This is a genomic window from Streptomyces sp. NPDC003016 (assembly GCF_053591455.1).
In genome coordinates, this window is the sequence record NZ_JBSFTV010000021.1 from 55,344 (window position 1) to 111,729 (window position 56,386).

The 56,386-nt window shown below is 69.4% G+C and carries 51 protein-coding genes and 2 pseudogenes (2 of these 53 only partly in view); 29 read left to right on the top strand and 24 right to left on the bottom strand.

Features of this window, described 5'->3' with window-relative positions; translation table 11 throughout:
• A protein-coding gene (locus tag ACWDZ4_RS19595; RefSeq protein ID WP_451509648.1) for a GNAT family N-acetyltransferase crosses the window boundary here: on the bottom strand, nt 1–134 show its 5' end (the start). It extends 397 nt beyond the left edge of the window; only the first 134 of its 531 coding nucleotides appear in the window; its start codon is at nt 132–134; the stop codon falls past the left edge of the window.
• A 562-nt stretch (nt 135–696) separates the two neighbouring features.
• Here ACWDZ4_RS19595 and ACWDZ4_RS19600 point away from each other — a divergent pair.
• The 6 genes from ACWDZ4_RS19600 (at nt 697) to ACWDZ4_RS19625 (ending at nt 5,815) form a co-directional block, all read left to right on the top strand.
• Nucleotides 697–1,407 carry a polysaccharide deacetylase family protein gene (locus ACWDZ4_RS19600; RefSeq protein ID WP_451509649.1) on the top strand — a complete coding sequence of 237 codons (711 nt, stop codon included), beginning with the start codon at nt 697–699 and terminating at the stop codon, nt 1,405–1,407.
• 67 nt (nt 1,408–1,474) lie between these two features.
• Nucleotides 1,475–2,080 carry a hypothetical protein gene (locus ACWDZ4_RS19605; RefSeq protein ID WP_451509650.1) on the top strand — a complete coding sequence of 202 codons (606 nt, stop codon included), beginning with the start codon at nt 1,475–1,477 and terminating at the stop codon, nt 2,078–2,080.
• Between the two features lie 210 nt (nt 2,081–2,290).
• Nucleotides 2,291–3,721, top strand: coding sequence for a 3-hydroxybutyrate oligomer hydrolase family protein (locus ACWDZ4_RS19610; RefSeq protein WP_451509651.1), 1,431 nt, complete (start codon nt 2,291–2,293; stop codon nt 3,719–3,721).
• 216 nt (nt 3,722–3,937) lie between these two features.
• Nucleotides 3,938–5,080 carry a PqqD family peptide modification chaperone gene (locus ACWDZ4_RS19615; protein ID WP_451509721.1) on the top strand — a complete coding sequence of 381 codons (1,143 nt, stop codon included), beginning with the start codon at nt 3,938–3,940 and terminating at the stop codon, nt 5,078–5,080.
• A gap of 285 nt (nt 5,081–5,365) precedes the next feature.
• A complete protein-coding gene (locus ACWDZ4_RS19620; protein WP_451509652.1) occupies nt 5,366–5,506 on the top strand; it encodes a lasso peptide biosynthesis B2 protein in 141 nt (46 codons plus the stop codon).
• A 102-nt stretch (nt 5,507–5,608) separates the two neighbouring features.
• Nucleotides 5,609–5,815 (top strand): hypothetical protein, encoded by a 207-nt coding sequence (locus ACWDZ4_RS19625; RefSeq protein ID WP_451509653.1) that lies wholly within the window; start codon nt 5,609–5,611, stop codon nt 5,813–5,815.
• A 319-nt stretch (nt 5,816–6,134) separates the two neighbouring features.
• Here the strand turns inward: ACWDZ4_RS19625 and ACWDZ4_RS19630 are convergent, their stop codons facing one another.
• The gene (locus ACWDZ4_RS19630) at nt 6,135–6,593 is read right to left on the bottom strand and encodes a hypothetical protein (RefSeq protein WP_451509654.1); all 459 of its coding nucleotides are present in this window, start codon (nt 6,591–6,593) and stop codon (nt 6,135–6,137) included.
• 387 nt (nt 6,594–6,980) lie between these two features.
• Between ACWDZ4_RS19630 and ACWDZ4_RS19635 the strand changes: the two genes are divergently transcribed.
• A complete protein-coding gene (locus ACWDZ4_RS19635) occupies nt 6,981–7,361 on the top strand; it encodes a Tn3 family transposase (RefSeq protein WP_451509655.1) in 381 nt (126 codons plus the stop codon).
• Between the two features lie 83 nt (nt 7,362–7,444).
• Here ACWDZ4_RS19635 and ACWDZ4_RS19640 read toward each other — a convergent pair whose 3' ends face one another.
• The 5 genes and pseudogenes from ACWDZ4_RS19640 to ACWDZ4_RS19660 all read right to left on the bottom strand — a co-directional run.
• The gene (locus ACWDZ4_RS19640) at nt 7,445–8,821 is read right to left on the bottom strand and encodes an IS1380 family transposase (protein ID WP_451509656.1); all 1,377 of its coding nucleotides are present in this window, start codon (nt 8,819–8,821) and stop codon (nt 7,445–7,447) included.
• Nucleotides 8,822–9,120: 299 nt separating this feature from the next.
• Nucleotides 9,121–11,721 carry a hypothetical protein gene (locus ACWDZ4_RS19645; protein ID WP_451509657.1) on the bottom strand — a complete coding sequence of 867 codons (2,601 nt, stop codon included), beginning with the start codon at nt 11,719–11,721 and terminating at the stop codon, nt 9,121–9,123.
• Nucleotides 11,721–12,401, bottom strand: coding sequence for an ABC transporter ATP-binding protein (locus tag ACWDZ4_RS19650; RefSeq protein WP_451509658.1), 681 nt, complete (start codon nt 12,399–12,401; stop codon nt 11,721–11,723). Before ACWDZ4_RS19650 ends, ACWDZ4_RS19645 begins: the two co-directional genes overlap by 1 nt.
• A 29-nt stretch (nt 12,402–12,430) precedes the next feature.
• On the bottom strand, nt 12,431–12,796 hold the full coding sequence (locus ACWDZ4_RS19655; protein WP_451509659.1) for a peptidase inhibitor family I36 protein: 366 nt from the start codon (nt 12,794–12,796) through the stop codon (nt 12,431–12,433).
• Between the two features lie 457 nt (nt 12,797–13,253).
• Nucleotides 13,254–13,855: pseudogene (locus tag ACWDZ4_RS19660) on the bottom strand (transposase); the annotation flags it as partial.
• A gap of 214 nt (nt 13,856–14,069) precedes the next feature.
• Here ACWDZ4_RS19660 and ACWDZ4_RS19665 point away from each other — a divergent pair.
• The 3 genes and pseudogenes from ACWDZ4_RS19665 to ACWDZ4_RS19675 all read left to right on the top strand — a co-directional run bounded on the left by ACWDZ4_RS19665 (nt 14,070) and on the right by ACWDZ4_RS19675 (nt 16,246).
• The gene (locus ACWDZ4_RS19665; RefSeq protein ID WP_451509660.1) at nt 14,070–14,426 is read left to right on the top strand and encodes a hypothetical protein; all 357 of its coding nucleotides are present in this window, start codon (nt 14,070–14,072) and stop codon (nt 14,424–14,426) included.
• Nucleotides 14,427–14,560: 134 nt separating this feature from the next.
• A pseudogene (locus ACWDZ4_RS19670) lies at nt 14,561–16,062 on the top strand (NF041680 family putative transposase).
• Nucleotides 16,028–16,246, top strand: coding sequence for a hypothetical protein (locus tag ACWDZ4_RS19675; RefSeq protein ID WP_451509661.1), 219 nt, complete (start codon nt 16,028–16,030; stop codon nt 16,244–16,246). The pseudogene ACWDZ4_RS19670 and the gene ACWDZ4_RS19675 overlap by 35 nt, the downstream one beginning before the upstream one ends.
• Before the next feature lie 107 nt (nt 16,247–16,353).
• Here ACWDZ4_RS19675 and ACWDZ4_RS19680 read toward each other — a convergent pair whose 3' ends face one another.
• On the bottom strand, nt 16,354–18,381 hold the full coding sequence (locus tag ACWDZ4_RS19680; RefSeq protein WP_451509722.1) for a HelD family protein: 2,028 nt from the start codon (nt 18,379–18,381) through the stop codon (nt 16,354–16,356).
• Between the two features lie 825 nt (nt 18,382–19,206).
• Between ACWDZ4_RS19680 and ACWDZ4_RS19685 the strand changes: the two genes are divergently transcribed.
• Entirely contained in the window at nt 19,207–20,073 is an 867-nt protein-coding gene (locus ACWDZ4_RS19685) for a recombinase family protein (RefSeq protein ID WP_451509662.1), read from the top strand.
• A gap of 79 nt (nt 20,074–20,152) precedes the next feature.
• Here ACWDZ4_RS19685 and ACWDZ4_RS19690 read toward each other — a convergent pair whose 3' ends face one another.
• Nucleotides 20,153–21,367 carry a glycosyltransferase gene (locus ACWDZ4_RS19690; protein ID WP_451509663.1) on the bottom strand — a complete coding sequence of 405 codons (1,215 nt, stop codon included), beginning with the start codon at nt 21,365–21,367 and terminating at the stop codon, nt 20,153–20,155.
• Nucleotides 21,368–22,108: 741 nt separating this feature from the next.
• Nucleotides 22,109–22,669, bottom strand: a complete 561-nt coding sequence (locus ACWDZ4_RS19695) for a cysteine hydrolase family protein (RefSeq protein ID WP_451509664.1) — start codon at nt 22,667–22,669, stop codon at nt 22,109–22,111.
• A 421-nt stretch (nt 22,670–23,090) separates the two neighbouring features.
• Between ACWDZ4_RS19695 and ACWDZ4_RS19700 the strand changes: the two genes are divergently transcribed.
• Nucleotides 23,091–23,510 carry a hypothetical protein gene (locus tag ACWDZ4_RS19700; RefSeq protein WP_451509665.1) on the top strand — a complete coding sequence of 140 codons (420 nt, stop codon included), beginning with the start codon at nt 23,091–23,093 and terminating at the stop codon, nt 23,508–23,510.
• Between the two features lie 75 nt (nt 23,511–23,585).
• Here ACWDZ4_RS19700 and ACWDZ4_RS19705 read toward each other — a convergent pair whose 3' ends face one another.
• The 3 genes from ACWDZ4_RS19705 to ACWDZ4_RS19715 all read right to left on the bottom strand — a co-directional run bounded on the left by ACWDZ4_RS19705 (nt 23,586) and on the right by ACWDZ4_RS19715 (nt 26,657).
• A complete protein-coding gene (locus ACWDZ4_RS19705) occupies nt 23,586–24,620 on the bottom strand; it encodes a hypothetical protein (RefSeq protein ID WP_451509666.1) in 1,035 nt (344 codons plus the stop codon).
• Nucleotides 24,621–24,803: 183 nt separating this feature from the next.
• Nucleotides 24,804–25,874 carry a LacI family DNA-binding transcriptional regulator gene (locus ACWDZ4_RS19710; protein ID WP_451509667.1) on the bottom strand — a complete coding sequence of 357 codons (1,071 nt, stop codon included), beginning with the start codon at nt 25,872–25,874 and terminating at the stop codon, nt 24,804–24,806.
• A gap of 411 nt (nt 25,875–26,285) precedes the next feature.
• Nucleotides 26,286–26,657, bottom strand: coding sequence for a VOC family protein (locus ACWDZ4_RS19715; protein WP_451509668.1), 372 nt, complete (start codon nt 26,655–26,657; stop codon nt 26,286–26,288).
• A 234-nt stretch (nt 26,658–26,891) separates the two neighbouring features.
• Between ACWDZ4_RS19715 and ACWDZ4_RS19720 the strand changes: the two genes are divergently transcribed.
• The 4 genes from ACWDZ4_RS19720 to ACWDZ4_RS19735 all read left to right on the top strand — a co-directional run bounded on the left by ACWDZ4_RS19720 (nt 26,892) and on the right by ACWDZ4_RS19735 (nt 32,244).
• Nucleotides 26,892–27,644, top strand: coding sequence for a class I SAM-dependent methyltransferase (locus ACWDZ4_RS19720; RefSeq protein WP_451509669.1), 753 nt, complete (start codon nt 26,892–26,894; stop codon nt 27,642–27,644).
• A gap of 187 nt (nt 27,645–27,831) precedes the next feature.
• Entirely contained in the window at nt 27,832–28,722 is an 891-nt protein-coding gene (locus ACWDZ4_RS19725; protein WP_451509670.1) for an FkbM family methyltransferase, read from the top strand.
• 100 nt (nt 28,723–28,822) lie between these two features.
• Nucleotides 28,823–30,487 carry an ABC transporter transmembrane domain-containing protein gene (locus tag ACWDZ4_RS19730; protein ID WP_451509671.1) on the top strand — a complete coding sequence of 555 codons (1,665 nt, stop codon included), beginning with the start codon at nt 28,823–28,825 and terminating at the stop codon, nt 30,485–30,487.
• Nucleotides 30,484–32,244 (top strand): ABC transporter ATP-binding protein, encoded by a 1,761-nt coding sequence (locus tag ACWDZ4_RS19735; RefSeq protein WP_451509672.1) that lies wholly within the window; start codon nt 30,484–30,486, stop codon nt 32,242–32,244. Before ACWDZ4_RS19730 ends, ACWDZ4_RS19735 begins: the two co-directional genes overlap by 4 nt.
• A 72-nt stretch (nt 32,245–32,316) precedes the next feature.
• On the opposite strand, the gene ACWDZ4_RS19740 is transcribed toward ACWDZ4_RS19735, so the two are convergent.
• From ACWDZ4_RS19740 to ACWDZ4_RS19770, 7 genes are read right to left on the bottom strand one after another with little or no spacing between them, the layout of a single operon-like run.
• The gene (locus ACWDZ4_RS19740; protein WP_451509673.1) at nt 32,317–34,080 is read right to left on the bottom strand and encodes a beta-galactosidase; all 1,764 of its coding nucleotides are present in this window, start codon (nt 34,078–34,080) and stop codon (nt 32,317–32,319) included.
• 55 nt (nt 34,081–34,135) lie between these two features.
• Nucleotides 34,136–35,347 carry an MFS transporter gene (locus ACWDZ4_RS19745; RefSeq protein WP_451509674.1) on the bottom strand — a complete coding sequence of 404 codons (1,212 nt, stop codon included), beginning with the start codon at nt 35,345–35,347 and terminating at the stop codon, nt 34,136–34,138.
• Nucleotides 35,344–36,837 (bottom strand): GMC family oxidoreductase N-terminal domain-containing protein, encoded by a 1,494-nt coding sequence (locus ACWDZ4_RS19750; RefSeq protein ID WP_451509675.1) that lies wholly within the window; start codon nt 36,835–36,837, stop codon nt 35,344–35,346. Before ACWDZ4_RS19750 ends, ACWDZ4_RS19745 begins: the two co-directional genes overlap by 4 nt.
• Nucleotides 36,834–37,205, bottom strand: a complete 372-nt coding sequence (locus ACWDZ4_RS19755) for a hypothetical protein (RefSeq protein WP_451509676.1) — start codon at nt 37,203–37,205, stop codon at nt 36,834–36,836. Before ACWDZ4_RS19755 ends, ACWDZ4_RS19750 begins: the two co-directional genes overlap by 4 nt.
• Nucleotides 37,202–38,620 (bottom strand): aspartate aminotransferase family protein, encoded by a 1,419-nt coding sequence (locus ACWDZ4_RS19760; protein ID WP_451509677.1) that lies wholly within the window; start codon nt 38,618–38,620, stop codon nt 37,202–37,204. Before ACWDZ4_RS19760 ends, ACWDZ4_RS19755 begins: the two co-directional genes overlap by 4 nt.
• Nucleotides 38,617–40,014, bottom strand: a complete 1,398-nt coding sequence (locus ACWDZ4_RS19765; protein ID WP_451509678.1) for an NAD(P)/FAD-dependent oxidoreductase — start codon at nt 40,012–40,014, stop codon at nt 38,617–38,619. Before ACWDZ4_RS19765 ends, ACWDZ4_RS19760 begins: the two co-directional genes overlap by 4 nt.
• Nucleotides 40,011–40,973 (bottom strand): glycosyltransferase family 2 protein, encoded by a 963-nt coding sequence (locus ACWDZ4_RS19770; protein WP_451509679.1) that lies wholly within the window; start codon nt 40,971–40,973, stop codon nt 40,011–40,013. The genes ACWDZ4_RS19765 and ACWDZ4_RS19770 overlap by 4 nt, the downstream gene beginning before the upstream one ends.
• Before the next feature lie 180 nt (nt 40,974–41,153).
• Between ACWDZ4_RS19770 and ACWDZ4_RS19775 the strand changes: the two genes are divergently transcribed.
• The 10 genes from ACWDZ4_RS19775 to ACWDZ4_RS19820 all read left to right on the top strand — a co-directional run bounded on the left by ACWDZ4_RS19775 (nt 41,154) and on the right by ACWDZ4_RS19820 (nt 49,795).
• A complete protein-coding gene (locus tag ACWDZ4_RS19775; RefSeq protein WP_451509680.1) occupies nt 41,154–41,846 on the top strand; it encodes a GTP cyclohydrolase II in 693 nt (230 codons plus the stop codon).
• 19 nt (nt 41,847–41,865) lie between these two features.
• Nucleotides 41,866–43,080, top strand: a complete 1,215-nt coding sequence (locus ACWDZ4_RS19780) for a glycosyltransferase (protein ID WP_451509681.1) — start codon at nt 41,866–41,868, stop codon at nt 43,078–43,080.
• Nucleotides 43,077–43,985: a glycosyltransferase family 2 protein gene (locus ACWDZ4_RS19785; RefSeq protein ID WP_451509682.1), complete on the top strand. Its 909-nt coding sequence runs from the start codon at nt 43,077–43,079 to the stop codon at nt 43,983–43,985. Before ACWDZ4_RS19780 ends, ACWDZ4_RS19785 begins: the two co-directional genes overlap by 4 nt.
• The gene (locus ACWDZ4_RS19790; protein WP_451509683.1) at nt 43,982–45,667 is read left to right on the top strand and encodes a WD40 repeat domain-containing protein; all 1,686 of its coding nucleotides are present in this window, start codon (nt 43,982–43,984) and stop codon (nt 45,665–45,667) included. The genes ACWDZ4_RS19785 and ACWDZ4_RS19790 overlap by 4 nt, the downstream gene beginning before the upstream one ends.
• 236 nt (nt 45,668–45,903) lie before the next feature.
• On the top strand, nt 45,904–46,584 hold the full coding sequence (locus ACWDZ4_RS19795; RefSeq protein ID WP_451509684.1) for a RibD family protein: 681 nt from the start codon (nt 45,904–45,906) through the stop codon (nt 46,582–46,584).
• Nucleotides 46,584–47,051, top strand: coding sequence for a deaminase (locus ACWDZ4_RS19800; protein ID WP_451509685.1), 468 nt, complete (start codon nt 46,584–46,586; stop codon nt 47,049–47,051). The genes ACWDZ4_RS19795 and ACWDZ4_RS19800 overlap by 1 nt, the downstream gene beginning before the upstream one ends.
• Before the next feature lie 387 nt (nt 47,052–47,438).
• On the top strand, nt 47,439–47,885 hold the full coding sequence (locus ACWDZ4_RS19805; protein WP_451509686.1) for an SRPBCC domain-containing protein: 447 nt from the start codon (nt 47,439–47,441) through the stop codon (nt 47,883–47,885).
• Nucleotides 47,882–48,250 carry an ArsR/SmtB family transcription factor gene (locus ACWDZ4_RS19810; RefSeq protein WP_451509687.1) on the top strand — a complete coding sequence of 123 codons (369 nt, stop codon included), beginning with the start codon at nt 47,882–47,884 and terminating at the stop codon, nt 48,248–48,250. The genes ACWDZ4_RS19805 and ACWDZ4_RS19810 overlap by 4 nt, the downstream gene beginning before the upstream one ends.
• 11 nt (nt 48,251–48,261) lie before the next feature.
• Nucleotides 48,262–48,744: a hypothetical protein gene (locus ACWDZ4_RS19815; protein ID WP_451509688.1), complete on the top strand. Its 483-nt coding sequence runs from the start codon at nt 48,262–48,264 to the stop codon at nt 48,742–48,744.
• Between the two features lie 262 nt (nt 48,745–49,006).
• A complete protein-coding gene (locus ACWDZ4_RS19820) occupies nt 49,007–49,795 on the top strand; it encodes a sortase domain-containing protein (RefSeq protein ID WP_451509689.1) in 789 nt (262 codons plus the stop codon).
• A gap of 767 nt (nt 49,796–50,562) precedes the next feature.
• Here ACWDZ4_RS19820 and ACWDZ4_RS19825 read toward each other — a convergent pair.
• The 4 genes from ACWDZ4_RS19825 to ACWDZ4_RS19840 all read right to left on the bottom strand — a co-directional run bounded on the left by ACWDZ4_RS19825 (nt 50,563) and on the right by ACWDZ4_RS19840 (nt 53,891).
• A complete protein-coding gene (locus tag ACWDZ4_RS19825; protein ID WP_451509690.1) occupies nt 50,563–51,348 on the bottom strand; it encodes an ABC transporter permease in 786 nt (261 codons plus the stop codon).
• The gene (locus ACWDZ4_RS19830; protein ID WP_451509691.1) at nt 51,345–52,370 is read right to left on the bottom strand and encodes an ATP-binding cassette domain-containing protein; all 1,026 of its coding nucleotides are present in this window, start codon (nt 52,368–52,370) and stop codon (nt 51,345–51,347) included. The genes ACWDZ4_RS19825 and ACWDZ4_RS19830 overlap by 4 nt, the downstream gene beginning before the upstream one ends.
• 81 nt (nt 52,371–52,451) lie before the next feature.
• Complete coding sequence (locus tag ACWDZ4_RS19835; protein WP_451509692.1) at nt 52,452–53,297, bottom strand: DUF4097 family beta strand repeat-containing protein; 846 nt, start codon at nt 53,295–53,297, stop codon at nt 52,452–52,454.
• Nucleotides 53,298–53,378: 81 nt separating this feature from the next.
• The gene (locus tag ACWDZ4_RS19840) at nt 53,379–53,891 is read right to left on the bottom strand and encodes a hypothetical protein (RefSeq protein ID WP_451509693.1); all 513 of its coding nucleotides are present in this window, start codon (nt 53,889–53,891) and stop codon (nt 53,379–53,381) included.
• 1,087 nt (nt 53,892–54,978) lie between these two features.
• Here ACWDZ4_RS19840 and ACWDZ4_RS19845 point away from each other — a divergent pair.
• The 3 genes in view from ACWDZ4_RS19845 to ACWDZ4_RS19855 are tightly spaced (at most 26 nt apart) and all read left to right on the top strand, a layout consistent with a single transcriptional unit that may run on beyond the window.
• Nucleotides 54,979–55,293 (top strand): polyprenyl synthetase, encoded by a 315-nt coding sequence (locus tag ACWDZ4_RS19845; RefSeq protein WP_451509694.1) that lies wholly within the window; start codon nt 54,979–54,981, stop codon nt 55,291–55,293.
• Nucleotides 55,286–56,338 (top strand): polyprenyl synthetase family protein, encoded by a 1,053-nt coding sequence (locus tag ACWDZ4_RS19850; protein ID WP_451509695.1) that lies wholly within the window; start codon nt 55,286–55,288, stop codon nt 56,336–56,338. Before ACWDZ4_RS19845 ends, ACWDZ4_RS19850 begins: the two co-directional genes overlap by 8 nt.
• A 26-nt stretch (nt 56,339–56,364) precedes the next feature.
• Nucleotides 56,365–56,386, top strand: the beginning of a protein-coding gene (locus ACWDZ4_RS19855) for an oxygenase MpaB family protein (RefSeq protein ID WP_451509696.1). Its footprint extends 1,142 nt past the window's final position; the window shows 22 of its 1,164 coding nt (coding positions 1–22); its start codon is at nt 56,365–56,367; its stop codon lies off the right edge, out of view.

The following is a 56,386-nucleotide window of genomic DNA, read 5'->3' on the forward strand; positions in this document are numbered from 1 at the left end:
GGCGTCGTGCCCCACTGCTCGGTGTTGCCGCGCTTGTTCATCCAGGCCACCGCGGAGTCGAGCATGTCCAGTACGGCTGGTGCGTCGGCCAGGCTGCCCGGCCTGATCCGTATGCCAGGTGTGGTGTCGTTCACGGTGGAAGTGTAGACAGCGTGGGGCGGATCGGAAGGGGCCCACAACCGGCCTCGTGCCGCCGTCGCCGCCACCGACCTGGCGTAACGCCGTCCGGTGACACGAAGGGCCCCCGGGAATCTGCCAGGGGGGAGCGTTCCAGCAGGTGGTCGCCGGGCTGTTCGCGTCCCGGTGCCCCCTTCTCTTCGTGCCCCCGTACCGTGCTGGTGAGCCCGGCAGACGGTGAAGTCCACGGATGCGGTCCAGCTGGCGTCCTCTTTCGCGTCGGCCCCCAAGCTCCGCCGTGGCCTGGCCGATTGCCGTTCGCGCCCGGGACCGTCCTTCCCGGCCAGGTATGAGCTGAGCTTTCCGTACAGGGGCGTTCTGCGGAGCGCGGTACCTGCCGGCTGCGCTGAAAAATGTCACTCGGCAGGGGGGCCACTCCTCGTCCCCCGCGCGGCGGCCGATGAGGGAGGAGGGGTGTCGTTACGTTCTGGGCGCATGAGCCCATTTGCTTCGCCTGTGCGGGCGGCTGTCCGCAGGCTTGTGTCCGTTGTGGCCGCCGCGGCGGCAATCCTCGCCGTCATGGGGGCGCCTGCTGCCGGGCAGGTGGGTGGCCCGGCGCCGGTGGAAGGGCTGTACGGCAGTGCGGTACGAGAGATTCCCGGCGGCGCGAAGGCAGTGGCGCTCACGTTCAACGCGGCCTGGGACGAGGAGGGCCTCGATACCGTCCTCACCGTGTTGCGGCAGCAGAGGGCTTCGGCCACGTTCTTCCTGACCGGACATTTCGCCGAACGGCACCCGGCTGCCGCACGGGCGATCGTCACGGCCGGACACGGGATCGGCAACCACTCCCACAGCCACCCGCCCTTCGGTGAACTCACCCGTCCCGAACGCGCGCAGGAGATCACTCTTGCCGACCAGGCCATCCACCGGGCCACCGGCGTCCGGTCGCTTCCGTTCTTCCGCTTCCCCTACGGGGACACCACCCCGGCCCAGATCGCGGAGGTCAACGCACTGGGATACGCGGACATCGAGTGGACGACCGACACCAACGGCTACAAAGGCACCGCGGGAGGGATGACCGTTCAGAAGACGGTGAAGCGGGCGCTGGACGCGCTGCGACCGGGTGAGATCGTGCAGATGCACATCGGTAACCTCGACGGGCAGGGCCCGGTACTCGATGCCCAGGCCCTGCCGCAGATCATCGACGCGATCCGCTCGCGCGGCTACCGGATCGCCGACCTGCGCACCCTGCTGACCGCCACTGCCTCTCTTACGCCCCAACCCGTGTGACGTCGGTGCCGGCGGCGCGGACGGAGCCGCGGCAGACGGCCCGCATCGGCGACACCACGAGAGCCGTATGAGCCAGGGACCCACACCGCGCACCAGGTACGGGTTTCCCCCTCCCCAGATGCGGGAGCCGGTCCGGGGCGCACTGCACGCCCTGCTCCAGACACCGAGCCGTACCTCGGTGATCGGCCCGAACTCCACCCGGCACGAGGAGTACCCGGCTGCCGACGGCTCGGTCGCGGTGGAGGTGGACCACGTCCCGGGCATCGGGCACGGCACCCCGGTCGATCCTGGCGACGGTACCGAGCAGTGCGGCGGCACCGGCGCCGCCTGCTTCCCGGACTCGATCCACTCCAGCCACTGGATCACCCAGTTCTTCGGCCCGACGGAATCCGGCTCCCAGTCCGGTTCGCTGCCCGCCCCGCCCGGCCCGACCACGACCGGTGCCACCGACACCGGCCTGACGGTGGTCTCCTCGCCCACCTCCACGGTCGCCGCCCGCGACGCCGACGGAAAGACGGGACCTCCCTCCAGCACGGGCACCGCGTGGACCACCGGCGTCACGGCCGCCTGCTGGACCGACGGCAACTACGCCCGCGTCCGGTCGGGCCGAGCCACGACCAGCGGCGGCTACGCCAAGGCCCCCCAGCAGAACACGGGCCTGTACGACACCTGACACCTTCGTGACCCACACCCCGAAGAAGTCACCCGTCGGCTGCTTCACCGTCGTGGACGGAGCCTGCCTCTGACACAGGACCGGTCGTGCCCGTCATGGCGGCAGCCCACTTCGACGGGCCGGCCGTCATGGCGGGCGCGCACATGTTCCCTCCCGGCATACGCCGTCTAGCCTCCAGCCCGTCCGTCCGTCCCACACTGGAGGCTCTTCATGGCCTTGCCACCCGGCACCGCGTGCCGCCCGGGAAAGCGCGCCGCCCTCGGCGTTCTCGCCCTGGCCGTCGCGGCAGCCCTGCTCCCGTCGCCGGCCACAGCCCGGCCGGCCCCCCATTCCACCGCAGGCCACTGCGCACACCTGTCCCACCTGCGTGTACCGGGAGCCGCACATCAGCAGGCCGACTGCCTGAGCGAACTGACCACGGCGGGAACCGTGGGCTCCGGCCACACCGACCCGGCCGACTGGGCCGGCCTGACCCCCAAGGACCTCACCGTCCCCAGCGGGGTGCCGGGCATCCAGATCGACGGCTACTTCCCCGACACCTCGACCACCAACACCAACCACGGCTGGAACCACGACGCGCAGTTCGTCGTCAGGCTGCCCGACCGGTGGAACGGCGGGCTCGTGGTGGCGGGCACCCCCGGCAACCGCGAGCAGTACGCCAACGACCGGGCCATCGCCGACTGGGTGCTCGCCCGCGGCTACGCCTACGCCGCCACCGACAAGGGCAACACCGGCCTCGCCTTCCACCGTGACGGCACCCGGCCCGGTGACGCCGTCGCCGAATGGAACACCCGGCTCACCCAACTCACCCGCGCTGCCCGCACGGTGGTCGCCCAGCGCTACCACCGGCCACCCACGCGCACCCTCGCCACAGGCATGTCCAACGGCGGGTACCTCGTGCGCTGGCAACTGGAGAACCACCCCGAGCTCTACGACGGCGGAGTCGACTGGGAAGGCACTCTCTGGCGCTCCGAAGGCCCTCACCTGTTCACCTTCCTGCCCTCCGCCCTCCGCCACTATCCCGCCTACGCGGCGGGCGGCCCCGCGGCCGGCCGGGCGCGTGAGGAACTGCGCCGCGCAGGGTTTCCGGCCGGCTCGGAATTCCTCTGGCCGTTCCACCACCAGGTCTACTGGGACCTGACCCAGCGCATCTACCGCGAAGAGTTCGACCCCGCCTTCGACGGCGAGAAGGAGGCCGGTACCCCGTACTGCGCTCCAGAGGCGGCCCCGGGCTGCGACGCCGACTACGACTACGCCACCCGCCCCGCCGATGTCCACCGGGCCGTGGAACGCATCGCGCTGACCGGCCGTATCGGAAAACCGCTGATCACCCTCCACGGCACCCTCGACGTCCTGCTGCCCATCGGCCAGGACTCCGACGTCTACGCCCGCATGGTCCGCGAAGCGGGCCGCGGCGACCTGCACCGCTACTACCGTATCGAGGACGGCACCCACACCGACTCCCTCGTGGACGCCTTCCCCGGCCGGCTACGGCCCCTCCTGCCCTGCCACCGCTCCGCTTTCACCGCCCTGGAGAACCGGCTCGCCACCGGGCACCAGCCGCCCGCGAGCCGCACCGTCCCCCGGCCCGAAGCCGCCACCCCCGCGACCCTGCTCACCAGCTGCCGCCTCGACGGATGACCACCGACGGCCGTGACCGCACCTCACGGCCGCCACCGCGATCCCGGCCGACCGGACGCCAGGTTCAGCGGCAGTCACGTCCGCTACTGGGGCGGCGCCGTGCTGATCGTCTCCGAAGGCCCAGACGGACGCCGCTCACGGGATCAAGGACAAGTGGACGCCCTGGACGACGTACTGGACACGCCGTCGCTGCACGCGGTCAACCGTCACCGGCGCATGGACATCGTGGAACGGGCGCCGGAACGCGGATCGGCCGTACACCTGAGCGGCAGGGGCGGGGACGAGCTGCTCGGTGGGGGCTCCCGCCCGCGTGCACCAGGTGTTCGCCCGTCACCCGCGGACGGCCTGGCGACATGCCTGCGGATTCACCGCGAAGCCCCGGTGGCCGCGCCGGCACCCCCTGCGCCAGCTGATCGACCGGCGCTCGTACGCCACCTGGCTGCGGCAGGCGGCCACCGGCTTGGCCCTCCGGCAACCGGCCGCGAGTGTGCCCATGTTCACGTGGGGCACCCCCCCCCGAGGCTCCCTCCCCGGGCCACCGCCGAGGCAGTCGAGGCCGTCCGGGAGGAGATCCGCAGGCAGGCCGCACAGACACAGTCACTCGGCGACGGGCACAGCGTGCACCGTGAACTGGCCGGCACGCACAGCGTGGCCCGCTTCGCCCAGCACGTACGGCAGATGTCCGAGCCGCTCGGCATCGCCTTCACCGTGCCCTACTACGACGACCGGCTCGTCGAAACCGCGCTCGCGGTGCGTGACGGAGAGCGGGTGACACCCTGGCGGCACAAGCCGCTGATCGCCGAGGCGACGCGTGGTGTCGTCCCCGAGGCCAGCCGGGGGCGCACCACCAAGACACATGGCGCTCGAGGAGGAAACGGGGCTGCGGGCCCCCACCGCCCGTCACTCCTCGCCCTGTGCGAGAACCCGCGCCCGGCCCGCCTGGGACTCATCGACCCGGACACCCTGCGCCAGTGGTGCCTCCGGCCTCTGGCGGCCGACATGGAAAGCGCTCTGCTGCACCCGGCCATTGGCTGCGAGGTGTGGCTGCGCTCCCGTGAGAAGCCCCGGCCGCAGCCGGCCGCCACTGAGAGGAGTCACCCCCTGGGCATCACCCTGCGCCCGGGGGGCGTGGCCGCCGAAACCGAGTACGGGACAGCGCTGCTGGACCAGAGCAGCGGTGAGCACTGCACGCTCAACCCCACCGCAGCACTGATCATGCACACCGTGCTCGACGGCACCCCCCGGGAGCAGACGGTTGAGCAGTTCGCCGCCGCCTACGGCATCAGCGTCCGCGAAGCCGGGGAGGACTTCACCCGCATCGTGGACGAACTGCACTCGGCTCGACTGCCCGCCTCCTGAAAGGGCCCCGGACGTCCACTTCCCAAGTCGTCCCCCACGACCCGCGATCGGTCCCCCTCGGTCTCAGGCTCACCACCAGAGCGGCCGTGGTCTGCGCGCATCTGCCGGCCGCGCAACCACCGGACCGCATCCGCTCGGTGCCGGAACGGATGAAGGGCAGCACCCGCCCGGCGACCCTCGCCGAGCGACCAGCGTCAGGGAGACCGTACTCGCCGTAAGCCTGGCCGCGGGGGGACCACAGGGCTGCCTGCCCCGGTCCCTGGCCACCGTCCTGCTCTGCCGGATATGCGGACAGTGGCCACCTGGTGCGTCGGAGTGCGCACCCACCCGCCTTTCGCCGCCCACGCCTGGATCGAAGCCGAGGGTGTACTCGTTGGTGAGAACGCCCCGGCCGGCTACTTCCGACGGTTCTTCACCGTGCAGTGACCAGTCTGCCCCCGACCGTTCTGGAAGCGGACAGCCGCCCCGGCGCGGCCGCCGGATCTGTCGGATACGGAAACCCATCGTGCTCCGAGCCCGCACGAGGCCGTGCGCGAACTGCCGCCGGAAGGCTTCGCCGTCCTCGACGGTGCGCTGATCGCCACCGGCCGCATCGCGGCGGGTGAGCCGTACGCGCCGCAGGGACGGCTGCGGCCTGCAAGTGGCCGCCACGAGGATCTCCCGCAACCGGGCAAGTCCGGGGCCCAAGTCGGCCCCTTCGTCCAGGGCGGTACCCAGCGGCGCGACTCCTCGTAACCGACCTGTGTCTGCGGCGTGTCCAGGAGCGGTGCGCGACCAGAGGTGCGCACCGCGGTGCCGTATCAAGGTTTCCCGCCACGCGCACAGCGCCGCTCAGAGCTGCGGAAGCCGCGATGCGCCCCTCACTGGTGACGTCTTCGCTCTCACTCGTGGCCACGTCTGTCAGAAGTGGTATGGACTCCTGCACCCGGCCGTTCCGGAGCAGGGCCTGAGCGTGTGCCAGCTGTACGGACCACGGGGTGTGTGGGCTGCGTTCACGGGTTCGGGTTCTGGCTCGCTTTCCGTGAACCGGTCACGTCGGATAACGCGAGGTAGTTCAAAGGCCGTGGTTCTGGTGCGCTTCTGCGGCGAGAAACCTTCGTGCTGCGGAGGTGACATCGTCCTCGACGCGCTCCCGGTCCGGAAGGTGGTCGTCCAGCAGCTCGATTGCAGTCGCCAGATCAACGATGGGTTGCAGCGCGTCGGGGTAGTCGAGTTCAGCCGCAGATTCCTGCCAGATCAGCTTTGCTCCGCGGATCGGATCGAGCTGGCGCGCCACGATCTGGCCTGCCCACCAGCGGGCCGCAGTCCATCGCGCCTTTGCGAGATCTTCTGAGGCCAGCGGCAGTAGACCCATCTCGCCGAGCACAAGGTCGAACAGCTCGGGGGCCTTGCTGTACTCATTGCGCGCGAGCCCAGCCAGCAGGGGGAGTGAGGGACTCTCGATGCCAGTCATCAAGGCGTCCAGCCCCAATTGGACCAGCCAAGCGTCCGAAGGACGCTGCCAGGGTTCCATGGTCCGGTCCGCAGCCGCCATGCGGATCAGGCTGATCGCTCCTACTGTGTCCACGCTGTGCCTCGCCCCCACTCGTCTTCCGCAAGGGAAGTCATACCACCGAGAACCGGACTGGTGATCAGGTGGCCGGCAGTACGCGCCTGCGCAACAAGCTGAAACCGGCTCGGCCGAACATTTGGCGCTTGAGCATCTTGATCCGGTTGACGTGGCCCTCGCCACGCCTGAGCTCCAGGGCAGGGTCAGACCGGCGATCACTGCGTCGCGGTCGCGGTCGATGCCGGCTGCGAGAGTGTGAAGGCCGGGCAGGTCGTCGTTGCGGACGGCATCGAGCCGCTCGGGTAGCTGCTGGCCTTGGCGCCCGGTGAGGATCTGGACGAAGGAACGGACGTGTCCGGTGGGGGCTTCCAGCTCCGGGCAGTGGGCTGGGTCGGCTTCGGCAACCAGGACGTACTCGCCGACAACGACCCCGTCGAGCAGGAGAAGGCGATGAAGTTCAACTCTCTGCTCACGAATGCGGTGATCTTCCACAATGTCCCGGACATCCCCGAGATCGTCCGCCAGCTGCTGGAGGAGGGAGGGGAGACCGATCCTGAGCTTGGCAATTTGACCTCGGTCGCCGCCCAGCAAAATGATGGCGTTGGTTGTCCCGGTCAGGGAAAACCTGTATCGACGCAGGCAGCAGTGCCTCTAGCCTCGATCTTTCTTGATGGTTTGCCGACTCCGTCGGCGGACCGTCTCGTCGCGGGTGGGGAAGGCGGGGCAGGTTGAGGGCCCGAGTGTCGTCTCGGGGTGGCGCCGGGTTCCACTGCTCCGGTATCGGGCTGTCGTCGTAGGGGCGGGGTATCTGCTGGTCAGCCGGGGTTCGGCAGGAGCGCGAGCCGTTCGAGGGCTGCGGTGATTTCGCTGGTCCAGGGCCAGTGCCGGGCGAGGCGGAGGATCCGCCGGCGGCCGGTGGTGACGAGTTGTCCGGCCGCGGTGAACAGCCGGAAGCGCAGGCGGCGGGGTTCCCAGAGTCTGGCCCTGCCGGTCAGGGCGAGCATCGGCATCCAGGCCAGGAGATCGAGGGCGGTCTGCACGATCTCCAGCCAGACCTTGTTCTGGGTTGTGGAGTGCAGGGGCAGGTTGCGCAGGCCGGTGGCCCGGGCGGCGCGGATGCGATCCTCGGCGCGGGCACGCAGCCGGTGACGGAGTTCGAGGTCGGCGATCGGCCGGTCGGGGGTGTTGGTCGCGAAGCAGGTGATCCGCGTGCCGTCCGCGTCGGTGATCCGCAACTGGGCTCCGGGATGAGGCCGTTCCTTGCGGACGATTAGCCGCATGCCTTTCGGCCAGCCGTCCAGGAGCCCGCCGGTGAGTTCGGCGACCCAGGCACCGTCACGGACCGAGCCGTCGGTCCCGACGGCCGGGGTCCACGCTTGGGCGGGGGTCTTCAGGACGTGTTCGTGGACCTGCCCGGTGACCGTCATGCCGACCGAGTAGGACAGCCACCGTCCTCGCCGGGCGAGCCAGGACACGAACTCCCGGGTGCCGCCAGCGGAGTCCGTGCGGATCAGCGTCTGCCGCCCTCGCTGGTAGTGCTTCGGCAACTGGGCGAGGGCCAGCCGGGCGGTGGTGATGTGGTCGGCGGCCGTGTTCGAGCCTGCGTTCCCCGGCCTGAGGAGCGCGGCGACCGGTTCTCCGGTTCCGCCTGGGCCGTGGTCGACGAAGGCGGTGAGCGGGTGATGGCCGTAGGTCTTCTTCCAGGTCGCTGCCGCGTCCTCCTTGTCCGAGTGGGCGATCACGAGAACGCCGTCGAGGTCGACGGTGACCTGGCCGTCGGTGTCCGGGGCGTGTCTGCCGGCCAACGACCAGACCCGGTTGCGGACTTCGGCCCGTGCGGACCGGACGGCCTGCAGGGCCTTCTCGCCGGAGGCGGCGAGGGTGTCGATCAGGCGGGAGACGGTCGGGGCGGAGGCGACCGGGCCGAAGACGGCCGGCTCGGCCCGCAGCATCGCGACGTCCGCGAGGCAGTCCCCGCCTAGCGCGAGCGCCAGGGCGACATCCAGGAGGATCTTGCCGGGATCGTGGACGGCCCGCGGCTTGCGCCATGGAGCCAGAGCCCGGGATATCGCCTGGTCGAGACCGGTCTTGCAGACCGTTTCGACGAGGAGAACCGACCCGGCCTGGGACACGACTTGGCGGCCATCGTCCTGAACACGGACACGGGGATAGGACCCGATAGAGTTCTTCACCTGGGAAGTGCCTCCGACGATGGCAGGAACAAGGACCTCGGCAATCCCCATTCTTGCTCGTCAGAGCAACTTTCTGCTTTCCTGACCGCCTCTCAGCAAGCCAGGTCAGGTGTCGCCCAACCCTGCAGCAGTCCCGATCGCCCTGGTGGGATAGCGCACCAGACGACGGTTCCACGGGGGACGAGCTGCCCCGGGCCCGCGTCGGCGCGGCACCGGCTACTGCTGTGACCGCGTGGGTCCGCCGGGCCGGTGGTCGCTTCGCTCTCCCTGAGAACGATCCATGATGGACGGCGTTGCCCCTACCGGCGTAGAGCGAGCGTTGATCGGGTTGCGGCGAGTGCGGAGGCCAGGGCGAGAGTGGCGAGGAGCAGGCTCATCTGTCCCCAGGGAATGCTGAGCTCGAAGTCGGGGATCTGGGTGGCCAGAGCCACGGTCGGGACGATGGCGATGAAGAGCCCGAGGAGAGTGGCGGTTCCCAGAAGCAGGGCGTACTGCCAGAGGATGATGTGGCGGCCCCAGGATGGCGGGATGCCCAGCGCGATGAGGCTGTCGATGTAGGTCTTCAACGCTCGGGTCTGGCCGCGGAGCGCGGTGAGAACAGTGGTGAGCGCAAGCAAGGCCAAGGCCGCGGCGGAGACATAGAGCGCTGTATCCGGGACCGGTGGTTCTGGCTCGACATAGATGTAGGCGGCGCGCGCGTCGATCGCGTGGTCCTGGAGAATCTGTTGCACGCGCGCGTCCTGGCCGTCGTCGGCGTCGGCGACCATGATCGGGCCCCGCACCGCGATGGGGAGGTCAAGGCGGCGGGCGGTGTCGACAAGAAGGATCCCGTCCGTGCCGGCACGCCAGCCCGTGCGTGCCAGTTCCAGTGGCTTGGAGGGCAGAGGAGGGCTTTGGCTGAGGATGCGGTCGTCCTCAGCCACCACAAGTCGGGTCGGCTGTCCTTCGGGGGGCGGGGGGTTTTCGCGGTCCGCCCAGACGAGGAGGCCGCCGCGGTTGAGCAGCGCACGCTGGTCGGTGGTAAGAGGGCGGCCGGTCAGGACGGGGACGTCGTCGGGTGAGTCGACGGCTAGGATGCCGCCGTCGTTGCCTTGGCGAGTTGTGCTGGGGACGGGGCCGGTTTCGTCCACGGACTCCTTCGAGAGGCGGTGGAGTTCCACCTGGGGAAGGCCCTCGAGAATTTTGCTCTCCTTGAGCACGGTGAGCATCCGCTCGGGTGGTGCGAAGGCGCTGCTGGCCCGGTGCGCCAGTAGTACCTGGCCGGGCAGGACCTCCGGTTGCACGGTGTTCTCACTGCTGCGGATCAGGGTGTCGAGAAGGGCGAGCATGCCCAAGCTGGCACCGATGATCACGGTAAGGACGGCGAGGGCGGCCTGTGCCCGCCGTCGGTCAGCCTGCAGTTGACGGCGGGCCAGCCTGCGGCGGGCGTCACGCTCGGTGAGTAGGCGGGTCGCGAGTCCGAAGAACTCCGGCAACGTCAGCACCACCGCGGCCGTGATCAGGGCGGTCAGGAACATGCCCTCGGACGGGGTGTCGAGGCGTGTCGCCGTGTAGACCATGCAGACGCACCAGACGCCCAGCGCGGCCAGTTGGCGGACATCGCGGACGACCGTCGCGGCACTCTTCTTGCGGAGGTTCTTCGCCTGCGGCTGGTGTGCCGCTGACGTGGTGGTGGGGTGATGCTGCTCGCTGCGGGTCCGACGGGCCAGGAGCAACCCCGCGCCGGTCAGCACTCCGGTTGCCGCGACCAGAGCGAGGAGCTGCGTAGCAGCGTCTGTCATTCCTTCGACATCTCCCACCGGCCGGTCTTGCAGGTATGCCAGGAGAGGTCGTAGGGCCCAGCCGGTGGCAACTCCGGCGGCGGCACCGGCGGTAGCTGCCGCCAGGCACCATGCCACGCAGGCGAAGGTCACGGCCGCTACCGTGGTGGCGGGTCGCAGCCCCAAGGAGACCATGGTCTCCGTGGTGCGCCGCAGGCGTCGGTCGACGAGCCCGAACATCAGCAGCACGGCGCCAATGGGGACCAGAACGGCGGGGATGGCATATCCGGCGGGGGACTTCTCGATCCAGTAATCGGCCGCTTTGGTCTCCAGCTGTGCCCGAAGGGTCGGCGGGCCGGGCAGAAATTCCGGTCCGCCCTTGGCCTCCTGTGAGCTGGAGCCATCGCTGTACGACGTGAGCGTCTTCGTCACCGCATCCATGACGGCTTGTTCCGGACCCCCGGTCCACAGCAGGTACGGCTGCGCGGCCAGGGAAGGGTAGCCCTCAGCGACTTCCGGGTCCAGACTGCTCCACGTGCCTGGCGCGGCGAGCAGGGCCGAGGTTTTCGCGTAGTGGTTGTCTGCGACGCCCACCACGCGCAGCCGAACGTCACCAAGCACGGTGAGCGTCTGGCCGGCCGCGGCTTTGACGTCCCCTGGGTCGGTCACAACGACCTCGCCAGGCTGTTGCGGCCAGCGCCCGGCCGTCAGCTCGTACACATCTGGGTACGGGTTGGGCTTCCACTGGCCCTCCAGCAGGGTCACGTTCCGTGCCGGAGTGACGGCGAGCTGCACGTCGAGCGCGGCGAGGAAGGCGGCGGACTCGTTCGCACCGGCCTGCTGCGCCGCCCCGGCCATGGCCGGGGCCGGCGTCTTACTGCCGGGGGGAAGCGTCATCTCAGCGTTCGCGAGAGCGTCGAACCGGCCCAAGTCGCGATCGGCTTCCTGAGCACCTGAGAGTGACAACGTCGACAACGCGATGAACATGGCCATCGTGAACAGACCCGCCACGAACACCGTTGAAGAGGCACCAATCCATTGGCCCTGGCGCCGGCCAAGCCGCCATGCCAGCCGTGCCGCGAGCCGTGGCTGCGGCAGGACCGATGTGCCCTTGTCGGCCTGCTTCGGCTGTCGCGCCATCAGCGGTGTTCCAGGCGGCCGTCGACGACCTCATAAACCGAGTCGGCGAACTCCCGGCAGCGGGGGTCATGGGAGCAGACCACTGCCAGCACCCCTTCGTCGCACAACTTCCGCAGCAGTGTGAACATCTCCCTCGTAGCGGCCGAATCCAGCGCTCCTGTCGGCTCGTCCGCCAGGAGCACGGCGCGGTCACCGGCCAGCGCGCGGGCAATACCCACCCGCTGCCGCTGGCCGCCGGACAGCTGACCTGGAAGTCGGTCCTCCAGCCCGGTCAGGCCCACGCGGGCCAATTGGGCGACAGCCTCTGCACGGGCAGCAGAGGACGTATCCCCGCGCGCCTCCAGCGGCAACGCAACGTTCTCGGCGGCGGTGAACTCCTCCACCAACTGGTGGTGCTGGAAGACGACTCCGACGGCATCCAATCGCAGCCGCGCGCGCTGGGCCTCATCCGCCGCACTGACGTCGACACCGGCGACCTGGATGTCACCGGTGTCGGCGACATCCAGGCCGGCCAGCAGGTTCAGCAGGGTCGACTTCCCGGAGCCGCTCGCCCCATATACGCAGACGAACTCGCCCGCGTTGGCGGCGAAGTTCACCTCCCGTGCGGCCCACACCGTTTCCACTGCCGATCGGTAGGCTTTACACAGGTCGCGCGCTTGGATCAGCGGTGCTCCGGTCATGTCGTCAGCCCTTCTGCTCTCTGAGCGGTTTAGCAGCCGTACCTGGTTCGCCACGAGCTGACCTCGTCGCTGTTCAGCGGCGAGACGTTGTTGTCATTGGCTTCCGGAGCCATGCCCTGTCTGTCGCCAGTGCCGTTGGCGGCGCCGTACATGCAGCCAGAGTGGGTGCCCGACTCGTTGGACCACGAGTCCATCGCGTTGTTGTTGTCGCCGCTCAGATTGACGAGTGTGCCGTTGCCGTGGGCCCGCTCGCCGATCATCCACTGGTAGTCGTTGTTGCCCCACATGCACATGTTGTCGTTGTTGCAGTCGCTTATCGCCGCGTTGGCCACGGGCGTGACCATCAGGGCGGAGCCGACGAGCATGACGGAAGCGATAGCCTTCTTGATCCTCACGTGCTCTCCTTTGCGTAATTCCCGACATTGCACGTACACAGGCACCTCGGGATCACGCCATCAGGCAAGCCGCGTTGCACAGCACGAACGCCTCGTCCGTACCGGCAGAAACTTCCCCCCCAGGTGCTTGCAAGATCGGATGCAATCACGTTGCGGAGCATTTCGACAACGCTCAGTTTCAGACAGCGCGAGGCAAAGGGACCGTAGCAACTACCCGCCCCTGCAAGGCTTCACCCCGTGGCCGCTCTTCGCCTGACCCTCGGAGCGGACCACCGGACGACCTGCCAGTAAACGCCGACGTGTGAAATGCCCCGGTTCACGCCTACGTAACACCAGCGACTTCAGGCCAATTCGGTGCGCGGTGTCGCATTACCGCCGACGGACTTGGTACGGCCTTTCAATTGCGCAAGCGAGGGATCGAATATCCGCCCCTTGGACGCTCAACGGTCGGCGTTCAGGCGGAGGCCGGAACCTTCAGCACGTGGCTGTGGGCCTGCTCGGTGACGGTCATGCCGACGGTGTAGGACAGCCACCTCCCGCGCTGTGTGAGCCCGGCGAGGAAGGTGTGGGTGCCGTCGGCGGAGGCACCCACGCCGGTACTCCTTCGGCAACTGCGCCGGGGCCAGCCGGGTGGCGGTGACGTGGGTGGTGGCCGTAGGTCCGCTTCCACGTGGGTGCGGCGTCCTCCTTCTCGGAGTGCGCGATCACCGGCACCCCGTCGAGACCCACGGCCCCTCGCCGCAGGCGGCGAGGGTGTCTATGAAACGGGAAACCGTCGGGTCCGAGGCGGCCCGAACACAGCCGGCTCGGCCCGCAGCATGCCGACATCCGCGAGGCAGTCCCCGCCCAAGGCCACAGCCAGGGCGACGTCAGGAGGACCTTGCCCGGGTCATGGACGGCCCGCGGCTTGCGCCACGGCATCAGCGCTGCGGATATCGCGGTGTCCAGGCGGGCCTTGCGGACGATCTCGACCAGCAGCACGCTCCCGGCCTGGGAGACCACCGCCCGGCCGCCGCCCTCGACGCGGACCCGCGGGCAGGACCCGATAATCTTCTTCACCTGGAGAGTGATACTTCCGTGCAGCTGACAGGACCCTAGACAAGTCCCATCGTTACAGGTCAGGAGCATCTCCGCTTATTCGATCAAGTCTCGGACAGCGTCCCCATGAAAGCGCGAGGCTAGCCTGAAGGCCATGCATCAGGATCGAAGGCGCGATCGACGACCAGCCCGCCACGTGGGACCGGTGCCAGCCCCGCATCAGGCTCCGGCCTCCATGGCCGAGAGAACTGATGTCGTACTCGTCGGCTACTTCTCCGGAAAGCAGAAGGGCTTCGCCGCGTTGATGGACACTGCGGCCCAACAGGCGGCGAAGCACGGTGCGCGCGTCGTGGGCCGTATCGTTCAACGCCGTGGTGTCTCGGACGGCGGGGCCAGGAAAATGGCCCTTCCCTATTCCTCGCGGACTCTCCTGAGCTATGGAAAGGTCCGTGAAGCAGCCGCGCTCTGTGACCGGACCAACGCCGATGCGGCGCTCTTCCTGACCTCTCTGACCGAGCGCCGGCGTCGTGTGCTGACGGGGATGCTCGGCTGCCCCGCTGTGAGCCTGGCCGATGTGCTGACAGTCGACTGAACCATCCTTCAGCCACGGGCCTCGAACAGTGACCCGTACGCCGGCGCTCGGTGGGGAGTTCGCCGGACAGGCGCACGGCCCTCGCGGGAGCATGCGTTCCGTCATGGAACCGCGCTCATACGAAGGCCGCAGGGATGAGTCTGCTGCACCACAGTGCCCGGCACGAGGCGTTCGACTTCACGTCGCACTTTCGGGAGGACCTCTACACGTGTCTGACTCAGCTCTGACTCAGCGCAGTGACACGCTGTTCGAGCTCTGCGACGCGATCCTCTGCGAGGACGGCCCGGTGACCTCGCCGGTCGATCTGATGCTGCTGGCCGAGCACCGGCGCGGGCACGGCGCGTTGTACGACGCGCTCAACCGGGGCCGCATCGACGTGGACAGGCTGCGCAAGGCACTGGCCATGCTGCCGCAGCCGAAGGCCGCCGAAGGCCGCCGAAGGCCGCCGAAGGCCGCCGACGGGCGCCTGGTCCTGGCCGTCGATGTCTCCGCGTGGCTGCGTCCCGACGCGCCGACCAGCCCGGACCACCTGTTCTGCCACGTCTACGGACGTTCGGGACGCTCCAACGACCAAGTTCATCCCCGGCTGGCCGACTCATTCGTCGCCGCGCTGGAGACGGGGCGCACCTCGTGGTGCCAGCTGCTCGACGTGGTCCGGCTCGGCCCCGACGACGATGTCGCCGAGGTCACCGGCGCCCAGGTCCGCCACGTTGTCACCGACCTGATCGACCAAGGCCAGTGGGAAGCCGGTGACGACGACATCCTGGTCGTCTTCGACGCCGGCTACGACACCCCGCGCATGGCCCATCTCCTCGGCGGCATCCCCATCGAGGTGCTCGGGCGGATGCGCTCGGACCGGGTGATGCGCCGTCCGGCGCCTTCCCGCAAGGAGCTCAGCCTGGCCAGCCCCCAGGGTGGCCGCTATCCCAAGCACGGCAAGGAGTTCCGCTTCGCCAAGCCCGATACCTGGGGCCAGCCCGACTCGGCGACCGTACAGGTCACCGACCGCTACGGCACCGCCCGGGCGATGGCCTGGGACCGTATCCACCCCAGGCTGACCACCCGCAGTGCGCGGATCGACCACGACGGCGAACTCCCCATCAGCGAGGGCACCCTGATCCGCCTCCAGGTGAACCATCTGCCCGGCGGAGGTGACCCGCTGCCGGTCTGGCTATGGTCTTCCAAGACCAACATGACCAGCGCGGACGTCGATCTGCGCTGGCAGGCGTTCCTCAGGCGCTTCGACCTTGAACATACTTTCCGTTTTACAGAACAGACGCTCGGCTGGACCCGTCCCAAGTTGCGTGCTCCCGAGTCCGCGGACCGTTGGACGTGGCTCGTGATCGCGGCGCACACCCAGCTCCGTCTCACCCGCGAGGCCGCTGCCGACCTCCGCCGTCCCTGGGGGAAACCGGCCGCCCCCCGGTTCACCCCGGCCCGCGTCCGCCGGGGGTTCAGGAACATCCGCCCCTACTTGCTCTGCCCGGCCCGTGCACCCAAACCTTCAACTCCAGTACCAGGCCGCCCACTTGACTCCAAGAATCGGCGGCCCGCCACCCGCTATGGCGTGGGCAAATCCACCAGACGCCCCGAGTCAATCGTTGAACGTAATCAAATCAAAGCTCGCAAACCATAAAAAACAAGCTGAGGACCTGACCCATATCTCGCCGTACCTGACCGAGCACATCAAACGGTTCGGCGAGTACAGCACGCACGGACTCGGCATCGAACCCGACGCGTACGACCCGAAACTCGACGTCGACTTCACCCTGCTGCGCGAAGGGGATCCGAACGTCGTCGGCCTGGACCGGGCCGCGTGATGCCGGGCGCGGCCACGAGCGGTGAGGCGGCGAGCAGCCCCGTGCGCGCGGGCCGGTGTCTGTGCCGCGCCGGATGCGCCCGCGGCGACGACGCGGGCGCCGAATCCTCAGGCGGGCTGGACGGTGATGGTGCAGAGGCGCTTGGTGGCCCGGGTCAGGGCTACGTACACGTCCCTTTCCCCACCGGGGCGAGCCGTGATGATTTCCTCGGGGTTCATGACGACGACCCCGTCGAATTCCAGACCGCGTGCTTCGGACGCCGGCACGATGCGTGCGTGGTGAGCGATGCCCTGGGCCGTCAGCTCGCTCACCCTGGTGTCCGCGCAGATCACTCCCAGAAGCTCGCCCGGGTGCGCGGTGCTCTGGGCGCGGAGTTCCTGAACGACGGCGGTGACCAACCCGTCCGGAGGTGTGGTCACGGTGCGAGGGCTCTCACCGCTTCGCAGTGACCGTGTGGGCTTCTGGTCCGGAGCGATCCGCGTGAGCAGGCCCCGGACGTTCTCCAGGATCTCCTGCGTGGTGCGGTAGCTGACGGTCAGGTTGTGCAGTGTGAACCGCGGTCCGACGTGGGGACTCAGTGCTTCCTTCCAGTCGCGTGCTGTCGCGACCGGGCCTGCCTGGGCGAAGTCACCCACCAGCGTCATCGCCCTTGCCGGGCAGCGGCGGACGATCATCCGCCACTGCATGGCGGTCAGTTCCTGCGCCTCGTCGACGACGACGTGCCCGTACGTCCGCTCGGGGGGGCCGACGACCAGGCTCGCCGCCTCGTCCAGCAACGGCACATCGGCATCGGTCCACGGGTCGTCCGGACCGCGCAGCAGAAGGGACCGCTCCTGCGCGGTCAGGCGGGGCAGGCGCTCGGCGAGAGCGCCGGCGTTCGTCAGGAGCGCCTTCACGAGGTCACCGGGTACCAGCCGCGGCCACACCACCTCGACCGCTCGGTCGACGCCGGCGTCGTCGAGGAGATCGGCTCGGATGGCGTCCAGGTCCAGCTCGTGGACCGGACCCGGGCCGGCCGCACCTTCGGCACGGCGCTGGGCGGCTCCCGTGAACCGGTCGAGGTCGATGCCCGTCATCCTTTCGGTATCGGTGTCGATCTGCTCCAGGAGGTCGCCCATGTCTCGTTGCATCCCGTCGGTGACGGCGTCGACCAAGAGCTCTTTGAACACCTGGCGCGCGGGGTTGTGCCCCGGTGCGGCTGCCACGGCGGCGTCGCGTGCCGCGGCGACTTCCTCGCCGGAGAGGTGAACCAGTTCCTGTCCGACCCGCACGGTGAAGTCACCGGCGGGGGCCTGGTGGACGCGCAGCAGGCCGGCCAAGGCGTCGGCGAGGTCGGAGCTGCCCTTGAGACGCGCCGTATCGAACGGGTCCACCGTGTCCGTGGACACTCCGGCCAGTTCCCGGCAGGTCGCCAGAACGACGTCGTTCTCTCCGAGCGAGGGAAGGACCTGGGAGATGTAGTCGAGGAACCGGGCGTTCGGGCCCACCACCAGGACACCCTCCTCCGCGGCGCGCGGGAACGCGTACAGGACATAGGCCGCCCGGTGCAGGGCGACCACCGTCTTGCCGGTGCCGGGCCCGCCCTGCACCACGGTCACCCCGCGGTGGGCGGAGCGGACGATCTCGTCCTGCTCGGCCTGCAGCGTCGCGACGGCCGCGTGCATCCTGCCCGTACGCCGTGCCGACAGAGCCTCGGTCAACGGGCCGTCCCCCACGACGTCCTCGTCGGTCGGGGCGGTCCCGTCCAGCAGTTCGTCGCTCACCGAGATGACCGTGCGCTCCTCGAGGCGCAGGTGCCGGCGCCGCCGCAGGCCCATCGGGTGGACCGGTGTCGCCTCGTAGAAGGGCCGCGCCGCGTTCGCGCGCCAGTCCACGAGCAGAGGCAGGTCATCCTCCTCCGTATGCAGTCCGATCCGCCCGATGCGCAGGGCCGTGCCATCCGTCCAGTCGATGCGCCCGAAGACCAGCCCTTTTTCGGCGCCCTCCAGCCGGCCGATTTCCTTGGCCAGACGCTCGGCGGCGATTTCTCTCTCGTATGCCTCACCGGCGCTTTCCGCCGGGGCCTTCAGCACACTCGCTCGGTGTACTCGCGCCTCGGAAAGCCGCTCGGTGAGCAACTCATATAAGGAGGACACATAATGCCGCTCCGATTCAACCGCACGCACAGCGGGATCATTAATTTTCGACAACAGGGGGCTCCTTCGATTCGAGCCACACCATACGGTCAAAGTTCCCTAAAGGTAAGTCTTGACTTACTTGGTAAGCCATGACCTTACGACTGAATCCATGACGGCTGGCCGTATGGCATATCATGCATTCCGCTGTTCCGTATATCGCTGATTTCGCTCCCGATGCCCGCCTGCCTTATGGGCGAGCCCGCCCTTGGACGCCGGCGATGTTTTGCCGCGCTCGGGAAAAGGGGGAAGATCCGGCGAGGCGACCGGCGCCGTCGAGCTCACTGCCAGGGGGCATCTGGTCGCTTCGTCTGGCGACCCGGCCGAGGAGACGAGCACAGAGGGGGTCAAGCCCTCGACCGGTCCACCACTGCCCGGCCCGTGCCGACGGCCCCATCTCAGGACCGCAGCACTACGCCGCCGTCGGTCGCGGCCGACCCGGAGAACGGATCGGGGAACTCTCACCCCGTTCGCCGCCGCGACGCCCGGCGGCAGGCCCGTCCGTGCCCGGACCGTCCGACCCGGCCCCGCCCAGCCGATCCGCCGATCTTCGGCCTCCGCGTCTTTGATGTCGTCAAAGGAAGACGACAGGCGCGGCGGGCGTCCAATGAACCCGGGCTTTCCGGGGTTGGCGGCGGCGCCGATCCCATCAGATCCGATGACGGCTGATGACAGGGTTTGCTGACACCTGGGGTCGAATGCGACCACCGACACGGGGAGCGGCATGGCCCACCCGGTCTACAAGCGGGTGTCGACCGACCAGCAGTCGACCGACCGCAGAACCTGGTGCTGGACGAGGCCGGGATCGAGGCTCCGGTTGTCTTCGAGGAGCAGGCCGGGACCTCCAGCCGCCTTCACCCGCTGGAGCGGCCGAAGTTCGGCGAGCTGCTCGCGTACGCGCGGCCGGGCGACGGCGTGCACATCTCCGAGATGTTCCGCCTGGTGCGTGGCACCGGGCCCCTCCTGGACGTGCTCGACGTCCTGCACCGCGACCGCCTCACCCTGCGCATCCACGACGGCGCGTTCTCCGCGATGGACCTCACCGCCCGCCACCCGCGCACCGGAGAGCTGCTGTCCACCGTGAAATCCATGGTGCAGACCCCCGCCGCCGCAGGCGAACTCCAGCGCGACCTTCAAGGGGAGCTGACGTACGACGGGCTGCGGGCCGCCGAGGCGAAGGGCAACAAGGGCGGCCGCCGCCCGGCTGTCCCGGCCGGGAAGACCGACGACGTGCGTGCCGCGTACCTGGAGGGCCGGTCCATCGCCGCCCTCTCCCGCGACCGGCGCGTCAGCCGCGGCGCCATCCGTACCGCCGTCGCGGATCTCCTGCCCGAGTACACGGCCGCTGCCCCGGGCCTCCCGGCTCCGGAACTGCCGGTCGTTCTCGACATGCCGGGCAAGGTCGCCGACTTCCTCCGCGTCGCCGGACTGGAGCCCGCCGAGCGCGCCGCACTCGACCAGGGCATCACCGTACGGCGCGGCCAGGGCTGCACCCTGCGCGTCACCGCCGTCACCGCCGTCTCCGCGATCCACCGGCGATTCCTCGACCTCTGCCAGGTCCCCGACGGCGCCGCGGCGCTCCCGGCCCAGCGCAAGGCCCGCCGCGCGTACGCGAACCGCGTCGACGCACTCCCGGCTGCCGGCCTGCGTTGAGCTGACCGACCACCACACCCGCCAAGATCAAGAACTGGTGGCTTCTGGGCTTACCTCGGTGCTGCCCCATTCCTCGGGCTCACCCGGCGTCCCCTGAGCCGATGTGGGCGAGCACCGCAGCGGCGCCGTCCTCTGCGGCGATGCGGTGGGCGAGTTCGGCCGCGCGGCGGCGGTGGGCCGGCTCGGACAGGCAGGCCGTGATCGCGGCGCCGAGGGCTTCGGCGGTGAGGCCCTGGAACGGCAGAGGCCGGGGGGCGACTCCCAGCCGGTGCAGCCGAGACGCCCAGAACGGCTGGTCGGCCATGACGGGTACTGGCAGGGCGGGTACCCCGGCCCGCAGTCCGGCTGCGGTGGTACCCGCCCCGGCGTGGTGGACGACGGCGGCGGTACGCGGGAACAGCCAGTCGTGCGGGACGTCGCCGATGGCCAGGACGTCGGCGCCGCAGGCGCTCAGTTCGGCCCACCCCGCCTGCACCACCGCGCGTACGCCTGCCCGATCCACCGCCGCGGCCACCAGCTCACTGAGCCGTTCCCCCTGCCCCGGTGCCATGCTGCCGAACCCGATGAACACCGGGGGCGGACCGGCCTGGAGGAAGTCGGCAAGCTCGGCCGGGGGCTGCCAGCGGTGCGGCCGCGCGGGCCACCAGTAACCCGTCACTTCGACCCGGGACGGCCAGTCTTCAGGGCGCGGCACCACCAGCGGGCTGAAGCCGTGGAAGACCGGCCGGGTGTCCCCCGGTGCCGATGGCGCACCGGCGGGCAGCCCGAGGCGGGCGCGCAGCCGGGTCACGGTGCCTGCGAAGAGCCCTTCCGCCCGCCTCTCCACTGCCCGGCCTGCGGCGAGGTTGCCCTCCGGCCCCAGGACGTCGGCGTCCCGTGCGCCGGGCAGCGGGAACTGTCTGGTGGCGAATGCCGGTACGAGGTAGGTGCCGATGACGGGGACGCCGAACGCCTCGCCGGCCGTCCGGCTGAGCGGTGCCGGGCCGAAGGCGGTCAGCACCAGGTCGGTTCCACCCGCCACCGCCTCCGCCACCCCGTCGGCGAGCCCGTCCGCGTACGCCCTTGTCAGCGCCCGGGACTCCTCCCGCGACGCCGCCCGGGACCAGGCCCGGAGCAGCCCTTGCGGGTCTCCCGGCACAGGCCGGTAGTCGAGACCGCACCCGCCGACGAGTGCGGCGAGAGACGGGTGAGCGGCCACGGCGACCTGATGGCCCGCGTCCGACAGGCGCCGCCCCAGGCCTGTGAAGGGCGCGACATCACCCCGTGAGCCGGCGGTGATGATCAGAATCCGCATGCAGCGATCCTCCTCGCGAATGCCACCCGGTCGCCGTCGCCGGCCAAGGGGAACCCTCAGCGCACCTATCTGCTGCAACCCCGGGCGTACGTGTTGTCGTTACTCAGGAACATCGAACACCGCCACGTCGGTGTTCTGCTCAAAGCCGCGTACATCCGCTGTCCGAAACTCGTGAACAGAGCCAGGGTGTGGGCAGGTGTGTCCGACTCGGCCACGAGGACACTGGACAGGTCGAGCCGTTCAGACAGCCGGCCGCGGCTCTGGAGGAAGTGGGGAAGGGCGAAGGCCGCGGTGCAGGGTGCCGTCGGCGGCAGGCGAGGCCGAGCAGGAGGCGATGCCGACCGCCTCGGCCTCCAGCGATCGGGTTGCCCCGTCCGCGCCCCCGAAGTCCGGAGCGGGGCCGGCGTCTTCCACGCAGGCGTGGAACTTGTGGGCCGGCGGAGGGCCGCGGCGCTGTTCGGCGAAGGCGGAGTGGAGCGCGATGTAACGGGAGAGCCGCTCGAACCGGCAACGTTCACGGCAGCCTGGAGAAGATCGAGGGCACCAGCGGGCGATCAGAGACGAAGGCCGTGAAGTGAAGGTGAGTCTGCTGCCTGGTACCGCCCCGTCACTTCCACCGGTCGGCGACCCCTGCGGGGTGGCCGACCGGTGCGCGCATCCCGACGGCGTCCCGGCCGTCCCGCGAAGACAGCCGGGCCCGCCGGAGCCGACCACCCATGGTGTCGTCCACCGGGCCTGCCGCTATCGAGGTGTGATCGCCTTGACCCAGTCGTCGACGGTGACCACATCCGCCCACTGCGGGAACAGCCGCTCGATGAGGACCCGGTGCACCTCCGGGTCGGTGTCCAGACAGGCGTCGGAGAGTACGGTGAGGCCGAAGTCCAGGTCGTTCGCCTGGCACAGGGTGGACAGCACCACAGCGCTGGTGGCGATGCCGGTGAGCACGAGGCTGTCGATACCGCGCGCCCTCAACACCACGTCGAGATCGCTGCCGGAGAACGCGCTCGCCCGTCGCTTGGTGACCACCACGTCGCCCGGCCGGGGCGCGACCTCGGGGTGGATCTCGGTGCCTGGTGCGCCCTCGACGTAGAGGCCGGCCCGTGCGATGGCAGTGAGAGCCCTGTTGCGCGTGCCGACTTCCGGGAAGCCGGGACGTAGCGCGATGACCACGTAGATCACGGGAGTGTTCGTGGCCCGGGCCCCGTCGATCGCCCTGCGCAGGCGTGGGAGATATCCGGATTCGCCGCCGACGATGTCCACGATGGCCCGTTGGACGTCCATCACGAGAAGGGCGCTGCTCATGTCGTCTCCAGGAACGAAGTCGGTGCGACGTTGAAACGGGCCGAGTTCTGATGTTCGAAGCCTACGCGGCCTCGGGCACGGTGGTGGTGCGCCCGTCGGGCAAGACGGCACGGAGACAGGCGCTCGGCCGGCGGTGGGAGGCGGCGATCGACGGACACGCGGCTTCCCCTGCCGGCTCATCCGTGACCGACCAGTTTCCGACGGCGCCGGTGCAGGCACCGTGGCCTTGCAGGGCCCGGCTTCGTCCGCGTGAGCCACGGAACCCACCTGGGCACCGCCCCAGCCGCCGCGCCGGCCGTACTCGGAAGCCTCGGTCCCAGTGCCTCGACCGGAGAGGACTCCGCCGGGCAGGGAAGTCCCGCCGGCTCTGCCGCGGTTGGCCGGCCTTGCGTCGAGCCGTAGCGGGGAGGGTCGCCTGTGGGTGCTGTGGGTGCTGTGGGTGCTGTGGGCGGCTGGAGCGGTCACGGCCTGCGCCTCCAGCGGTGATGACGTGTTCGAGGGCGCCGATGTCCGGGACCGATGGCGCGAAGGTCTGCGGGCCGGTGAGTACGAAGTCGACTGCCCGTCCTGCGACGTCGGCATGTTCATCGTGATCGGCGCGGAGGGCTGCCTCTCCGCCCGTGACGACCACTCCTTGCGCGAGGCGGAGAAGGGGCCTCTTCGTCCGTCGATGCCGCAAGAGTCGGAGGGCCTGGCGAAGCGCCTGCACGACCGGGCCCTCGCGGACGGGCAACCGGTCGTGACGCGTGGTCTGCCGCATCTGTTCGGGCGAGCGGTCTGCCCGGACCGCGGGACCGCCTTCTCGGTGGCTGACCGGATCGCCGCACACTGGATGCCGTGACGATCGATTCGGCAGCCGATCCCACCCGGAACTCAGCACGTCCACTCGTACTTGGCTGAGCGATGCCACACGGTTTCATCGGGCATGACCCACTGCTTCACGTGCGTATCCTCCTGACCGGCCACCGCTGGTCCGGTCTCCTCGCGGAACTGCCGCGCGCCGGCCGGTACGCGCGGTTTCCTCGGCGGAGCGCACGGCGCCCTCCTCGTTGCCGGCCTCGCCGGACGCGTGGCGGCTGATGCCTCCGTCGCTGTTCTCCCGTTTGGCCAGTAGGTATCCCATCTCCGTGCGGTTCTTTGCCCCGAGTTCGGTCTTGAGACGTGCCACGTGTTCCGCGGTGCTGCGCAGGGACAGCCCAAGCCTTTTGGAGATGTGCTTGTCGGGATGCCCGTTGATCAGCATTCTGATGAGCGCCTCACGGAACGGCATGCCCACTTCGGTGGCTGCTCGCGCCGCGTGGGTCGGCTGGAAGGGGTGGCCGACCGCTCGCGTCCAGTGACGCTCGTACATGTCGACCAAGAACGAGACGGCGACGGGTTCCCTGATCACCACCCCCCTCGCGTGAGGATCCAGCATCGAGATGAACGCCGCGGACCGGTCGACGATGATGAGTTGCCTGAAGAACTCTTCCAGGGTGCGCACCTTCCCGCCCGCGATGCAGATGTCCAGGGCGAATCGTTTCGCCAACTCATTGAATCGAGTCGTATGCTGACATATGACTCCCACGCTCACGTTGCGAGCCAGGGCGGGCTGCAACGCTCGCGACAGCTCCTGAAGAACTTCCTGGGGGAACTGGGCCCCCGGCAAAGCAACGAGAACCTCGCTTTTCGCGTGAGCGATCTCGTGGCTGACGGCTTGGGGTCCGGACCTCTGCCGGTCCTGTCCGTTCGATGTCACCGGCGGCCGGTCCGCGGCTGCCGGCAGGTCAGGTCTTGATCGCACCACCGACAGGAAATCGAGGGCGCGCTCTTCCAGGTCCTGGCCCAGCGCCCCGGCCACCGAGTGATAGGCGATCCGGTCGAGAACGGGGACGAACCCCCAAGGCGTTCCCTGCAGCAGTCCCAGAGAGGTCATCTGCTCCATCAGCGACGGGTCATGCTGCGTGGTCAAGCCTCCCTGGGACAGAGCGTCGTGAAGGACTCGCCATGCGGATGACGCGGTCTGGCCGGCTTCCATAGCTTTTCCCTTCCCACTGCGTGGTGCCGTCGCGCCGGGCAGATGACCAGTCATGGGTGCTGCCGAAGGTGCGAACCGGTGCTGGAGACGGTGTGAGACGCGGGCGCGGCAACCTCGTTACGTCGATAGCCGGCGCACGAGGCGGCTGGGCAGGATGACTGATGAGGGTGGCTGATCTGCCATCATGGAGAGCAGGAGACGAGCCATTTCCTCTCCTATGCGGTTCCAGGGGTGGCTGATGGTCGTCAACCGGGGGCGAGCGGCCGAGACGGAGTCGTCGAATCCGCCGACAGCGACGTCCCGGGGAACGCTTCTGCCCTCCTCGTGCAGCGCTTCGATGGCCCCCTCGGCCATGTGATCGCAGGCCACTAGTACGGCATCCAGATCCGTGACACGTGCCAGTAGCCGGTGCATGGCCGCCCTTCCCCCCGCTCTGGTGTAGTCACCGTTTTCGACCAGGTGGTCGTCGATGGCCGTCCCGACTTCGGTCAGGGCCGCGCGGTATCCCTCCAGGCGGTCCTTGCCGGTAGGAGAGTCCGACGGGCCGGAGATCACGGTGATCCGTCGGCGGCCGGAGGCGTGCAGATGACTTGCCATGGCGTAAGCGCCCTCGAGGTCGTCCGTCATCACACGGCCGACGCGGCGGCCGACGCCTTCGGAGCGTCCGTACAGGACTGTCGGGAGAGCGCCCTGACCAACCAGCCAGTCGGGGAGAGCGTCGAAACGGTGAGGGATGAGCAGCACGCCCTGCACGCGGCGCCCTGCGATATGCCGGTCCAACTGGCGTTGCTGGGCTTTTCCCTCCTCCGTGCCGACGAACACTACTTCCACGCTCATCTCGTGCAGGGCCAGGGCGCGGACGCAGCCGCGGAGGATCTGGAGGGAGTCGGACTCTCTTGGAAGGGGCGTCCTGAACTCGGTGATCACCGCCACCACGGAGCCTGTCTGCCGGGTGACCAGGCTGCGCGCCTGCCGGTTGGGGATGTACCCCGTGGCGTGAATGGCGTCCTCCACGGCTCGTTGCGCCGTGGGGCTGACGTAACGCGCGCCGTTGAGGACCCGGGAGACCGTGGCGTGGGAGACGCCCGCGACGCGAGCCACCTCATGGATCGTGGGTTCGCGCTTGCGGGGAGAAGCACTGACCACAACGCCCTCCTCTGCCTGGCCTGTTGACCTGTGCACGTTCACAGGTGCCTCGGAGAGAGTAAGCGCTTACCGAAGAGATCAAGCTACTTTTGGCCAGAAGTGGCCGCTACCTTCTGTTCGCGATCACCTTCGGAGCATCGCGCTGCGTGATGAGGGGTGTCGGTGAGTGGTTCTCGTCGCGCCGCGGCCGGGCGGGCGAGGTGGTGTGCCTGCGGCATATGGCTGACGGCAGTTGGGGGTGGTTGCCGCTGGTCAGCCCGCTACAGGTGGGTGGATCTGGCAGTTTTGAAGGGATATGTCCCCCGAGTCGACGGTGCGCCGACAGCGCGGATGGAGGGGGCGAGGTCCCGAAGTCGGGTCCGCTTCGGAAGGTGTCTCATTCAACCGCCTGGTTGATCATGGGTGGTTGACAGGAGTGCGCACGGGAGGCTCCGGTTTCCGGGGCCCGGCGTCTCACTCCTGACTGGTGATCCTGACGTAGTAGCCATCGGGGTCGCGCACCCGGAAATCCGTGAGTCCCCACGGGCGCCGCTGGAGCGGGGCGGCGAGCGGCCAGCCTGCTTCGGTGGCCCGGACGTGCTCGGCGTGGACATCATCGACTTCCAGCACGATCTCCACTCCCGTGGGCACGTTTCGAGCCTCGATGTCAACGGCTCTCCACGGCCGCGCCGCACCAATGCGGACACCGTCCCGGGCGACGCCCGCGTACGGCCAGTCACTGGTGCGACGGTCATCGGTGAGGGCGAAGCCCAGCACGCGGGTGTAGAAGTCGGTGAAGGCGTCGAGGTCTTCGACGAACACTTCGATCCGCAGGGCTGCAGGCATGGACCCGTTCTCCTTCTTCGGTCGCCGGCCGAGGCGCGGGTGAGGCCGTCGTGGCGTCGGAAACGCGCCTTGGTGGAAGAGAGAATACCGATCACGTTCGTCCGGCGAGCGGCGGAGAGCGGGCGCCGGTGGTTCCACGCCCGGACCGGCCCTTGCGCAAGCCCCATGAGGGCGGCATATTTCAGGGACGCTCCGGTCGCCGGAACGACCGTAATCTCCTTAGGACGTGCGAAAATGGATCAGTCCACGTATCGGTACGGCCCTCATTTCTATGACGACCCAGAGGTCTTCTCGCGTTACCAAGAGGAGCGGAGCGGGATCGACGAAGGGAATGCGACGCTCGAAGAACCCTACGTCTTCGATTACCTGGAGAGCGTGGTTGGTTTTTCGGTCCTTGATCTCGGTTGCGGGGACGGGCGGTTCGGGGTGGAGATCACCCGCAGAGGGGCCGCGCGCTATCTCGGTGTCGACGGGAGTTCCAAGATGTTGGAGCTCGCGTCCCGCCGGCTCCCAGGGGCATTACTGGCCGAGGCGGATCTGAACGACTGGGAAGCGCCGGAGCCCGGGCAGTGGGACATTGTCACGGCCCGCATGGTCGTGCACTACCTTGATGAACTGGATCGATTCCTCACCGAGGTTCGACGTGCGCTCGCTCCCGGCGGCCGGTTCGTGATGTCGGTCGAACATCCCGTCGTGACGTGCGCATATGAAGGGGAATGGGCGTCGGGCATCGCCCGGCGCATGAACGTCGAAAGGTACTTCAAAGAAGGCGGTAGGAACTGCGCCTGGCTCGGCAGCTCGGTTCGAAAGCAGCACCGTACGCTGCAGACGTACGTGACCAGTCTGTTGGCCGCGGGATTCCTCGTGACAGGTGTTTCGGAGGGGGCCCCTCGCAGGGAGCACTTCACCGACGGCGACACGTATGCCGCGCGGCAGGACGTCCCCATGTACCTCGTGCTCCGAGCGGACGTGCCTGCGGCCCGCTGAGCAAGAAGTGCTGGACAGGGCGCGGATCGGCACCGGCTGCACCCGTTCATGTTCATGCACTGCGTCAATGTGAGGGATCCCGGATCGATCATCGGCCTGCATCCTGGGGCGGGACACGGAGCGCAGTGTCCCGCCTCCCGACGTGGCCGGGCCGCAAGCAACCGGTATACGAATGGATGGCGCCCAGATGACAGGCAAGGTGGCTGAGATCGATCAAAATCTGATCTTTGACATCGGAATGCGGGACGGTGAGGACTCCGCCTTCTATCTCGCGAAGGGGTTCCGGGTCGTCGCGATCGAGGCGGACCCCTCATTGATTTCACAGGCGCGGCACAGATTCGAGCGGGAAATCGACAGAGGGTGGCTGCATCTCGTCGAGGGTGCCGTCGTGCCAGACGCGTGGCGTGCCGACGGAAAAGAAAGAGTCCGATTCTTTCGAAATCCAGTGAACCCCGACTGGGGCACGGTGCTCGAGGAGTGGACCCAGCGCAACCAAGTACTCGGATTCAGTCGGACAGCAGAAGTGACAGTCGACGTGGCCGATCTGGCAGAACTGATCGAGAAGTTCGGAATGCCGCATTACATGAAGATCGACATAGAGGGGGTCGATGTGGACTGCCTCCGTACTCTGTCACAGTTCGAGCGCCGCCCCAGGTTTGTCTCGATCGAGTCGGAGAAAAGGTCATTCGCTCGGCTGGAGTGCGAAATCGACTTGCTGGCCGAGCTCGGCTACACCTCCTTCAAGGCGGTCCAGCAAGGACGTGTGCACCGGCAGCGCGAACCCCGGCCGGCGCGTGAAGGAAATTACGGCGGCTATCCGTTGAAGCTGGGGTCGTCCGGGCTCTTCGGCCGGGAGATTCCCCATCGATGGAAGAACCAGGAAGAAGTGCTCGGACAGTATCGGCGTATCTTCCGGAATTACCGTCTGCTGGGTGACTCCTCGTTCCTGGGGCGGCGCCGTTCCGGACGCCGGCTTCTGCGGAACATGAGCGCCTTTCTCGACAACTGCGGGCTCGACGTGCCCAGGCCGGTACCGGGGTGGTATGACACGCATGCCAGGCATCAGGATGCGCTCTAGACGTACGGAAAACACCGGGTCGGCTCTCCGTTTCCTGGTCTGGCTGCACGCACGGCAAGTCCGAGGGCAACTCGCGGGCGTCGTATGGGGGTTTCTCGCCATGTCGACGAGCGCGGCACTCGCGTTGGCCTCGGGCCAGGCAGTGCAGGCCCTCGTCAACCGTTCGGGAACCGGCCTGGCGGCGGCCATCGGGTGGGTGGCGCTCCTCGGCACGCTGACCGTGCTGAGTGATGTCATGCTCAGCCGCGTGGCCGTCACCAACTGGGTCACGGCCACGGTCCGTGTGCAGCGGCTGCTGGCGCGCAAGGTCCTTGAGCTGGGTGCCACGCTCGAACGAAGGACGACGGCCGGTGAGGTGGTCGCCGTGGGCACCAGCGATGCGGAGAAGATCGGCTGGTTCGTCGAGGCCACGGCCCGGTTCGGAGCGTCCCTGGCCGCCTGTGCGGCGGTGGTGACGATGCTGTTCGTGAACCAGCCCGTACTGGGCCTGGTGGTGGCGGTGGGAGTTCCGCTCCTGGCCGTCTCCTCCCTGCCGCTGATTCCCGCAGCGACCCGGCGCTTCATCGAGCAGCGGGTCAGGGCGGGGCGGGCCGTCGAGCTGGCGTCGGACATTGTCGCGGGACTGCGCGTCCTGCGCGGTGTCGGAGGCGAGGAGCTCTACCTCGCGCGGTACCGCTCCGCATCGCAGGCCGTGCGCCGGGCCGCCGTACACAGCGCGCACATGTCGTCGCTGATCGTCGGCCAGCAGGTGCTCCTGCGCGGGCTCTTCGTCGTGACGGCGGTCTGGTGCGGCATCCAGATGACGCTGGACCAGCGCATGTCCGTGGGCGACCTCGTCACGTGCTACGGCCTGGTCGCTTTCCTGATGACACCACTGGCACAGTTCGAGGAGATCGCCACAGCGTGGATCGTCTCCCGGCCGGCCGCGGAACGCGTGGCGCGACTGCTCGCGCTGCAGCGCGAGCAGGAAGGGATCGCAACGGAACCACCCGTGACCGGGGCCTGCGACGCAACCGGTGACCTGTACGATCCGGCCACGGGTCTCAGGGTACGAGCAGGACAGCTCACCGCGGTCGTGTGCGGTGACCCGGACACGGGTGAGCGGCTCGTCGAACGGCTGGGAGGACACAGCTCGCCGGCCGGCGAGACCGGGGCTCCCTCCGCGTGCCGGGGAGCCGCGCCGCTCGGCGCGCCGACGCCGGAGGCGGCCCGCCGAGCGGTGTTGCTCCAGGGGAAGGACCCCGTGCTGTTGTCGGGAACGGTCGAGGAACTCCTCGACGTCCCCCGCTCAGGAGCCGTCTCTGCCGACCAGGCGCTGGACGCGGCCCAGTGCGGCGACGTACTGGAAGCGCTCGCGCACGCGTCGGCGACCCCGGTGGACGATCCGGTGCTCGTCAGGATCACCGAACGCGGGCGCTCTGTCTCGGGCGGTCAGCGCCAGCGGCTGGCGCTGGCACGGTCGCTCGTCACCGATCCCGATGTTCTGGTCCTGGACGAACCGACCAGCGCTGTGGACGCCCATACGGAGGCGCGCATCGCGGAGTCGTTGAAGAGGATCAGGAAAGGGCGCACCACCGTGGTATTCACCTTCAGTCCGCTCCTTCTCGACCGCGCGGACCACGTGGTCCTCGTGGCCGACGGCCGCGTACGCAACAGCGGCTCGCACCGCGAACTCCTGCTCACCGCCCCGGAGTACCGGGCGCTGGTCGTGCGCGACCCGGGGCGGGCCGGGGAACCCGCGGACCAGGGAGGGCCGACGTCATGACAGTGGCTCTGCCGGTTGCCTCCGCCGCGCAGATACGCGCGTATTTCCGGGAGTCGGTACGCCGGCACCGCCATGGGTTCGCACGGCTGATCACCATGAACGCCGTCGCGGTCTGCGCGTCGATGGCGGCCCCGTTCCTGCTCGGTCGTGTCGTCCGCGACCTGGCGCAGCACTCCGGCCGGGTGCCGTCCGCGTCGACTCTTGGAGTGTTCCTCGCCGCGGTCCTCGTGCAGGCGCTGTGCACGCGGCGGGTACGCACCGACGGGGCGGTGCTCGGAGAGCGGATGCTGGCGGAGCTGCGCGAGGACTTCCTCGCCAGGACCGTGAAGCTTCCGCCAGGAGTTCTGGAGGGCAGCGGGAGCGGCGATCTGCTGTCACGCATCACCACGGACGTCGACCGGCTGTCCAGCGCCCTGCGCGAAGCCGTCCCCCAACTGGTCATCTCCCTGGTGTGGATCGGGTTCCTGCTCGGCGGGCTGGTCTGGACCGAACCTCTGCTCGCCCTGCCGGTGCTGTTCGTTCTGCCGCAACTGCTGTGGGTATGCCGATGGCATGCCCGGCTGGCCCCGAGCGCGTACCGCTCCGAATCCGCGAGTTACGCGTCGATCTGCGCGACACTCGCCGAGTCGATCGACGCCGCACGGACCATCGAGGCCCACCGGCTCGGTCCCCGGCGCCTCGCGCGGTCGGAGGAGCACATCCGGGGCTGGACGGGGTGGCAGCGGGTCACGATGCGGCTGCGCAGTGTGCTGTACCTGGTCATCAACGGCACGCACGTGCTGCTGCTCGTCTCGGTCCTGGCCACGGGTGGAGTGGCGGTCCTCCGGGGCCGGCTGGATGTGGGAGCGCTGACGACCGGCGTGCTCCTCACCCAGATGCTGGTGCAGCCGGTCGGCCAGACGCTCCGGTGGTACACCGACCTACAGGTGTCCCGGACCTCCCTGTCCCGGCTCCTCGGCGTACGGGACCTGCCCCACGCGCCGGTCCGCAACGCCGCGGACCCTGACGGCCGGGAGCTGTGTGCCGACCAGGTGCATTACAGCTACCAGGAAGGGCGCGACGTCCTGCACGGAATATCCTTGCGGATCCCTCCCGGCACGCGCCTGGCGCTCGTGGGCCCGTCCGGCGCGGGAAAGTCCACGCTGGGGCGACTGCTGGCGGGCATCCACGCTCCGTCCAGAGGGGAAGTCACGCTGGGAGGAACGGAACTGGCGCGTATCCCGACCGAACGGCTGCGCACCCACGCGGTGTTCGTCAATCAGGAGCACCACATTTTCACCGGCACCCTGCGCGACAACTTGCTTCTGGCCCGAACGGCGGCGGACGAGGCCGAACTGTACGGCGCCCTGAAGGCGGTCGACATGGCCGCGTGGGCGCGCGGACTGGAGCACGGGCTGGACACCGAAGTGGGGCAGGGCGCCCTGTCGCTGACCCCGGCCCAGGCCCAGCAGGTGGCGCTGGCCCGGCTGATCCTGGCGGATCCGCACATCTTGGTGCTGGACGAGGCGACCTCGATGCTGGATCCGGGCGCCGCACGTCATCTGGAGCGATCGCTGGCTCGGGTGCTGGAGGGCAGAACCGTGATCGCTGTCGCCCACCGGCTGCAAACCGCCTACGACTCCGACCTGATCGCAGTGGTGGAACACGGGCGGATCACGGAGGTGGGCACCCACTGCCGGCTGATCGCCGCGGGCGGCCCCTACGCGGCGCTCTGGCGCTCCTGGCACGGCGGCGACGGAGAGCGGCCCCCTGCGTAGTCCGCCGCCCGCCGCCCGCGCGAGCACCGGCGGGCGGGCTCGGGCTCGGGGGCACGGGCTACGCGGATCCGGTCAGGACTTCTCGAATCCGAGGTCGGGGGTGTCGGTGAGCAGGACGCGGTGGTCGGTCGTGCCGTGCAGTTCCAGCAGAACGAGGCCGTTGGTGCCGGGGTGCAGGAGGGGTGCGGGAACGTACAGGGCGCGCTGCGGGCCGCGGTTCCAGTAGCGGCCGAGGTGGAAGCCGTTGACCCACGCCTGGCCCTTGCCCCAGCCGGGCAGGGACAGAAAGGCGTCCGCGGGGGTGCCGACCTCGAAGGTGCCGTGGTGGAAGGCGGGCCCGGCGTCCGTGTCCGCGCCGGCCGGGGCGAACGGCACGGCGCCCAGGTCACCGAGGGGGAGGGGGTGGCAGTCCCAGCCGTACAGAGCAGTGTCGTCGAAGGTGACCGGTCCGAGCAGGCCCTTGGGCGCTCCGATGCGCGGCCCGTAGTTGACCCCGCCCATGTTTTCCACGAGCACGTCCAGCGTGGCCCCGGGGCGGGACACGCGCACGGGCAGGGTCTCCTCGTGCCGCTCGCGTTCGAGTACGCCGACGGGGGCGCCGTCCACGAACACCTGGGCGCGGTCGCCGACGCCGCCCGTGAAGTGGAGCAGGCCGTCGCCTGCGGCAGGGACGGTGGTGCGGTACAGCACGTATCCGGCCCGCTGTCCCAGTTCGTCCATCGTGACCGGGGCGTCGGTGTGGACGGCCTCGGCCAGGGCTCCCACGTGAGGCAGCAGCGGGGCCCGGCGGTCCAGGACGACGGTGGTGGGCGAAAGTTTGGCGCCCGCCGCCGGGACGGGCTCGTCGGGCACCGGTGAGTGGCGGGCGATCACCTCACGGAAGGCGTGGTACTTGGGACCGGGGTCGCCGCACTCGGTGAGAGGGGCGTCGTAGTCGTACGAGGTGACCGTGGCCGAGTAGGCGTGGTCGTGGTTGGCCCCGTTGGTGAAGCCGAAGTTGGTGCCGCCGTGGAACATGTAGATGTTGACGGACGCGCCCGCCGCGAGCAGCCGTTCCAGGTCGGTGGCGGCGTCCGCCGCATCGCGCACATGGTGCGGTTCTCCCCAGTGGTCGAACCAGCCGATCCAGAACTCCGAGCACATCAGGGGCCCTTCGCCCTGGTGGGCCCGCAACTGGTCCAAGTTCTGGCCGACCCGGCTGCCGAAGGTGCCGGTGGCGAGGACACCGGGCAGGCTGCCGGCGGTCAGGTGTTCGCGGTTGGCCTGGTCGCAGGTGAACAGCAGTTCCTCGATTCCGCGCGAGCGCAGCGCCTGCTCCAGGTGCTTCAGGTAGCTGGTGTCGTCACCGTAGGCGCCGTACTCGTTCTCCACCTGTACGGCGATCACCGGGCCGCCGGAGGCCGCCATGTGCGGCAGGAGCGGGGGCACCAGAAGGTCGAGGTAGCGGTCGACCGCGTTCGTGAACCGTGGGTCGTTGCTGCGCAACCGGATGTCCGGATCCGACGTGAGCCACGCCGGCAGCCCGCCGCCGTCCCATTCGGCGCAGACGTACGGCCCCGGGCGCAACAGGACGTGCAGCCCTTCGGCCCGGGCCAGTCCCAGATAGCGCGGCAGGTCGAGGATGCCGTCGAGCACGAGGGCACTGCCGGGGTCGGGCTGGTGGAGGTTCCACGGTAGGTAGGTCTCCACCGTGTTGAGCCCCATCAGCCGCGCTTTGCGCAGCCGGTCGGCCCACTGGTCCGGGTGGATCCGGAAGTAGTGCATCGCGCCGGAGATGATCCGGAACGGCTCGTCGCCGAGCAGGAAACCGTCGGACGATGTCGTCAGAGCAGGCATGCGGGGTTTCCCTTCAGCCGGGGGAGTACGGGTCCGGCGTGATCGGTGGGTGCGGTCAGCGGGTTGCGGTGGAGCGTGTGGAACGGATCAGCCAGAGGGTCACTGCCAGGCAGACAGCCGAGATGGCGCCCAGCAGGAGCGGCACCGCGCGGACACCGGACCACTCGATGGCCTTTCCCAGTGCCGGTCCGGCGACCACGCCGCCGACCATGGACGCGGCGATCACCAGGGCCCCGGCGCGCCGGGCCCGCGGGGCCGCCTCGTTCAGCCAGGGCAGTCCGGTGGGGAAGATCGGCGCGATGAACAGCCCGACACCGGCGTAGGCGTAAGGGGCGAGCTCCGGCACCGCCGCGAGCAACAGGCAGACCGTCATGCCCGCGCACGAGACCGTGATGATGGACTGGGCCGAGAAGCGCAACGCGATCGGTGCCACCAGGAACCGGCCGACGGTCATCATCAGCCAGTACACGGAGGTGGCGGTCGCGGCGATCCCGGCGCCGTAGCCGACCGTCTCCAGGTGGGTGGGTTCCCAGCCGCCGACGCCTGCCTCGATGGCCACGTGCAGGACGTAGAGGGTGACGAACATGGCGAGCACCGAGCCCAGGCTGCGGCCGAGAACTTGCCTGTCGGCGGTGTCCGCGGCCGCGGAGCCGCCGGGCTGTGGTGCCCGGTTCCGTACGCCCCGCAGGCACAGGAGCAACGGGAGGTTGGCGAGCGCGAAACCGATGAAGATCGCCGGGTAGCCGGCGGCGCCGACCGCGCCGATGAGTGCGGGACCGAGGATCGCGCCGATGCCGAAGTGGGCGTTGAGGACGTTCAGCATGGCGGTCGAGCGGTGGCCGAACCCGGTGGCGAACAGTTGGTTGAGCCCGTAGTCGATGCCGCCGAAGCCCAGCCCGGCCAGCAGCGCCATGGCCAGGGCGACGGGCCAGTTCGGCGCGAGGGCGAATCCGGCCGCGCCGACGGCCATGAGCAGGTAGGAGGCGCCGAGGATCTGCCGGTTGCCGACCTTGCCGAAGAACCGGTCGAACAGCAGCACTCCGGCCACACCGCCGATGAAGTGGGCGCTCAGTCCCAGCCCGGCGGCCGAGGGGGAGAGGCCGAACTCCTCGCGGAAAGCCGGGATCGCCGGCCCGTACAGGGCCTGGAGCGCGCCGATGAGCACGAAGCCCGCGCAGGACGCGACCACGGCGGCGGAGCTGAACACCGGTGCGCCGGGCGACTCCTGCGTCGTCGCGATCCGCTGTGCGGTCGGTTGGTCGCTCACGTGCTCTCCAGATGACGGCCCACGATCTCGTGGGCGAAGGACATGATCGTTCCCTGCGGGCTGATGCCCGGCGCGCCGGGGAGCACACTGGCGTCGCACAGGTACAGGTTGGTGAACCCGTGCGGTCGCCCGGCCTCGTCGCAGACGCCGCCGCGCTCGGGCAGGGCCATGGGGCAGCTGGCCATGCCGTGGACGGACACCAGCTCCCAGTCGCCGGGCCGCACGCGCGCGCAGTACGCCTCGACGTCGGCGTCCGTGCGCAGCGGCCCGGCCGCGCCGGTCGGCGGCAGGAGTTCCACGGCGCCCGCCGCGAACAGCAGCTGCGCGGTCCTGCGGAACGCAAGGCGCAGGGCGTGGTGGTCGGCCCGGGTCATGCCGTGCCGCAGCAGTGGGGTGCCGCCCACGATCGCGGCGATCCCGGCGTACCCCTGCATGCGCACCTGGGTGGTGAACATGCCCAGGTGCGCGCGGGCCGAAAGGAATTCGTCGACCAGGTGCGGCTCGCGGCCCGCGAGTGCGGCGCCCAGTCCGCCGGGCGTCAGGTTGGACGGCATGACGAGCATGCCGAGCGCGGAGTGCTCCTGGACCTGGGCGGTGAACATGGTGCCGCGTACCGCGTCGACGACCCGCGGGAACCGGGCGATGGTCCGCAGGTTGAGGTGCAGCGCCAGCCGGCGCCCGGCGGTACGCCGGTGAATGCCGCTGCGGCGCAGCAGCACCGGTGTGCCGATGGGGCCGGCGGCAACGAACAGGGTGCGGGGGCGGTAGCGGACACGGCGCCCGTCCGCACCGGTCGCCTCCACGCCCCGCACCACGCCCTGATGGTGGGTGATCCGGTCCACCCGCACACCGGGACGGATGCGGGCCCCCAGCTCCTCCGCCCGGGGCAGGTACGTCAGTGCCATGCTCTGCTTCGCGCCGCTCGGACATCCGGTGGCGCACTGGTTGCGGTGCTCACAACCGCGCACCACACGCTGCGGATGCTGCCAGCGCCAGCCCAAGGACTCGGCGGCGCGCGCCAGCAGCCGCGAGTCCTCGTTGCCGTCCCCGTGTTCCTGCACGATCATGCCGAGACGCCGCTGGACATCGGCGAAGTGGGGCCCGATGACCGGTGCGCGGTAGCTTCCGTACCCCGACCAGGCCGCCCAGCGGTCCAGCACCGGGGGCGAAGGCTCCCACAGCAGGCCGCCGTTGACCACTGTGGTGCCGCCTACGACGCGGGCCTCACCGTAGGCGATGGTGGGAGTGCCGAACACGGCGGTCGCCCCGCCGTTGCGGTACAGGCGGCGCATCGACTCCGCCGGGCTGGCTTCCAGCAGATCGCGGGTGCCGACCCGGGGGCCTTCTTCCAGGACGGTCACGGACCGCCCCGCGCGGACCAGCTCGAGCGCTGCGACACTTCCTCCCGCACCGGACCCGACGACCAGGGCGTCGCACTCCACCTCGGTGGTCCGGTCGGTGCGCCGGACACGTGGGCGTACCGGCCTCATCCGAAGCTCTCCTTCGCGTGTGCGACCCGCGGGGAGGTGCCGTCCAGGGCGCCGTAGAGCGCCAGGGCCGTGGTGGCGCGCAGCAGTTCACCGCAGCCCGGCAGGGAGCGGAGCCGGCCCGCCGCACCGCGCACCACTTCGGGGGCTGCGCGGTGCACGCTCTGGCGCGTGAGCGCGTAGAAGGCGGCGGGGAGGAGCCGCAGTGCCGCGGCGACGGCCCACCGGTAGCCCGCCGGCATCCGGTTGATGCTCTCGGTGGTGTGCCGGACCGCCCGCTCCCGTGCCGGGGCGGGGCGCAGCGCTTCGTACTGTGCCGCCCAGCACGCCGGAAGGCCGGAGGCGCGCAGGGCGTGTTCGGTGAGGATCAAGGGGTCACCTTCTCCCGTACGAGGCCGGCCAGGAGGCGGGCGGCGCCCTGGTCGAGCACCTCGTCCAGGGCGTTCACGAACAGATCCGCCTCGTCGGGCTGCGCCACCAGCGGCGGCGAGACGACGAGGGCGATGGCGCGGTTGGAGCCGAAGAAGGTGAGGATGCCGTGGTCGCGGTACAGGGCGGCGACCACGGCGCCGGTCAGCAGCTTCGGCACGGCCTGCGGGTCCTTGGCCACCGACGTGGGCAGCAGCGAGCGGACCTTGTCCGGCACGTTCGGGCCCGGGGTGAGGAACACACCGTGCAGGGCGCCGCGCCCCTTGACCTCCCGGACCAGACGGGGATGGCGGGCGGCGACCTTGGCCAGTCCCCGGGTGAGGTGCTCGCCCAGTTCGCGGGCGCGTCCGGGAAAGTCCTCCTCCACGGCGATGGCCACGGCTTCCAGTGCGGTCGCGGTCTCCTCACCGAAGCCGTAGTACGTCGTGCTGTGCAGAGTGGCGTCGGACAGGTTGTCGTACGCGGCGCGGAAGACCGGTTCCCGGGTGACGTAGGCGGAGATCGAGGCTTTGCCGCCGCCGAACGACTTGGACGTGGTGACGATGTCGGGTACCAGACCGGGGTGGTGCATGAAGTGGAACAGGGCCCCGGTTTTGCCCCAGCCGGTGTACACCTCGTCGAAGACCAGGATGATGTCGCGTTCGGTGCAGATCCGTCGGAGCTCGCGCAGGAACTCCGGGGAACACTCGCGGAGGCTGGAGGCGCTGAACGGTTCGATGACGACGGCGTACACGTCGCTCTCGCCCGAGGCGCTGGTGTGCCGGTCCAGGGCCAGCAGAAAGGAGTCGAGATCGTCATAGGCGAAGGTGTCCGTGCCGGGGATCTGCGGGTAGGGGAAGTGGATCTCGGGGGAGGCGGTCAGGCTGCCGGCGCCCAGGAGCTTTCCGTGGAAGGCGATGTCCGTGTGCAGGATGGTGCCGCGGCGGCCCCGGTGGTATTTGTAGGCGAGTTTCACCGCGCCTTCCACCGCTTCCGCACCGGAGTTGGGGAAGTAGCTGATGTTCAGGTCCCCGGGCAGCAGGGCCGCCAGATTGTGGCTGAGCGCGGCCACATAGGGCGAGAGGTAGTTCTTGTGCACCTCCATACGCTGTGCTTCCTGGAAGCGGCGCCGCGCCGCGAGGACACGCGGATGGTTGTGCCCGTGGTTCAGGACACCGACACCGCCCGTGAAGTCGAGGATGCGGCGGCCGTCGCGCAGGTGGATCCACGCACCCTGGGCGTGGTCGACCTGATCGCGGCCGAATCCGAAGGAGCCGATGAGGGAGACCTGGCTGCGGCTGACGTGCCGGCGGTACAGGTCGTGCACCTGCTCCGTGGTCATCGCCTCGGCCTGGCCGAGCGTCATGAGGTCGGTCATTCCGGCTCCCGGGCGGGGTGGGTGGAGGCAGTGGAGGCAGCGGAGGAGAGGCGATCGGCGATGAGGAGCCCGGTCCGACGGCCGTCACGCACGGCGTAGTTGGTTCCGCGGTCCTCGGGGAACACCTGCGCCATCCCCGCGAGGTACAGGCCCTTGACGCGCGACTCGACCGGCGGCATCACACGCGTGTAGTGCGGGGTGATCACAGGCTGGGCGTACTCGGCGCGCCAGACGTGGTAGCGCTCGACCCAGCCGCGGTCGAAACCCGGGAACATGCGCTGGATGTGCGGCAGGCTGTGCTCGAAGACCTCCTCGTCGGACATCCGGTACAGCTCCGCGTCGGTCGGCAGGTACTTCGAGAGGTAGACGATGTGCTTGCCGTCGTAACGTTCGGGGTCGTCGAGGTTCGTGTGCTCGATGACCCCGACGTAGGGGAAGTCGGGGTCGTTGACGTTGAGCCAGTACGTGTCGGACAGCCGGCGGTTGTTCTCCAGCACCAGGCAGACGTTGCCCAGGTACTCGACGGCCGACCAGCGCCGCCTCAGCTCCGGCACCGCCGGGTGGTCCGCGCCCTCGTGGTCCAGCAGTGCGCCGGCCAGTTGCGGGGCGGCGGTGACGAGGACCTGGCGGGCCGGGTGGAAGACCCCGCCGGCCGTCACCCCGCTCACCCCCGCGTCCTCGGTGTGCACGGCCTCGGCCGTCACACCGGTGCGGATGTCGACGCCCAGGGACGCGAGACGCTGCTGCAGCGCCGTCAGCAGGGCCTCGCAACCGCCCTTGACGTAGTACAGGGTCTCCTTGCCGGAACGGGTCCGGCTGCCACCGCGCAGATGCAGCTTGGTCCACATCCAGGTGGCGCCCACCTGGTCCGCGTACTTTCCGAACTTGCCTTCCAGCAGTGGCCGCCAGACCACCTCGTACACCCGCCGCCCGCCGAGCGACACCAGCCACTCCTCAGCGGTGTGCGCCTCCAGCTCGCGCCAGTGCTTCACCCGCCGGGCACGCAGGGCCAGCAGTCCCAGGCGGAACCGGTCCCGCAGCGGCAGCGGCGCGAAGCGCAGCAGATCCAGCGGGGCGGAGAGCCGGTAGACCGAATTGGCGTAGTACATGCCTGTGCGGGTCTCATGGGCTTCGAGCAGATGGGATATCCCCAGGCTCTCGCACAGCCGGATCATCTCCTCGTCGGAGGAGAACCAGTGGTGGTAGAAGCGCTCCAGCCGCTTGCCCTCGCCGATGTCGAAACTCGCCGCGAGTCCGCCGACGCCTTCCTCCCGCTCCAGGACGCGTACGCTGTGACCCTTCCCCGCCAGTTCCAGCGCGGCCGCCAGGCCGGTGAAACCGGCCCCGACGATGACAACGTCCACGGGTGCGGCGGACACAGAGTGCGTACTCACAGGACGACACGCTCCTTCGTCGGCAGGGGCCGGAGGGCCGTTCCGAGGTGTTCTTCGACGACGTAGTGGGGGCGGCCCTGGGCCTGGCGGTATATGGCGTGCAGGTACTCGCCGATGGCTCCCAGCGCCAGTGCTTGGGCAGCGAACGCGCCGGGCCTGACGAGTAGCTTCGGATCACGCGTGACGGCGGCGGCGGCCGTGCCGCACACCAGCGCGGCGGCCCCCAGGTAGGTGGGCAGGCGCAGGGGCGCAGCTGATCCGACCAGTAGTCCGCTGCGGGCCAGGCCCAGCATTCTGCGCAGGTCGTACTTGGACTCGCCGGCCAGCCGCGGATCACGGTCGTAGGCGACGCCGGTCTCCGGCAGGCCGAACCAGCTCACCGCGCCGCGCAGGTAGAGGTCCTTCTCGGGCAGTTCGGCGAGGAGCGCGACCACTTCGCGGTCCAGCAGTCGGAAGTCACCGGTGTCCAGGGCCGGACCGTGCTCCGAGAGCGCGTTCAGCACGCGGTAGTACGCGAAGGCGCTCAGCTTTTTGAACACGGATTCCCCCGCGCGACTGCGGCGTCGGGCGGACACGACGGACCAGCCCTCACACCACAGGGCCACCATTTCCGCGATGAGCTCCGGCGGGTCCTGCAGATCGGCGTCGATCACGACAACCGCGTCGCCCGAGGACTCCCGCAGGCCGGCCAGGCAGGCCGCCTGGTGGCCGAAGTTGCGGCTCAGCTTCACGCCCCGCACCGTGCGGGACCCCTCTGCCAAGGACTCGATGATCTGCCATGTTCCGTCGACGCTGCCGTCGTCCACGTAGATGTGCTCGTACTCGAAGCCCACCAGCCGGTCGAGGGCCCGGGTGAGCCGGGCATGAGTGTGGGCCAGGACCTCCGCTTCGTTGTAGCAGGGCACGACCACGCTGAGCATGGGGCACCGCTCGTTGAAGACGCGTCTCTTGTGCGGCACAGCACAACCTTTCGCATTTCGATAGCGGTCACCGTGTCGGCCAACGGTTTCGGGCGGTTTCCTGCAAGCGGAACATACCCGGCCCGCGCAAACCCCTTCACGGACCTGCAGGAAAATGCACTGCGAGATCATGAGGGGTTCCCTGTTCGTTCTTGTCCTGCATGATCAGGGCCTGTTGTCATGCCGATGCATTGGGGGCGGGACATGGAATATCCGGAGAACGAAGGAAGAGAGCCCGTAGCGGGTTGGGCCACAGTGCGCCGGCGCGTAATTCTGCCGCGGCACAATTGCGCAGGATCGCGCACGGCGGAGCTGGTCACGTTCGACGGTCTCCGGGACGGCCGGGAACACATCGCGCTCATCTGGGAGTCGGATGAGACCATGCCGTTGGTGCGCATCCATTCCGAATGCCTGACCGGCGATGTCTTCGCCTCGACGCGCTGCGACTGCGGAAAGCAGCTCCAGGAAACGATGGAATTGATGGGCCGGAAAGGCGGGATCTTGCTGTACATGCGGCAGGAGGGCAGGGGGATAGGTCTCTACAACAAGATAGATGCCTATTCGCTGCAGGACGCCGGCGCCGACACCGTCGACGCGAACACTGAACTCGGATTCCCGGCCGACGCCCGCCGGTACGACGTTGCCGCCGACATGCTCACCGCGCTCGGCCACCGGGAAGTCGATCTGGTCACCAACAACCCTGAGAAGGTGTCCGGGCTGACGCTGTCCGGAATCACCATCAGGGAACGGGTGGGAACCGGCCTTTTCGTCTCCTCGGACAACATCGGCTACCTCCGGACGAAGCACCACCGCATGGGCCACTTTCTCGCACTGGACGATCAGGCGCCCGAGCCCGTCCCAGCCGTCGGATGACACCGCGGAGGACCCTTCGATGACGAAGCCTTTCCGGCTGGCTCCGGCCCAGGTAGCCCGCCGCACCGCCGACTGCGTGGTCATCCTGGCGGACGGAGTGGCGAAGGACGCCAACCCCTTCTACATGCATCGCGCCCGGCCGCTGCTCCAGGCCGTGACCGGCGTCCTGGCCGGCAGCCGTCACGCACAGGCCGTCGACGCGGCCGAGGCGCTGCGCCGCCTGCCCGCAGACGCGGAGCGGCACAGGGCGCTGCAGTCCGCCGTCGCCGACGCCCTCGCGAAGGACCGCGACTTCTCCGACCGCTTGTCGGAAGCCGTCGAACAGGTCAACGCCCGGTCGCGGATCAGCTACCACTTGGGCGAGAAGTACTCCGGCAGTGAGGCCCAGGCCCCGAAGGCCGCGATTCCGGATCGACCGGCGGACGCCCGCCCCGCAGCAGAGCCGGTCGCACACATCGTTCTTCCGTTCCGTGACGCCAGTCCTGCGGGAGAGCGTCTGGACAACCTCGTCAACTGCCTCCTGGCCCTGCGCGACCAGTCGCTCCCGCGCAGCCAGTACCTGGTGACAGTCGTCGAGTGCGACGTCCGGCCGCGGTGGCGCGAGCAGCTCCGGCCGCTCACGGACGAGTACGTCTACACCTACAAGGACGGGGCCTTCAACCGGTCCTGGAGCCTCAACGTGGGAGTGGTCCATTCCGGTCGGCGGGCTCCGTACGTCTGCGTGCTCGACGCGGACGCCCTGGTCGACCGATCCTTCGTCGAGCGGAACGTCGAGCGGTTCTCGTCCCCCGCGGTGGGCGGCTTCCTGCCCTTCACGGACCTTCTGTACCTCGACGGGCCCTCCAGCCGAAGAGCGGTGGACCAGCGCGTCTCGCGGCGGGCCCCGGACGTCGACCTCGACCACGTGCGCGGATTCCTGGTGCACCGGGCCTCAGGCATGTGCGCCTGGGTGCGGCGTGACGTCTACGAGGAGATGGGCGGATTCGACGAACGGTACGAAGGCTGGGGCGGCGAAGACCTGGACTTCGTCTTCAGGCTCCAGCAGGCCACGGCGTTCCGCTACTTCGCCGACCCGCTGCTGCACATCCACCATCCGGTCGCTCCCGACATCGTCGACGCCGACGGTCGGCCGACAGGCATCCTGCCGCAGATGCTCACCTGGAAACCGGACGGGCCGATCGGCCGGATCGAAAAATTCCGCCACGCGGGAGCTCTCCGGGAGGGGAAGCCATGAGTGTTCCATTGATCGCGGTTATCGGCGCTGTGGAAGACGACCTGCTCGCCGCTTTCGTCGAACATTACAGAAACGCCGGCATCACAGAATTCTTCACCGCTTTCCATTTCCCGGACCACGTGCCCGAGGAGGAGCGTCAGCGCGTTCTGGGGACATGGCGGCGCCTGGCCGGGCCGCCGGCCATCGTGAGTACCGGCCCCTGGCACGAGCACCTGCACGGGGAACTGCGCGACAGGTTGCGCCACATCGCAGGCGAGGGATGGCACGCGATCGCCGACTCGGACGAGTTCCACGCGTACCCCCGGCCGATTGACGACCTGATCACGGAGGCCGAGTCCGAGAGCCACCCGTACGTCCGGGGAGTGCTGCTCGACCGGGTGGCCGCGGACGGCGGGCTGGAGGGGACTCACGGCACGGCCGATCTCGACTTGCGGTACCCCTTGGGCGGTTTCATCACGGCCGGCCTCACCAAGGGAAACCCTCGGAAGATCATCCTGGTGCGGTCCGACGTGGAACTCGCCCTGGGGAGTCACTATTCGCCTGCCGTCAGAATTCCCTTCACACAGGGACGTATCATCCCCGTCCACCACTTCAAGTGGCGTCCGCCGGTCCTCGACGACCTGCGCCGGCGGGTCGACAAGCACACCAGCGGCGACTGGTCCGACGTGACGTCCTCGCTCGCCGATGAGGCCTCGCGCTTTCTGGACCATGTACTCACCCGCGACGGACGGATGGACACCGACGCGCCGGGCATCGACCTGCGCCCGGTGACGCTCAGGGCCCAGCCCGAATGGTGGGAGACCGAAGCCAGGACCATTCTCTGCGAATGGCAGGTGTCCCGACGGCCTGACGCCGTTCCGCTTCCCGGCCCGTCACCGGCCGACACGAGGAAAGGTACAGAGTGATACGACACCAGGGGCCCATCAGCGGAGTAGCGGCCTATGGCGGTCGCTACGTCGTCACCGCCGGATACGACAACCGCGTGATCCTGTGGGACGCGGCCCGGCACACCCCGCTCGCCCAGTCCGTGCACGACCACCTCGCCAACCAGGCGTCGTTCAGCCCCGACGGGCGCTTTCTGGTCACCTCCTCCAGCGACTACACGGCGCGCCTGTGGTCCATACCGGACCTCAAGCTCCTCGCGGTGTTCTCGGAGCACAAGGACGACGTGGAGATGTCGGTCTTCCATCCCGAGCAGCCACTCCTCGCGACCGCCTCCCGGGATCACGTGGTGAGGGTTTTCGACTACTCCGGCGGGCTGGTGCACAGCTTCGAGGGACACGCCGCGGACGTGATCTCCGTCGAGTGGTTGCCGCAGAGCGGGGAGCTCCTCTCCTCCAGTGACGACGGAACGATCAAGCGCTGGTCGCTGGAGTCGGACGGCCTGGTCGAGACCATCGACCTCGACGGCGTGGAGACCGACACCATCGCCATCACCCGCGGCGGTGTCGTGTTCGCCGGTAACGATGACGGTGCCATCATCCGGATCGAGGGCGACCGCCGTGAGTTCACCCCCGCGCACGACGCCGGCATCAAGCGCCTGGTGTACAACGCCGCCACGGAGTCCCTGGTCAGCCTGAGCTACGACCGGTCCCTGCGGATCTGGAACACGGTCGACGGCGGCCTGGAGCTGTCGCACACCACCGAGTTCCCGGCGGAGGTCTGGGCCAGGTCGTGCGCGTTCATCGACGAGCACACCCTGGCGTTCGCCACCTTCGGCTCGACGTACGCGACCTACGACATCGGGTCGGCCACCTGGGACGTCAGTCGTGTGCGGGAGACGCCGTGCGTCAACGCGGTTGCGGCGGTGCGGGACGAACAGACCTACACCGTGGGCGACTCCGGGGTGGTGTCGGTCGACGGACAGGCCGTCGCGCGGATGGGAAGTCTGTGCAACTTCCTCGTAAGGGCGGGGGATCGAGTACTGACAGGGGGCCAGCTGGGGCGGATATTCGACGCCGACACCGGTGACGTGCTGTATCAGCACCGCTCGCCTTTGAACTGCGCCGCGTCCTTCACCCGTGAGGGTGTGCCCCATGTCGTCTTCGGGGCGTACACCGGGGAGGGCCTGGTCTTCGCCCTGCGGGGCGGCGGGGCGTTCGACCACGTGGCGACCTTGGAGCTGCACGCCAACGCGGTCAAGGGCATCAGTGTGTCCGACGGTGTGATCTTCGCGGTGTCCGCGGACGCCGGCGCCGGCTGGTTCGACACGCGGACCCTGCGGGAGGTCGCCCGGCGGCAGGAGGCACACGACCGTATCGCCAACGGCTGCGCCGCCCTGCCCGGCGGACGCTTCGTCAGCATCAGCCGCGACCGCACACTGCGTATATGGCAGGGCCAGGAGGCTACGGTCGTACCGACCCCGCACGACCACTCCATCAAGTGCGTGGCGGCCTCGCCGGACGGTTCCCTCATCGCCACCGGGTCCTATGCGGGCATGGTCGCGGTGTACGCCCCCGCGTCGGGCGAGTGGGTGCGTGTGGAGAAGCCGACCACCGCAGGCGTCTCGTGCCTGCACTACGACACCTTCGGCGAACGGTTCCTCGCGGCGTCCTACGACGGCTCGGTGTACGAGGTGTCGGCGTAGCGGACGAGGCCGGCGCCCGCGTTCCACGCCCCATCCTGCTGGTGGTTCGTACGCCCGGCCGCCCGGGCGTACGAACCGCTGCTGCTTCCCTGTACGTCGGGATTTCCGCGCCCGGCTTCCGGACCCGGGCAAGGACGAGCACGCCACGGGCCCGTTCGCCACGGCGCCTTCGACACTGCTCTCCCCCACAAGACAGACACGAGCCAGACACGAGACAGAAACGAAAGCCTGAGCAGATGACCACCCGCCCGTATGTTCTTCTGTCTGCCGTTGTGAGCGTCGACGGCTGTCTGGACCACCTGAGCCCCGGGCGACTGCTGCTCTCCAGCGACGAGGACTTCGACCGCGTCGACCAGGTCCGCGCCGATTCCGATGCCATCCTGGTCGGGGCACGCACGGTACGCCGCGACAACCCGCGTCTGCTTGTCAGCAGCAAGGCCCGCCGCACGCAGCGGACGGCGGGGGGCAAGCCGGAGTATCCGCTGAAGGTCACGGTCACCGCGACCGGAGATCTGGACATCGGCCTGAAGTTCTGGCACTGCGGCGGCGACAAACTCGTGTTCACCGTGGACCGTGCGGTGGAGAAGGTCCGAGCCACTCTTGACGGCGTGGCCGATGTGGTCAGCGTTGGCTCCGGGCTCGACTGGGGCCTGGTCCTCGATGAACTCGGCCGCCGTGGTGTCGGCCGGCTCATGGTGGAAGGCGGCGGCTCGGTCCATACGCAGCTCATGGCCCAGAACCTCGCGGACGAGGTTCACTTCGCCGTCGCCCCGCTCCTGGTCGGGCACTCCGGCGCGCCCCGTTTCCTGGACACTGCTGACTACCCGGGCGGGGCGGCCGGGCGGATGAAGGTGCTGGAGACCCGCATGGTCGGCGACGTCGTCCTGATCCGGTACGCCCCGAAGGAGCGGTCCTGATGCGTACGCCTGGTCGAGAGCGGGACCGGCACTGGATAAAGCATGCGATCGAACTGGCCGCGTTGTGCCCTCCGTCCACCGGCGCCTACTCGGTGGGAGCGGTCATCGTGGGCGAGGACGGCACCGGACTGGCCACCGGCTACTCTCGCGAGACCGGCCCCCACGACCACGCGGAAGAGGCCGCGCTCGCCAAGTTGGCCGACGACGACCCGCGTCTGGCCGGAGCGACGATCTACAGCTCGCTGGAACCGTGCTCCCAGCGGCGCTCACCCCGCACGCCGTGCGCGCAGCGGATCATTGCCGCCGGTATCCCGCGCGTCGTCATCGCGTGGCGCGAGCCGGGCTTGTTCGTCGACGACTGCGTCGGCTGCGAGCAGTTGGAGGAGGCCGGCGTGCGCGTCATGGAGTTCCCTGAGCTCGGGCAGGCTGCCCAGGCCCTCAACACCCACCTCGGGGAGCTGGGGTGATGCCCCTTCGCCCGGCTGCTCGTCTGTGGTGTGCGCAGGGGCCTCGGACTGTTCCTGCGCCCAGCGCCGCCTGATCTCCCGGACCTCAACGGAATCCCATTGATCACTCTGCGACGGCGCCGCCGGCTCCCACCCCGCCCGCGGCGCCTTGGGGAGTGCGGTTCCAGCGGGGCCCACTCGTCATCCGAAAGATCCCCCCGCCCCACAGTGATGCCCCACAGTGATCGGAAGGATCCACCCGCAGAGGCGTCACTCGTCCCGTCGGACACCGCCAGGGCCTCCCGGCTGAAGCGACGCTTCTCCAGGAGTGCAACCCTCGGGTTGCGCCTCGGAAGTCGATGTGCAACCCTGGAGTTGCATCCGATGGCGACGGTGAAGGAGTCCCTCATGAGCGAGGACCGGATCGAACGCGAAACCCTGATCGCGGCATCCCTGGAGCGGGTCTGGTCGCTGGTGGCCCAGCCCGGGTTCTGGGTGGCCGACAAGGCGAGCCTGCCCGGCACCGTGGCCAAGGAGGGGGATTCGATGGTGGCGAAGAACGCCGAGCACGGCGACTTCCCGGTGCGCGTGGAGAAGGTCGAGCCGCCGACGTACCTGGCATACCGCTGGACCAGTGCTTTCCCCGGGGAAGAGCTGCGTGAGGACAACAGCACCCTTGTGGAGTTCACGCTGACCCGGGAAGGCGACCGGACGCGGCTGCGCGTCGTCGAGAGCGGCTTCGCGGCGCTGGCCGGATCCGAGGAGCTGCGCAGTCGGAACCGCAAGGACCACAGTGAAGGCTGGCCGCTGGAGCTCGACGCGCTCAAGGCGCGCGCCGAACAGCCCTCCGCATGACGGAAGAGCGTCCCGGCGCCGCCGAGGCCGTCGACAACGTCCTCGGCGCGCTGGCCGACCCGACGCGACGACAACTGCTCGAACTGCTTGCCGCGCAGGGCGAGGCCACTGCCACGACGCTCGCCGAACGACTCCCCGTCTCACGGCAGGCGGTCGTCAAGCACCTCGCCGTCCTGGACGCCGCCGGCCTGGTTTCCGGAGGCCGGGTCGGACGTGAGGTGCGGTACGCCGTACGGCCCGCGGCGCTGGACGCGACGGCGCGGTGGATGGCCTCGCTCGCGGCCGACTGGGACCGGCGGTTGGCGAACATCAAGCGCGTCGCTGAGGCAGCCGAGCGGGATACGAGTCCGACACGCCCCGACTGAAGGAAGTGGCCATGGATACCACAGCGCTGCGCACCGCCTACGACGGATTGCTCGATGTGGCGGCCATTCCCGATCTCGGCGACGCGGACGACGGAGGCTGGAACGCCGACCGGATACTGGCCCACCTCCTCAGTGTCGACGCCTCGATCGCAGCGGTTGCTCTGGGCGTCGTCGCCGGCTCGCGGCCCACCTTCGACAACCGCATCTGCCTCGACTCCTGGAATCTTGACCGGATCATCGCCGAGCACCCGGGCCGGGCGGACCTGATTGATCAGGTCCGGAGCCAGGCCGCCGTTCTGTGCGACATCGCCGATCGGCTCCACGAGAAAGCCGCCTCGGTCCTGGTGCCGTCACTCCTGCTGTCCGGCGATGTGCTCGTGCTGGACCAGCCGATCCCACTGGGGGGTCTCATCGACGGCCTCGCCGAGGACCACGTGCCGGTGCATACGCAACAGCTCCTCGGTCTCCGTATCGCCGTCCCCGGACGCGCCTGAAGGGCGGCGAGCGACGCCGGCCGCGCTCGTCGCCCAAGTCTCTCTTGGGTCGACGGGCTCTTCTGCTCCTTTCGTCCAGGAGACCTTCCCTCACACAGGGTTTCCCCGCTGTCGCACTCCGTGCACCACCGGGCTCGGTGAATGATCGGCCTCACACGCGGGAACCCTGTTATGGAAACATACGATCGCCTATCGTCCTTTTGTCCGACAAGTTCCCCCCGCCCGCCGGGGTGCGACCGCCCGGCCCTCACACGGGAATGCCATGCCGAGTCACCGAACCGTCCCCGCGACACTCGCCGCCGTCCTGGCCGCCCTGGTCGGCTGCTCCGCCGGGGCCGAGGCGGCGAGCGGCGACGGCAGGCCTGCGGCCGCCCCGGCCGCGGTCTCCTCCGTGAACGCGGCGACCACCCCGGCCGCCGTGTCCCCGGTCCCGGGCGCCGCCACGGCTTCGATCGCCGCGCCCTCCTCCGTCGTCGTCACGCCGTCGCCCGAGCCTTCGCCGCCGAAGAGCGAGGCGCGCACCCGGCCCGCCGTGCTCGCCATCCCCGAGATGGGCCTGGAGGACCTGCGCGTCGTCCCGTACGAGGGCACCACCGACGACCGGGCCGGCACGCGGATCCAGGACAAGGGCTTCGCGGCCAGCCCGTACGGGGGCGAGGGCGGCGTCGGCCCCGGCGAGATCGGCAACTACCTGGTCACGGCGCACCGGCTCACCGCGGGCGGGCCGCTGCGCGACCTTCCGTCCCTGGACACCGGTGACTCCGTCTTCGTCGCGGCAGGCGGCGTGGTGCACGAGTACCGGATCACGGAGACCAGGAAGACCTCCTTCCGGTCGGAGCGCTCTTTGGCCGAGCAGCGGGCCGCGGTCCCGGGCGAGCCGGGGAAGAAACCGACCAAGGCGATGATCACGGTCTCCACCTGCGCGACGCCCGAGGACAACGCCGTCGGAAACTTCTGGCGCGACGACCGCGGCAACCCCGAGCACCGCATCGACAAGATCGGTGTCCTGGTCTCCTCGAAACCCGAGGCCGGCGCATCGAACGCCTCCTAGGGCAGGACTGTAGGACGTTCGGCGCAACTCCTGATCAAGGATGTGCCGTGGACTGATGGGGGAGGACGCATGACAGGCAGCGAAAAGGCGCCGGAACGCAGAACTCGGCGGTATCACTCTCCCGTGGAAGAGGGGCTCCCGCCTCAGAGCTGCAGGCGCTCTCGTCACTCGGTTCTGACCCAGACCTTGCCGAGCTGTTCGCTCCCGTCGCGCACATTCTGACCAGCCGGACAACCTCTACCGATACCGAGTTCTCGCGGGGTTCAGGCGCAGTCCGACCGCGCAGCTCCTGGGCCGCCTCGCTCACCGGCCCGGCGACCTCACCCATGGGGCTCTCGCCGCGCTGCCCGAGCGAGCTGCCTCCGCGTATGTCCGGGGCCTGCTCGTCAACGCCGGCGTCCTGCCGCAGCGCGACGAGAACCTCGCCCTCCTGGCGAACGGTTTCGTACGCACCCTCACAGAGCCCCCGCACCATGCCACCCTCATCCGCCCGTTCGCCGAATGGCATGTGATCCGCCACGTACGACGGCGCTCCGCACGAGGCCGCTCCTCCTCCGGCACAGGCAAGGGAGACGCCGGTAACCTCCGGGCCGCCCTGCAGTCCCTGGCTGGACCGGGTGCCCAGCACCTCGCACTCACCACCCTGGAACAACACCCGGCCCGGACCGGGTGGGCCACCGAGAACACCGACGGGGCGGCGTACGCCGACGCGGTGTCGGAGTACGCCGCCCTGGGGCGGGACGGGCTGCGGGAGGCAGCCCGCGCGCTCACTTCGGGTCGCGGTTGAACAGTGAGGTCGACCAGCGGTAGCCGAGTGCGGTGAGGGCCAGGCACCAGGCGACGGCGAGCCAGCCGTTGTGACCGATCTCGGTGCCGAGGAGCAGGCCGCGCAGGGTCTCGATGGCCGGGGTGAACGGCTGGTACTCGGCGATCGGCTGGAACCAGCCGGGCATGGTGTCGGCCGGGATGAAGGCGCTGGAGATGAGGGGCAGGAGGATCAGCGGCATGGCCATGTTGCTGGCCGCCTCCGGGTTCGGGCTGGCCATGCCCATCCCGACGGCGATCCAGGTGAGCGCCAGGGCGAACAGCGCGAGCAGCCCGAACGCCGCCAGCCACTCCAGGGCGGTGGCGTCGGTGGAGCGGAAGCCGATGGCCACGGCGACGGCGCCGACGAGGACCAGGCTGGCGAGGACCTGGAGCACGCTGCCGACGACGTGCCCGATGATCACGGAACCGCGATAGACCGCCATCGTACGGAAGCGGTCGATGAGACCCTCGGACATATCCATGGAGACGTACACCGCGGCACCGATCACGGTGGAGCCGATGGTCATCATCAGGATGCCCGGGACGATGTAGGCGATGTAGTCGGAGCGGTCGGCGCCGCCGATGCCCGCGCTCATCACATCGCCGAAGATGTAGACGAAGAGCAGCAGCATCATGATCGGTGTGAGCAGCAGGTTCAGGGTCCCGGACGGGTAGCGCCAGGCGCGCAGCAGGTTGCGGCGCAACATCGTGCTCGAGTCGCGTACGGCGAGGGAGAGGGCGCTCATCGGAGGGGCTCCTTGGGCTGGTCGGGGGCGTTGGTTCCGCCGGTCAGGGCGAAGAACACGTCGTCGAGGTCGGGGGTGTGCACGGTCAGTTCGTCCGCCTCGACGCCGGCGCTGTCCAGCCGGTCGAGGATGGAGCGCAGCTCGCGCTGGCTGCCGTCGCTGGGGATCCGCAGCGCCAGCGCCTCGTCGATGGGGGCGTCACCTGCTCGAGCGAGGCCGAGAGTTCGGGGGAGGGCGACCTCGCGCAGGACGAGGGCGGCGGACTGGTAGGTGGCCGGGTCGGAGAAGCGGAGCCGGACGTGACCGCCCGGGACGAGCCGCTTCAGCTCGCCGGCGGTGCCCTCGGCGGCGATCTTGCCGTCGCTCAGCACCGCGATGCGGTCGGCGAGCTGGTCGGCCTCCTCCAGGTACTGGGTGGTGAGGAAGACGGTGACGCCGCCGGCGACCAGCTCGCGGATGATCTGCCACATGGTGTGGCGGGAGCGTGGATCGAGGCCGGTGGTCGGCTCGTCGAGGAAGATGATCCGCGGGTCGCCGACGAGCGTCATGGCGATGTCCAGGCGGCGCTTCATGCCGCCGGAGTAGGCGGAGACGGGCTTCTTCGCGGCCTCCACCAGGTCGAAGCGCTCCAGGAGTTCGGCGGCGGTACGGCGGCCCTCGCGCTTGGACAGGTGGTGCAGGTCCGCCATCAGGAGCATGTTCTCCTCACCGGTGATCAGTCCGTCGACGGCGGAGAACTGCCCGGTGACGCCGATCGCGGCACGCACCCCGCCCGGTGACGTGGCGACGTCGTGGCCCGCGACCTGGGCCTGCCCGCCGTCGGCGGTGACGAGGGTGGAGAGGATCTTGACGGCGGTGGTCTTGCCGGCGCCGTTCGGGCCGAGCAGCGCGAACACGGACCCGGCCGGGATGCGCAGATCGATGCCGTCGAGGACGGTCTTGTCACCGTACGACTTGCGCAGACCTACGGTGGAGACGGCGGCCAGCGACGGGTGACCGTCGTCCCGCTTGGATGTGGGCATGACAAAAGAAGGCATGGGCCCTCCCGTTCGAAGGCTGAAGTGGCTGGGGGAGTGGGTGAGTCGAGGCCGGTTCTTCTGGGGTCAGGCCTTGGCGCGGCGCACGTCGATGTTGCCGTAGCGGGTCCGGGCGCGGACCTCGACGGTGTCCTCGGTCTTCTCCGGGGTCTCGGAGGCGGCGAGTGTGTTGCGCACCTGCCCGTGGCCGGAGCTGACGTCGAGCCAGGCGGCGGTGCCCTCGCGGATGCCGACCTCGATGGCGCCGTAGGAAGTCTCCAACTGGACGGTGCCGCGGGCCACTTCGCCCACGCGCAGGGTGCCGTGGGCGGTGGTGGCGGCGACCGGGCCCTCGGCGCGTGCGATGTCGATGTCGCCGTTGGCGCCGCTCACCCGCAGGTTGCCGGCCGCGGTGCCGACGGTCGTGGTGCCGTGCGAGTTCTTCAGGACGGCGGGGCCGTCGACGGCGCCGACGCGCAGGCTGCCGGAGCTGGTGGTGATCTCGGCCGTGCCCTCGATCCGGTCGACGGTGATCGAGCCGTGGGAGGCGGTCAGCTTCAGCGGGCCGGTGGTGTCGAGGCGGACGTCGCCGGACGAGGTCTTCACGCGGACCTCGCCGAGCCGGCCCTCGCCGAGCACCTGGGCCCAGGCGCCGGTCATGTCGATGCGCGAGCCCGTGGGCAGTTCGACCGTCACATCGACGGTGCCGGTGCGCCCGAGGAGATAGCGCTGTTTGGGCGTCCTGACGGTCAGGACGCCGCTCGCGTACGTGACCTCGGTCTGGTCGGCCGTCCGGACGTCCTGGTCCTTCTTCGGGTCGCGGGGCCGCACTTCGACGACGGTGTCGAGGCGGTCGCTTGCGGTGAACTGGATGGAACCGACCTCTACGTGCGCCGTGGCCGAGATCGGTTCGGGAGTGTCGAAAGAAGGCATGGCTGTCCCGTCCTCTTGGGTCTTCAGGACGTCCCCGCTGGTGGGACGTGGTGTGAGTGAAGTGGTGCGGGCGGGGCGCGGCTAGCGCACCCAGCCTGTGAAGCTCTGTCCGACGGTCTGGGCCCTCTCCGTCGTACGCGGCCGGGTGCCGCCCTCGACCGCGGCCGACACGGCGCGCACCAGCCACGCGTTGACCGACAGGCCCTCGCGGCTCGCGGCCTCCTCGGCGCGGGCCTTGAGGTGGGCCGGCAGGCGCAGGTTGACGCGGGCGGTGCCGCCCTCATCGCCGTCGGCCGGGGTCTTGAGCGGTTCGACGGGCGCGGCGGGCTCCGCGGGAGCGCCGCCGTCGGTGGGCGGCAGCGTCACCACGAAGTCGGGGTCGAGCCCGCGCAGCCGTACGTCGACCGAGCCGGGGGCGAGTTTGCGGGTGATCTCGTCCGTCGCGGCGGAGAGCACGTTGAGCATGGTCAGCCGGGCTGCCGACTCCAGGGGGGCGGTGAGCCGCTCTGCCAGCTCGCGGGCTTCGTCGCCGCCGGCTTCGGCAGCCACCGCGAGTTCGCGGCGGAGGGTGTCGACATACGAGGTGAGGTCCATGACGCCATCATGGCACCACAATGGCGCACCATGCAAGCCGTCGGACGATATCTCCGGATCGGTGGTCGAAGTACCCACTCTGACCTGCGAAAACGCGCTAGTGCCTACCTGGATGACGGTGGCGCCATGCGTGCTCATGTGCTTTCGGCGGCATGGAATGGCGCCGCTTGGCGCTAGATGGCACCAAGCCGCGCCATCCGGCGCGATGTGATGCCATGTGAGGCCATGTGATGCCGCAAAGGTGGCCTGCCCCTGCCCCTGCCTCGCGGTCTGCCGCTGGGCCGGACCCACCCGAGGCGGCGGCATGACCGGGCCCGCCCGCTCAGCCAGGGCCTGGGTGAGGTCGTGGTCAAACGCGCCGACCCGGATCCGCCCTCCGGGTGGATCCGGCAGGAAGGCGCGAGACCACCGAAGCGATTGCCGGCGGCCTCACCGGAACGCTGAGCCGCCCACCGCGTTTCGTACGGCTGCGCCCGGACGCCACCGTGGCCGACGTGCCGAAGTGGGGGGAAGGAGTACAGCCCTCCGTGGCTGCCCCGGCCGCAGCCCGCGATGGCCCCACCGGGGGGTGCACCGAAAAGGCGGCGTGTTCCGCTCGTAGCGGGCCGTGTGGCCCGGTCGGCGCCGTGGTGCCCTCTACCGACATCTCGGACCGTGCGAGGGCTGTGGAAGGACCAGTGGTGCCGGGTGTCGGCCGGTCCTCGCAAGGGTCGCCGGCCCCGTCCGGTGCGAGGCGCCCGGATGCGTTAGGGCGGAGGGCGTGATCGTCCGGTTCCCCCTGCCGCCGTTTTCCCCTTTTCGGCCGGTGTCGGCGGGGTTCTGGCGGGCGCGGACGATCGGTGGCGTTGGTCCGCCGGTGACCCGGGAGGTGGCCGTTTGGTGGTCATCTCCGAGGTGCCGCATGTTCCCAGCCAAGTGCTGCGAGGAGTGATCTTTATGGAAAGATCACTCGATAGTGCATATGGGCCACATGGGGAGTGCCCGGCGGTCACACTCGAATCGCCTGATGGGCCGAACACCGCCCGGCCCCTGCCCTGCGCCAACCGGCCGGGACAGGGCGGGCACTGCCGTCCAGGGGGGACATGCTGTGACACATCACGACGGCTGCGGGCCGGGCCTGACCGGGGATGCCCTGGCTCTGGTGGCCGGCCTTGCCGATCTGGCCGTGTCGGGACTGAGCAGCGCTCTGGGCGGTATCGGCGGCCTGCTGCGCCGAGCCGACCTGGGGGAGCTGCTGGCTGAGGGGCAGAAGGAGACCAAGGCGCGCGGCCGCCTGGTCCTGGACCGGTATGCGGTCACACCGCCGGCTCACCTGGAGGTGCTCGCCCGCACCGTCACCGGCCGCACCGCCACCGCCCGCACCGCCACCGCTCACACCCGGGCGGAGAGCGGCAGTGAGTGAACTGGCCGAGCACGCCTTACTGAAGAAGCGCATCGACCAGGTCCTCGACGAGTTCGTTACCGCGGAAGCTCAGGCGCTGGCCGACATCGATGCCTGCCTGGTGGTGGTCGCCGAGCAGCTGCACGCGGCGACGGAGCACGGCAAACGGTTCCGGGCGGCGTTCTGTTACTGGGGCTGGCGCGGGGCCGGCCAGCCCGACAGCGAGGCGCTGGTACGCGCCGCCAGTGCGATTGAGCTGGTGCACGCGGCCGCTGTCGTCCACGACGACCTGATCGACCGCAGCCGTACCCGGCACGGCCGACCCACCGCGCACATCGCACTGCGCGAGGCGCTCACCGACCGTGCGCGGCCGAAAGCCGGTGCCCGGGCCTTGGCCATGCTGACGGGCGATCTGCTGATATCGCTGGCCGGCCAGCTGTTCACCACCTGCGGCCTGCCCGGGGCCTACCTGAGCAGGGCCCGGCCCCTGTGGGGAGTGCTGGCCCGTGAATTGGTGGCGGGGGAGTGCCTGGAGATCCTGCGCACCGGCGCCGAGCCGGACGCGGGCGCCTCTGTGAAAGTCATCCGCTACAAGACGGCCAAGTACACCGTCGAACGTCCGCTGCACATCGGCGGACTCCTGGCCGGCGCCCCGCCGCGGCTGCTTGAGGCGTACAGCGGCTACGGCCTGCCGCTGGGCGAGGCGTTCCAGCTGCGCGATGACCTGCTGGGCCTGTTCGGCGACCCGGCTCGAACAGGAAAGAACCCGGCCGACGACCTGGCCGGCAACCGGCCCACCGCCCTGATGGCCCACACCCTGCAGTCCGCCACCCCGGGAGAGCGCCGCGAACTGCACCATCTGCTGGGGCGGGGAAACCCGAGCGAGCAGCAGGTGGAGCGGGTACGGGGGATCGCTCGCCGCACCGGAGCCGTCACCCGCGTCGAAGACATGATCACCGCCCGGCTGCGTGAAGCCCACGAGGTTCTGGCCGACGCCGACCTGACCGCCGAAGCCCACCACGCCCTGTCTGGCCTGGCGGCGTTCGCCACCGCCCGCCACCACTGACCGCCGCACCCCTGGGAGCAACGCCGATGACCTACACCCAAGCCTCCA

Coding starts and splice junctions, on each gene's coding strand:
- ACWDZ4_RS19600 (WP_451509649.1), top strand. CDS start 697: ATGGGGGCGCCTGCTGCCGGGCAGGTGGGTGGCCCGGCGCCGGTGGAA.
- ACWDZ4_RS19605 (WP_451509650.1), top strand. CDS start 1,475: ATGAGCCAGGGACCCACACCGCGCACCAGGTACGGGTTTCCCCCTCCC.
- ACWDZ4_RS19610 (WP_451509651.1), top strand. CDS start 2,291: ATGGCCTTGCCACCCGGCACCGCGTGCCGCCCGGGAAAGCGCGCCGCC.
- ACWDZ4_RS19615 (WP_451509721.1), top strand. CDS start 3,938: ATGGACATCGTGGAACGGGCGCCGGAACGCGGATCGGCCGTACACCTG.
- ACWDZ4_RS19620 (WP_451509652.1), top strand. CDS start 5,366: ATGCGGACAGTGGCCACCTGGTGCGTCGGAGTGCGCACCCACCCGCCT.
- ACWDZ4_RS19630 (WP_451509654.1), bottom strand. CDS start 6,593: ATGGAACCCTGGCAGCGTCCTTCGGACGCTTGGCTGGTCCAATTGGGG.
- ACWDZ4_RS19645 (WP_451509657.1), bottom strand. CDS start 11,721: ATGGCGCGACAGCCGAAGCAGGCCGACAAGGGCACATCGGTCCTGCCG.
- ACWDZ4_RS19650 (WP_451509658.1), bottom strand. CDS start 12,401: ATGACCGGAGCACCGCTGATCCAAGCGCGCGACCTGTGTAAAGCCTAC.
- ACWDZ4_RS19665 (WP_451509660.1), top strand. CDS start 14,070: ATGGCCGAGAGAACTGATGTCGTACTCGTCGGCTACTTCTCCGGAAAG.
- ACWDZ4_RS19690 (WP_451509663.1), bottom strand. CDS start 21,367: ATGCGGATTCTGATCATCACCGCCGGCTCACGGGGTGATGTCGCGCCC.
- ACWDZ4_RS19695 (WP_451509664.1), bottom strand. CDS start 22,669: ATGAGCAGCGCCCTTCTCGTGATGGACGTCCAACGGGCCATCGTGGAC.
- ACWDZ4_RS19715 (WP_451509668.1), bottom strand. CDS start 26,657: ATGCCTGCAGCCCTGCGGATCGAAGTGTTCGTCGAAGACCTCGACGCC.
- ACWDZ4_RS19720 (WP_451509669.1), top strand. CDS start 26,892: ATGGATCAGTCCACGTATCGGTACGGCCCTCATTTCTATGACGACCCA.
- ACWDZ4_RS19725 (WP_451509670.1), top strand. CDS start 27,832: ATGACAGGCAAGGTGGCTGAGATCGATCAAAATCTGATCTTTGACATC.
- ACWDZ4_RS19730 (WP_451509671.1), top strand. CDS start 28,823: ATGTCGACGAGCGCGGCACTCGCGTTGGCCTCGGGCCAGGCAGTGCAG.
- ACWDZ4_RS19735 (WP_451509672.1), top strand. CDS start 30,484: ATGACAGTGGCTCTGCCGGTTGCCTCCGCCGCGCAGATACGCGCGTAT.
- ACWDZ4_RS19740 (WP_451509673.1), bottom strand. CDS start 34,080: ATGCCTGCTCTGACGACATCGTCCGACGGTTTCCTGCTCGGCGACGAG.
- ACWDZ4_RS19750 (WP_451509675.1), bottom strand. CDS start 36,837: ATGAGGCCGGTACGCCCACGTGTCCGGCGCACCGACCGGACCACCGAG.
- ACWDZ4_RS19760 (WP_451509677.1), bottom strand. CDS start 38,620: ATGACCGACCTCATGACGCTCGGCCAGGCCGAGGCGATGACCACGGAG.
- ACWDZ4_RS19775 (WP_451509680.1), top strand. CDS start 41,154: ATGCCGATGCATTGGGGGCGGGACATGGAATATCCGGAGAACGAAGGA.
- ACWDZ4_RS19780 (WP_451509681.1), top strand. CDS start 41,866: ATGACGAAGCCTTTCCGGCTGGCTCCGGCCCAGGTAGCCCGCCGCACC.
- ACWDZ4_RS19785 (WP_451509682.1), top strand. CDS start 43,077: ATGAGTGTTCCATTGATCGCGGTTATCGGCGCTGTGGAAGACGACCTG.
- ACWDZ4_RS19795 (WP_451509684.1), top strand. CDS start 45,904: ATGACCACCCGCCCGTATGTTCTTCTGTCTGCCGTTGTGAGCGTCGAC.
- ACWDZ4_RS19800 (WP_451509685.1), top strand. CDS start 46,584: ATGCGTACGCCTGGTCGAGAGCGGGACCGGCACTGGATAAAGCATGCG.
- ACWDZ4_RS19805 (WP_451509686.1), top strand. CDS start 47,439: ATGAGCGAGGACCGGATCGAACGCGAAACCCTGATCGCGGCATCCCTG.
- ACWDZ4_RS19810 (WP_451509687.1), top strand. CDS start 47,882: ATGACGGAAGAGCGTCCCGGCGCCGCCGAGGCCGTCGACAACGTCCTC.
- ACWDZ4_RS19815 (WP_451509688.1), top strand. CDS start 48,262: ATGGATACCACAGCGCTGCGCACCGCCTACGACGGATTGCTCGATGTG.
- ACWDZ4_RS19820 (WP_451509689.1), top strand. CDS start 49,007: ATGCCGAGTCACCGAACCGTCCCCGCGACACTCGCCGCCGTCCTGGCC.
- ACWDZ4_RS19825 (WP_451509690.1), bottom strand. CDS start 51,348: ATGAGCGCCCTCTCCCTCGCCGTACGCGACTCGAGCACGATGTTGCGC.
- ACWDZ4_RS19830 (WP_451509691.1), bottom strand. CDS start 52,370: ATGCCCACATCCAAGCGGGACGACGGTCACCCGTCGCTGGCCGCCGTC.
- ACWDZ4_RS19835 (WP_451509692.1), bottom strand. CDS start 53,297: ATGCCTTCTTTCGACACTCCCGAACCGATCTCGGCCACGGCGCACGTA.
- ACWDZ4_RS19840 (WP_451509693.1), bottom strand. CDS start 53,891: ATGGACCTCACCTCGTATGTCGACACCCTCCGCCGCGAACTCGCGGTG.